Source organism: Pseudoalteromonas xiamenensis (assembly GCF_017638925.1).
Lineage (GTDB): Bacteria > Pseudomonadota > Gammaproteobacteria > Enterobacterales > Alteromonadaceae > Pseudoalteromonas > Pseudoalteromonas xiamenensis.
Map to the genome: position 1 here is coordinate 346,028 of NZ_CP072135.1, position 57,671 is coordinate 403,698.

At 42.5% G+C, this 57,671-nt stretch carries 46 protein-coding genes and 2 pseudogenes (2 of these 48 running past the window's edge); 27 read left to right on the forward strand and 21 right to left on the reverse strand.

Features of this window, described 5'->3' with window-relative positions; all coding sequences use genetic code 11:
• Positions 1-103, forward strand: partial view of an FG-GAP repeat domain-containing protein gene (locus J5O05_RS19305; RefSeq protein ID WP_208845235.1) — the end only. It extends 1,448 nt beyond the left edge of the window; 103 of the gene's 1,551 nt are visible here — the last part of the coding sequence; its start codon lies beyond the left edge, outside the window; it ends in the stop codon at positions 101-103.
• A 214-nt stretch (positions 104-317) separates the two neighbouring features.
• A complete protein-coding gene (locus J5O05_RS19310) occupies positions 318-668 on the forward strand; it encodes a GNAT family N-acetyltransferase (RefSeq protein WP_244370178.1) in 351 nt (116 codons plus the stop codon).
• Positions 669-715: 47 nt separating this feature from the next.
• Here the strand turns inward: J5O05_RS19310 and J5O05_RS19315 are convergent, their stop codons facing one another.
• The 4 genes and pseudogenes from J5O05_RS19315 to J5O05_RS19330 all read right to left on the reverse strand — a co-directional run bounded on the left by J5O05_RS19315 (position 716) and on the right by J5O05_RS19330 (position 7,158).
• Positions 716-2,182, reverse strand: a complete 1,467-nt coding sequence (locus J5O05_RS19315) for an amidase family protein (protein ID WP_208845237.1) — start codon at positions 2,180-2,182, stop codon at positions 716-718.
• A gap of 212 nt (positions 2,183-2,394) precedes the next feature.
• Positions 2,395-3,384 (reverse strand): carbohydrate kinase family protein, encoded by a 990-nt coding sequence (locus tag J5O05_RS19320; RefSeq protein ID WP_208845239.1) that lies wholly within the window; start codon positions 3,382-3,384, stop codon positions 2,395-2,397.
• An 11-nt stretch (positions 3,385-3,395) separates the two neighbouring features.
• Positions 3,396-5,784, reverse strand: a pseudogene (locus J5O05_RS19325) (TonB-dependent receptor domain-containing protein).
• Between the two features lie 153 nt (positions 5,785-5,937).
• Entirely contained in the window at positions 5,938-7,158 is a 1,221-nt protein-coding gene (locus J5O05_RS19330; protein WP_208845241.1) for an MFS transporter, read from the reverse strand.
• 193 nt (positions 7,159-7,351) lie between these two features.
• Here J5O05_RS19330 and gtfA point away from each other — a divergent pair, with 193 nt between their 5' ends.
• Together gtfA and J5O05_RS19340 are read left to right on the forward strand one after the other, a co-directional pair.
• Complete coding sequence (gtfA, locus tag J5O05_RS19335; RefSeq protein ID WP_208845242.1) at positions 7,352-8,827, forward strand: sucrose phosphorylase; 1,476 nt, start codon at positions 7,352-7,354, stop codon at positions 8,825-8,827.
• A gap of 70 nt (positions 8,828-8,897) precedes the next feature.
• Positions 8,898-9,314, forward strand: a complete 417-nt coding sequence (locus J5O05_RS19340) for a helix-turn-helix domain-containing protein (RefSeq protein ID WP_208845244.1) — start codon at positions 8,898-8,900, stop codon at positions 9,312-9,314.
• 44 nt (positions 9,315-9,358) lie between these two features.
• On the opposite strand, the gene J5O05_RS19345 is transcribed toward J5O05_RS19340, so the two are convergent.
• Positions 9,359-9,892 (reverse strand): cupin domain-containing protein, encoded by a 534-nt coding sequence (locus J5O05_RS19345; RefSeq protein WP_208845246.1) that lies wholly within the window; start codon positions 9,890-9,892, stop codon positions 9,359-9,361.
• Between the two features lie 234 nt (positions 9,893-10,126).
• Positions 10,127-11,163: pseudogene (locus J5O05_RS19350) on the reverse strand (LacI family DNA-binding transcriptional regulator).
• 166 nt (positions 11,164-11,329) lie between these two features.
• On the opposite strand from J5O05_RS19350, the gene J5O05_RS19355 reads away from it, so the two are divergent.
• From J5O05_RS19355 to J5O05_RS22135, 3 genes are read left to right on the forward strand one after another with little or no spacing between them, the layout of a single operon-like run.
• Positions 11,330-11,557 (forward strand): FeoA family protein, encoded by a 228-nt coding sequence (locus J5O05_RS19355; RefSeq protein ID WP_208845248.1) that lies wholly within the window; start codon positions 11,330-11,332, stop codon positions 11,555-11,557.
• Positions 11,558-11,566: 9 nt separating this feature from the next.
• Entirely contained in the window at positions 11,567-13,372 is a 1,806-nt protein-coding gene (feoB, locus tag J5O05_RS19360; protein WP_244370179.1) for a ferrous iron transport protein B, read from the forward strand.
• Positions 13,335-13,658 carry a nucleoside recognition domain-containing protein gene (locus J5O05_RS22135; RefSeq protein ID WP_244370180.1) on the forward strand — a complete coding sequence of 108 codons (324 nt, stop codon included), beginning with the start codon at positions 13,335-13,337 and terminating at the stop codon, positions 13,656-13,658. Before feoB ends, J5O05_RS22135 begins: the two co-directional genes overlap by 38 nt.
• A 50-nt stretch (positions 13,659-13,708) precedes the next feature.
• Here the strand turns inward: J5O05_RS22135 and J5O05_RS19365 are convergent, their stop codons facing one another.
• On the reverse strand, positions 13,709-14,410 hold the full coding sequence (locus tag J5O05_RS19365; protein ID WP_208845250.1) for a pirin family protein: 702 nt from the start codon (positions 14,408-14,410) through the stop codon (positions 13,709-13,711).
• 226 nt (positions 14,411-14,636) lie between these two features.
• Here J5O05_RS19365 and J5O05_RS19370 point away from each other — a divergent pair, with 226 nt between their 5' ends.
• Positions 14,637-15,005 carry a diacylglycerol kinase gene (locus tag J5O05_RS19370; protein ID WP_208845252.1) on the forward strand — a complete coding sequence of 123 codons (369 nt, stop codon included), beginning with the start codon at positions 14,637-14,639 and terminating at the stop codon, positions 15,003-15,005.
• 13 nt (positions 15,006-15,018) lie between these two features.
• Positions 15,019-16,950, forward strand: coding sequence for an LTA synthase family protein (locus J5O05_RS19375; RefSeq protein WP_208845254.1), 1,932 nt, complete (start codon positions 15,019-15,021; stop codon positions 16,948-16,950).
• Positions 16,951-17,101: 151 nt separating this feature from the next.
• On the opposite strand, the gene J5O05_RS19380 is transcribed toward J5O05_RS19375, so the two are convergent.
• Complete coding sequence (locus J5O05_RS19380; RefSeq protein ID WP_208845256.1) at positions 17,102-18,760, reverse strand: BamA/TamA family outer membrane protein; 1,659 nt, start codon at positions 18,758-18,760, stop codon at positions 17,102-17,104.
• Position 18,761: 1 nt separating this feature from the next.
• On the reverse strand, positions 18,762-20,378 hold the full coding sequence (locus tag J5O05_RS19385; protein WP_208845258.1) for a phosphoethanolamine transferase: 1,617 nt from the start codon (positions 20,376-20,378) through the stop codon (positions 18,762-18,764).
• Positions 20,379-20,615: 237 nt separating this feature from the next.
• Here J5O05_RS19385 and J5O05_RS19390 point away from each other — a divergent pair, with 237 nt between their 5' ends.
• The gene (locus J5O05_RS19390) at positions 20,616-21,074 is read left to right on the forward strand and encodes a methyltransferase family protein (RefSeq protein ID WP_208845260.1); all 459 of its coding nucleotides are present in this window, start codon (positions 20,616-20,618) and stop codon (positions 21,072-21,074) included.
• 21 nt (positions 21,075-21,095) lie between these two features.
• On the opposite strand, the gene J5O05_RS19395 is transcribed toward J5O05_RS19390, so the two are convergent.
• Both J5O05_RS19395 and J5O05_RS19400 read right to left on the reverse strand, forming a co-directional pair.
• The gene (locus J5O05_RS19395; protein WP_208845262.1) at positions 21,096-22,322 is read right to left on the reverse strand and encodes a threonine/serine exporter family protein; all 1,227 of its coding nucleotides are present in this window, start codon (positions 22,320-22,322) and stop codon (positions 21,096-21,098) included.
• Positions 22,323-22,539: 217 nt separating this feature from the next.
• Positions 22,540-23,568 (reverse strand): LacI family DNA-binding transcriptional regulator, encoded by a 1,029-nt coding sequence (locus J5O05_RS19400; protein ID WP_208845264.1) that lies wholly within the window; start codon positions 23,566-23,568, stop codon positions 22,540-22,542.
• Between the two features lie 282 nt (positions 23,569-23,850).
• Here J5O05_RS19400 and J5O05_RS19405 point away from each other — a divergent pair, with 282 nt between their 5' ends.
• Entirely contained in the window at positions 23,851-26,325 is a 2,475-nt protein-coding gene (locus J5O05_RS19405) for an alpha/beta hydrolase family protein (RefSeq protein WP_208845266.1), read from the forward strand.
• A gap of 39 nt (positions 26,326-26,364) precedes the next feature.
• Here the strand turns inward: J5O05_RS19405 and J5O05_RS19410 are convergent, their stop codons facing one another.
• Entirely contained in the window at positions 26,365-27,573 is a 1,209-nt protein-coding gene (locus J5O05_RS19410) for an alkaline phosphatase family protein (RefSeq protein WP_208845268.1), read from the reverse strand.
• Positions 27,574-28,290: 717 nt separating this feature from the next.
• Here J5O05_RS19410 and J5O05_RS19415 point away from each other — a divergent pair.
• From J5O05_RS19415 to J5O05_RS19440, 6 genes are all read left to right on the forward strand, one after another.
• Positions 28,291-28,836: a hypothetical protein gene (locus J5O05_RS19415; RefSeq protein ID WP_208845270.1), complete on the forward strand. Its 546-nt coding sequence runs from the start codon at positions 28,291-28,293 to the stop codon at positions 28,834-28,836.
• A 7-nt stretch (positions 28,837-28,843) separates the two neighbouring features.
• Entirely contained in the window at positions 28,844-29,605 is a 762-nt protein-coding gene (locus J5O05_RS19420; protein WP_208845272.1) for an ETEC_3214 domain-containing protein, read from the forward strand.
• A 9-nt stretch (positions 29,606-29,614) separates the two neighbouring features.
• A complete protein-coding gene (locus J5O05_RS19425) occupies positions 29,615-30,664 on the forward strand; it encodes a transglycosylase SLT domain-containing protein (protein WP_208845274.1) in 1,050 nt (349 codons plus the stop codon).
• 238 nt (positions 30,665-30,902) lie between these two features.
• The gene (locus tag J5O05_RS19430) at positions 30,903-31,988 is read left to right on the forward strand and encodes a CsgG/HfaB family protein (protein WP_208845276.1); all 1,086 of its coding nucleotides are present in this window, start codon (positions 30,903-30,905) and stop codon (positions 31,986-31,988) included.
• Positions 31,988-32,821, forward strand: a complete 834-nt coding sequence (locus tag J5O05_RS19435) for a hypothetical protein (protein ID WP_208845278.1) — start codon at positions 31,988-31,990, stop codon at positions 32,819-32,821. Before J5O05_RS19430 ends, J5O05_RS19435 begins: the two co-directional genes overlap by 1 nt.
• A 340-nt stretch (positions 32,822-33,161) precedes the next feature.
• On the forward strand, positions 33,162-35,018 hold the full coding sequence (locus J5O05_RS19440; protein WP_208845280.1) for a M6 family metalloprotease domain-containing protein: 1,857 nt from the start codon (positions 33,162-33,164) through the stop codon (positions 35,016-35,018).
• 105 nt (positions 35,019-35,123) lie between these two features.
• On the opposite strand, the gene J5O05_RS19445 is transcribed toward J5O05_RS19440, so the two are convergent.
• From J5O05_RS19445 to J5O05_RS19465, 5 genes are all read right to left on the reverse strand, one after another.
• Positions 35,124-35,975, reverse strand: a complete 852-nt coding sequence (locus tag J5O05_RS19445) for an EamA family transporter (RefSeq protein WP_425281527.1) — start codon at positions 35,973-35,975, stop codon at positions 35,124-35,126.
• Positions 35,976-36,105: 130 nt separating this feature from the next.
• A complete protein-coding gene (locus tag J5O05_RS19450; protein ID WP_208845282.1) occupies positions 36,106-36,900 on the reverse strand; it encodes a class I SAM-dependent methyltransferase in 795 nt (264 codons plus the stop codon).
• Positions 36,901-36,949: 49 nt separating this feature from the next.
• The gene (locus tag J5O05_RS23005) at positions 36,950-38,041 is read right to left on the reverse strand and encodes a methyl-accepting chemotaxis protein (protein WP_244370181.1); all 1,092 of its coding nucleotides are present in this window, start codon (positions 38,039-38,041) and stop codon (positions 36,950-36,952) included.
• A gap of 138 nt (positions 38,042-38,179) precedes the next feature.
• Complete coding sequence (locus J5O05_RS19460; protein ID WP_208845284.1) at positions 38,180-38,737, reverse strand: GGDEF domain-containing protein; 558 nt, start codon at positions 38,735-38,737, stop codon at positions 38,180-38,182.
• Positions 38,738-38,959: 222 nt separating this feature from the next.
• Positions 38,960-39,388 (reverse strand): DUF3429 domain-containing protein, encoded by a 429-nt coding sequence (locus tag J5O05_RS19465; RefSeq protein ID WP_208845286.1) that lies wholly within the window; start codon positions 39,386-39,388, stop codon positions 38,960-38,962.
• 229 nt (positions 39,389-39,617) lie between these two features.
• Between J5O05_RS19465 and ahpC the strand changes: the two genes are divergently transcribed.
• From ahpC to J5O05_RS19485, 4 genes are all read left to right on the forward strand, one after another.
• Positions 39,618-40,184 carry an alkyl hydroperoxide reductase subunit C gene (gene ahpC / locus J5O05_RS19470; protein WP_208845288.1) on the forward strand — a complete coding sequence of 189 codons (567 nt, stop codon included), beginning with the start codon at positions 39,618-39,620 and terminating at the stop codon, positions 40,182-40,184.
• A gap of 79 nt (positions 40,185-40,263) precedes the next feature.
• On the forward strand, positions 40,264-41,835 hold the full coding sequence (gene ahpF, locus J5O05_RS19475; protein ID WP_208845290.1) for an alkyl hydroperoxide reductase subunit F: 1,572 nt from the start codon (positions 40,264-40,266) through the stop codon (positions 41,833-41,835).
• 496 nt (positions 41,836-42,331) lie between these two features.
• Complete coding sequence (locus tag J5O05_RS19480) at positions 42,332-43,285, forward strand: SPFH domain-containing protein (RefSeq protein WP_208845291.1); 954 nt, start codon at positions 42,332-42,334, stop codon at positions 43,283-43,285.
• 3 nt (positions 43,286-43,288) lie between these two features.
• Entirely contained in the window at positions 43,289-43,768 is a 480-nt protein-coding gene (locus J5O05_RS19485) for an NfeD family protein (RefSeq protein WP_208845293.1), read from the forward strand.
• 60 nt (positions 43,769-43,828) lie between these two features.
• On the opposite strand, the gene J5O05_RS19490 is transcribed toward J5O05_RS19485, so the two are convergent.
• A complete protein-coding gene (locus tag J5O05_RS19490; protein WP_208845295.1) occupies positions 43,829-44,545 on the reverse strand; it encodes a DUF4336 domain-containing protein in 717 nt (238 codons plus the stop codon).
• 55 nt (positions 44,546-44,600) lie between these two features.
• A complete protein-coding gene (locus J5O05_RS19495) occupies positions 44,601-45,707 on the reverse strand; it encodes an alanine racemase (RefSeq protein ID WP_208845297.1) in 1,107 nt (368 codons plus the stop codon).
• A 130-nt stretch (positions 45,708-45,837) separates the two neighbouring features.
• Between J5O05_RS19495 and J5O05_RS19500 the strand changes: the two genes are divergently transcribed.
• The gene (locus J5O05_RS19500) at positions 45,838-46,458 is read left to right on the forward strand and encodes a class I SAM-dependent methyltransferase (RefSeq protein ID WP_208845298.1); all 621 of its coding nucleotides are present in this window, start codon (positions 45,838-45,840) and stop codon (positions 46,456-46,458) included.
• Here J5O05_RS19500 and nudB read toward each other — a convergent pair.
• Complete coding sequence (gene nudB / locus J5O05_RS19505; RefSeq protein ID WP_244370183.1) at positions 46,424-46,873, reverse strand: dihydroneopterin triphosphate diphosphatase; 450 nt, start codon at positions 46,871-46,873, stop codon at positions 46,424-46,426. The two genes, J5O05_RS19500 and nudB, sit on opposite strands and share 35 nt — an antisense overlap.
• A 375-nt stretch (positions 46,874-47,248) precedes the next feature.
• Between nudB and J5O05_RS19510 the strand changes: the two genes are divergently transcribed.
• From J5O05_RS19510 to J5O05_RS22145, 5 genes are all read left to right on the forward strand, one after another.
• Positions 47,249-48,295 carry a WD40 repeat domain-containing protein gene (locus tag J5O05_RS19510; RefSeq protein WP_208845300.1) on the forward strand — a complete coding sequence of 349 codons (1,047 nt, stop codon included), beginning with the start codon at positions 47,249-47,251 and terminating at the stop codon, positions 48,293-48,295.
• A gap of 4 nt (positions 48,296-48,299) precedes the next feature.
• A complete protein-coding gene (locus J5O05_RS19515; protein ID WP_208845302.1) occupies positions 48,300-49,283 on the forward strand; it encodes a WD40 repeat domain-containing protein in 984 nt (327 codons plus the stop codon).
• A gap of 232 nt (positions 49,284-49,515) precedes the next feature.
• Positions 49,516-50,418, forward strand: coding sequence for a cation diffusion facilitator family transporter (locus tag J5O05_RS19520; RefSeq protein ID WP_208845304.1), 903 nt, complete (start codon positions 49,516-49,518; stop codon positions 50,416-50,418).
• 231 nt (positions 50,419-50,649) lie between these two features.
• On the forward strand, positions 50,650-52,047 hold the full coding sequence (locus tag J5O05_RS22140) for a cache domain-containing protein (RefSeq protein ID WP_244370184.1): 1,398 nt from the start codon (positions 50,650-50,652) through the stop codon (positions 52,045-52,047).
• Positions 52,048-52,339: 292 nt separating this feature from the next.
• Positions 52,340-53,416, forward strand: coding sequence for a response regulator (locus tag J5O05_RS22145; protein WP_244370191.1), 1,077 nt, complete (start codon positions 52,340-52,342; stop codon positions 53,414-53,416).
• A gap of 38 nt (positions 53,417-53,454) precedes the next feature.
• Here J5O05_RS22145 and J5O05_RS19530 read toward each other — a convergent pair whose 3' ends face one another.
• A protein-coding gene (locus tag J5O05_RS19530; protein ID WP_208845306.1) for an EAL domain-containing protein crosses the window boundary here: on the reverse strand, positions 53,455-57,671 show its 3' portion. 274 nt of this gene lie beyond the right edge of the window; 4,217 of the gene's 4,491 nt are visible here — the last part of the coding sequence; its start codon lies beyond the right edge, outside the window; its stop codon occupies positions 53,455-53,457.

Genomic DNA, 57,671 nt, shown 5'->3' on the forward strand with positions numbered 1-57,671 from the left:
ACAAGATATGAATGGCGATGGTAAACTCGATGTGACCATGGTGTACGACCGATTAGACGAGCCGACGTTGAAAAACATGATTAAGGTTTTAGTTGCGAAGTAGTCATGCTGTTTTTACATAGTCTGAACTTAAAACTTTTCGAAGACAAAGGAACGTATTATTTTGATCCCAACTCTTGAGACGACTCGGTTCTATTTACGGCCGCCGAGTCTGGATTGTTTTGATGCATATCGACAATTTTATACCGACGCAATAGCCTCAAAAATGTATGGCGGACCGATTAGTGAAGAACTTGTTTGGGCAAGACTAAAAGCGGATGTGGACTTCTTGGACGTTATTAGGGTTTGGTGTTTGGGTTATTCAGTGTAAAGACACACAAGCGATAGTCGGTACCTGTGGTTTTTGGCAAGGTTATGGCTGGCCAAGGGAGCTCACGTGGTGGATTTTACCTGAATTTAGGGGGCAGGGGATTGCGACCGAGGCTTCGTTGTGCGCGATTGACCATGCATATAATCAATGGCATTGGGAGCGAGTTGAAACGTATATGAATGACAACAACAACGCAGCTCGAGCATTAGTTGAAAAACTTGGTGGCGAGATAATACACCGAGCGAGGTTTAGCGACGGACTAGAGCGTAATGTTTACCATCTTCCTAACACAAGATAAACGGAAACCCATTTAGACGCTGTATCTGAGCGATAGTACACAACACGTTAAATAGCTGGAGGTACTCGAGCTGGGACGAGTTTTTCAAACTGTGCGGCAACAGCGAGTACTTTTGCATCGTCGCCAGGCAATCCGAAGAAAGTCAGGCCAGACGGAATGCCTTCTATCATCTGAAGGGGGACCGTAACCGCAGGACCCCCGATCATAGCTGCTAACCATGTACTGCTGCCCGTAAACGAATCACCGTTCACTTCATCAATTTTCCATGGTTTCCCTGTGGTGGGTGCCATGAAAACATCAATCTTGTACTTTTCTTGTAATTTCTTAAGTTGTTGAAGCGCAAACTCTTGCACAATAATTTGTGAAAGAGAATATTTATCTTTGTCTGTAAAGGCATTGGCGGATTCTAGCAAATCTTGTTTAGTGTCACCGTGGGCCTTATTAAACAAAATGAGTTGTTCTAGGTTTTTCACAGGAAGGTGAGACTGTTTAGACAAATAGTCATTAATGTCTCGTTGAAATTCAAACATCAACACTTCCATTTCTGCATTCATCAACACATCGCGCTGTTCAAACGGAAGGTGGTTATAGATTTTTGTGCCGCGTATGGCGAATTTGTCCAACGTTTCAACCAACGCACTCATATGCTCTGAGTAGAAGCTTTGCATTGAATTGAGCAGACCGAGAGAGAGCCATTTATAGTCCACATTTGAAGTGAGTGAAACGGAAATGTCGTCGGTAATTGCACTGTATACCAACGTGGCATCCTCAACGGTGCGAGCCATAGGACCAGCCGTATCTTGAGACTTCGCCAGTGGCACGATACCGCGTTTAGAAATTTTATAATTGGTCGGTTTTATACCAACAATGCCAGTCATGGAAGCAGGGCAAAGAATAGACCCATCTGTTTCAGTGCCGATGGCAATAAGGGTTAAATCTGCAGCCACGGCAACCGCACTACCAGAGCTAGAGCCACAAGGTGTGTATTGAAGATTATATGGATTGCGGGTTTGACCACCAATTGCACTAAAGCCACTGCTGCTTTGCATGGACTTAAAATTCGCCCATTCCGATAGGTTGGTTTTACCAAGAATAATCGCCCCTTCTTTTCTTAGTTTGGCGATGATAGACGCATCCGCTTTGGCGATGTTTTGAGAAAGGGCTTTTGCTCCAACGGTTGTAGGAAGACCGGCAACGTCGATGTTGTCTTTGACCAGTATAGGCACACCAAACAGCATACCTGTGGCATTTCCTTTATTAAAAATAAGGTCTTTTTGCTTAGCAATGGCAATGGCGTTAGGGTCTATCGCGACGACGCTGTTAAGCTTAGGATCGAGCGCTTTTATTCGATTAAGGTAATACTGTACTACTTGCTCATAGGTAACAGCTTGAGTCGAACGTAGAGACTGAAGTTTAGAGATAGTGAGTTCATGTAAATCAGATTCTTTTGCGCTGGAAGTAAAAGAAAAGCACAAAATACAAGCAATTAAAAACTTCAACCACACTCTCAACATTCAGTCGTTCCAATTGTATTACTTACCACTACATTGTAGCGAAACAAGCGGGAAGTTGCAGCCTTTAGAGGACATTTAACGATTAAGTTCCTAAAACGCGAATAAATTTTTCACACCAATTAGGGTAGAGTAGAGTGAACTCTGTAAATTGTGCATATTCAGAGTCCCAATAAAAATGGCACTCATCCAGAGTGCCAATACGTACCTATTCCTTAAAGGGTCGAAGCATTTGCTTCGAAGGGAGTGATATGATGTTCCATCACTTTTAAGTCAGGCATAGAGGGGCAAGCGCCTTTATTTAGGCAAGTATGCGCACCACATTGGATGGCAAAACGGGTCGCCTCTTTAACGAATCGTTTATCTTCAATAACGAGGCCAAGCGCTTTTTCCACGCTGGTGGACACAAGACTTAAATAAAACAGAAAACCGGCAACAAATGCGTCGCCCGCACCGGTCGTATCAACAGCTTGGATGTTCGGCACGGGTAATTCGCGATAAAAACTGCGCATGTGCACTTGCAACGGCTTTTCTGCGTTGCTAATTAAAATTATCTTTACGGGAAAAGAGGCGAAAATCCATTCAATGTAATGGTCTTCGGAAATACATTTTTGCTCAGCAAGAAATGCCAGCTCTTCGTGACTGAATTTCAAAATATCCACGAAATGGTAACAATGCTCAACGCGTTCAGGCAAAATGCTCAGTTCTTGCCATAAGTTTTGACGCAAATTGACGTCAAAACTTATGATCTGATTGTTTTGTCTCGCGGTGATAAGAACCGCTAACGTGGTGTACGCGCTGTGAATTTCTGAAAGTGTGTTTGAACAAAAGTGGAATAAGCCTTCTTTTGGCCAACTCACCTTTTTTAATTCAGCGAGTGGAAATCGCAAATCCGCGGTATTGGTTCGGTAAAAGCTGAATCGACGCTCACCAGCTTCATCAAGTGCGACCATGGCTAGCGCCGTTTGACTACCTTCGATTTTAACCAAATGCTCATCATTGACTTGATAAGTTGCAATGGTTTTACGAAGCATGTCGCCAAATGCGTCATCGCCGAGTCCACCGATAAAACGGCTTAGCCCACCAAGTTTGCGATAGCCAACCGCGACATTGGCAGGCGCACCGCCCGCAATGGGGCTAAACGTGCCATTTTCGCTAGGTAACATGTCAATCAAGAGTTCGCCAAAACAAGTGAGTGTCGTCATCACTTTACCCTCTAAAATACGTACTTTAATGTAAGCGAGGTGGTACGTCCGTTAATTGTCCTCGCTCGGATGATGTCGTTGCTTGGAATACTTCCTTCTTCCGCTTCTGTAATCCCAATCGTGTTGAATAAGTTGTTTACGTTTAGCGATAAATTTAACGAAGTTGACAGGTCGTAACTAACAAATCCATTTACTTGCGTGTATCCATCAAACTTCAGCTCATTGTTATCCTGAGCGTATGCGCCTGAGGTACCAATTAAGGTAAGTCCAGCTGCACCACTGTCATAGTTGTAACGAGCCATCAGTGAATAAATAAAATCGGCTTGACGTCGAGGTGTATTGCCAACGACTTCAGGTGTGAGCGCATCCTTCGAAATTTCGGCATCTGTCCACGTCATGTTGCCGCGTATATCGAAAGAACCGACGAAGTATTGCGCCTCGAGTTCTATTCCTTTTGCGTCGTATTGGCGGTCGAAGAATTTTTGTGTTGTCGCTTCAAAGTTTTGCTCTTCCGTTTTCGCGAAAAATGCCGTCGCAAATAGGCGCAAATTGTCCAAGCGTTGTTTGAAACCCAGTTCAGTTTGCGTTACTTCATCAATCGCATCTTCTTTTGCAACACTGCCATCAGCGCGTACTTTGCCAAATAAAAGACGATCAGCGTTTGCTCTGGCACCTTTGCTGTAGCGGACAAAAATGGCTTGGTCGGGATTAATTTGATAGTTTCCGCCGACCGAGTAGCTCGTGTATGACCAATCGTAGTTCACTGGACTTACGTTTGCGGTTTCAATTCCCGCGACGGCTTCTTCTGGTTTAGAAATAACACCATCATTATTGATATCAACACTGCCAATGGTTGCGCCCGCATAATAGCCTTTGGCTTCACCACTGTCGTGGCGCACACTCGCATCGACTGTTATGTTGTCGAACTTTGTGGAAACAGCAAAGTAAGGCGCTTTTGTATCATAGTCCGTGTTGTAATTTCGCTGACAACAGTTACCCCAATATGGTGTACCGTAGGCGTATAAGCCATTATCAGAATAAGCGGTGCCGTCTGCCGCATACACGTCAATGAGTGCTGCTTTATCCCCTTTAACCTCTAGAAGATAGGAGTTCCACAACCATGACATATCTATGGATTGATTTGAAAGGAAGTAACCAAATGTGAAGCTTGTATCACCAATTGTTTTAGTGAGTTTAAGGTCGTTCATCAGTGAGCCAAAATCATTCATTTTGACGTCAAAGGTGTGAACTCGCATTAGTAAATCGCTGTTAAATGTTGTACCAGCACTTGGTCCATTAGCATAAACCAACGTCGCTCCGTTGCCTGCAATACTTTGTGCTATTGATTCAGAGCTTGCTACTTCCGCAGGAAAGGGTGACATAAACGTGCCGCTAACGTTTGATTTCCTCAAGCGGTTTTCGACCGTCCAGTCATTGCCAAGGTCAAAGCGACTTTCAAAGCCAATACTGTCTACGACCGGATGCATACCATCTCGCATGTCCCCTTGGCGAATTTCATTATTTTGACCTAAACCGGCAGTTTGCAGGAAGAAAGCGGAGTGGGGTGTGTCTTTTTGTGAGTCAAATCCTGGTAATGACGAACCGTCTGAATGCATTGGCATGGGTAAATAGCCCGTACTTTTGTCGTCCAAATGCTTGATGTAAACACGGACATAGCCTTTATCGAATTCTTTGGTTAGGTTAGCCTTGATTTGGCCGCCACGGTTCGACGTGTAGCCAGTATCACGGGGACCTTCGCCTTGTCGAATGAAACCGCCCAAATGAAAACGAACAGAATCTGACAGGTAGCCACCATATTCAAAGTCGGTTCTTGTTTCGTCATAATCAAGGCCTGCACGAAATGCAACGCTGCCTGATTCGCTCTCACCTGTTTTAGAAATAAAGTTGATAATGCCACCAGGAGCGTCGCTTGCAACAGTCGATGCAGAGCCTCCCACGGATGCTTTCAATGCTTTGTACTGTGTTATCTAGGCGCATAAAAATATCGGCATTACCGAATGCGATGTCGCCGAATTGCAAAACAGGTAACCCGTCTTCTTGCAATTGCAAGAACTTTGCACCACCTGAGGCAACAGGTAGGCCCCTAACGGCAATATTCGCGTTTCCTTCGCCACCTGTTGATTCTGAACGCACTCCAGGGATTAAACGAAATGCTTCAGCCGTGCTACGCGGCGTAGCGATGTTGACTTGCTCAATAGAAACACTACTGACCGAGACACTGGATTCCATCACCGTTGTGCGCTTGGGCACACCGGTTACAATAATTTTTTCAAATTCATCTTGAGTTTTGTTTGTGGCTTGCTCTTGCGCTTGGCCATTGAAACTCATTGCGAGTGTGAGCGCGCTTAGCGCAAACACAGTAGGTTTTATTGTTGTCATGTAATGTGCCTCGTCTTTGTTATACCTGAGATACTTGCTGCGTTTCTCAATTCAACTTAATCGATTAAGTAAGTTAGCAAAACTTCATCGCTTTGCAATATTATTTTCATGAATTTTACAAACTATTTTATAACCACTTGAGTTGTATAAAAATTAACCTTGCTGTTCATTGGCGATTTCCAGCTTAGATTTGGACGGATCCTTAACCCAGTTGATTAACATCAGCACGAACAGGGCAAAAGCGAAGCCTGTGGCAAGATAAAAACCAAACTTTACATGCCCAAATGCATCACTGACGACACCCATTAAAAGCGGGGTCAATGCGGCAGAAACCGCGGTAAAAAAGAGAATAACGCCAGCAATGGAACCATGTTGATGTTTGGGGAAACAGGAAATGCCTTTTGAATTTAACGTTGGGTAAATCATCGACATGAACAATCCACATAAAGGGAGTGCGATGACCGCAGCGTTGACGCCTAAAAACAAAGTCGCTAGGTAACAAACAAAAATACCCAAGGACAAACACAAAAGAACACTTTGCCAGCTCCACTGATTTAGGAGCCAAACGGCCATGAAACGGCCCACAGCTCTTAGCACAAAAAATAGGGTTAACGCATAGGTTGCAAGCCAGACCAAATCCCCTTTGTAGTCTAAAAGTAAGGTTGGCATCCAAACATAAATGGCAACTTCCGTCGCGACATATAGTCCAATCGCGCTCGAAAATAATAAAGCCATTGGGTCATTCATTGCCTCAAAGGTTTTGGATAAATTAGGCGCACTTTGCGGGTGTGAGCGAAGTACAGGAAACTGCACTGAAGTCGTGTAAACAATCAATAAAAAGCATAAAGCGCCAGCCAAAATGTATAAATAGGTCCAACTAATGCCTTGTGCAAGCATATAACTAACCGCTGCAGGACCAATGATGGCGCCTACAGCGAAATAGCCTTCAACTTGATTCATTGTCTTCGTATGTTCGTGACTTGATGTGGAAATATCACCTAGCAAAGCAAGTGCGCCTGTTTTGAATAAACCAATGGCGAGTCCAATTAAACCAAGTAGGCAAACAAAGACAATGAAACTGTCGCCTAGAGCGAAACAAAAGCACGCTGTTGAAAATAAGCTCAAGCCAAGCAGAATGGTGATTTTTCTACCCAATTTGTCGGCGAGAAAACCGAGAAACAATCCGCTAAATGCAATCAGGATCATCGGTGTATAATGAAAAGCGCTGGCTTCCGTCATAGTAAGTTGATAGTTATCTATCAAGCTGGGAATGATCACGCCAACGGCATCGGATGTCATAGCGAACATCAAAAACATCATGTATGTCAGCCAACGTATTGTTTGAACGGAATGTAATGGTTGTTCCTGCTGCATTGCGACCTCTATTCAGGTTGTGACGTTGGCGTAATAAGCGACATGTCTATGCATTTACTTAGACTTTAGCACTTAATTTCAATAGCCTAACGCGATACAAAATTTATTTTTATAAATAGCTTGAATAATCTGACTGACTGATTAAATATATAACTTAATCGATTAAGTCTAGTTTAACTGTGAGCGAATCAGCATGAAAAATCAAGTCCAGCTTATCACCTACGTAGATAGATTATCCGGCGGAGGTTTTAACACTTTGGAATCCTTAGTGAAAAATGAGCTTCAAGGGTTATTCTCTGGTGCGCACGTACTGCCGTTCTTCTACCCCATTGATGGCAGCGATGCTGGATTCGACCCAATTGATCACAGTGAAGTGGATGCTAGATTAGGCGCTTGGCATGACGTTAAGTCTTTCGCAAAGGAAGTTGAGGTCATGGCGGACCTGATTGTGAATCACATGTCAGCTCAGTCTCCAGAATTTCTAGATGTATTAGCCAAAGGTGAAAAATCCCCATATTGGGATTTATTTTTAAAAGAAAGTGACGTGTTCCCCGAGGGTATTACATCGCAGCAAGCTGAATTGATTTATCGCCCAAGGCCAGGCAGTTGTTTTTCAAATAAAACATTAGCGGACGGCACGGTCGTGAAATTTTGGACTACGTTCACAGACAATCAAATTGACATTAATGTGAATAGTCCTGCGGGCAAGGCGTATCTTGAAAAAGTATTGGCACTTTTTGCCGACAATGGCGTAAAAATTATCCGATTAGACGCCGCGGGATACGCCATAAAAAAGGCTAATACAAGTTGCTTTATGCTTGACGAAACCTTTGAGTTTATTAATGCGTTGTCAAAACGAGCGAATGAATTGGGTATGGAAACAGTTGCTGAAATACACAGTCACTTTCAAACTCAAATTGACATAGCAAGTCGAGTTGACCGCGTGTACGATTTTGCTTTACCTCCTTTGATTTTGCATACGTTGTTTACCAAAAATGTCACTGCTTTATTTCATTGGTTGGACATCGCACCGAGAAATTGCCTAACCGTGTTAGACACTCACGATGGAATAGGGATTATTGATGCAGGTCCAATGGGGGTTAAACCCGGTCTATTGAATGCGGATGAAATTGATAATCTAGTCGAGACAATCCATAAAAACAGCGAAGGACAAAGCCGTAAAGCGACTGGCGCGGCGGCAAGCAATGTCGATTTGTATCAGGTAAATTGCAGTTATTTCGATGCCTTGGCTCAGAATGAGTGGGATTATTTACTCGCCCGTGCAATTCAGTTTTTCGCGCCCGGAGTTCCTCAGGTTTATTATGGAGGGTTATTGGCGCTTGAAAATGATATGAGTTTACTCGGTAAAACGAATGTGGGTCGAGATATCAACCGTCCATATTTAACTCGAGAAAGTGTTCTGCAACACCTCGATAAGCATGTTGTAAGTGGTCTGATGGCGTTAATAAAACTGCGTAATTTGCACCCTGCGTTTAACGGTGAATTTTGCCTTGTTGGGGACGAATGCGTGGGTCAACTAAAATGGATAGGCACGCAATCAACATTGATATTGCAATTCGACTTACATCGAAAAATCGCACAAGTTTTTGAAGAGACAGATCAAACACGCTTGCTATTAGATTTAAACTCGATGCTGACCGGCGAGTAGAGCAGTGGTTGCTCAAATTGAGGCAATCCGATAACGTACTATTCGAAAAGGATATTACTTGGAGCTGAGTTTGAGCGTTATTGATATTTCAAAGTTGTCGAAACAGTCAGGCATACCCGCGTCGACGCTGCGCTATTATGAAGAGAAAGGTCTAATTAGGTCCGTTGGCCGAGCTGGATTAAAGCGCACATACACGCCAATGGTTTTCGAACGATTGAATTTTATCTCCTTAGGCCAACAGGCTGGATTTTCGTTAGATGAAATTCAATCGATGATACTCAAAAATGGAGAGTATGAAGTTGACAAAGCAATGCTTTTACAAAAAGCAGATGATATTGCGTCCCACATTAAGCATTTAACGGCAATTCAACGGTGCTTAGAACATGCGGCAAACTGCAACGCGCCCAGTCATGCCGAATGTCCAAAGTTTCAACAGTTACTCAAATTGGCCAATAAGGGGCGTCGAAGCCTCAAGCGAAATGTATGATGCACCTCATTTATGTAGCCGCAAGTTTAAGGCCCGTCGTTGATTCAGCGCTCAATCGACGTATCATCCGTGGTGAAACGGATCAAACGTCCTTCAGTTAGCTCTTTCTTAAAGTCACAGCTCGTTAAACGCAGTAAAATCAAGTTATCTGACGTACATCGCGTGTCGTGAATGTCACCGGGAAGAAACACGCGACAGTCACCCGTTTTCAACGTGTCAGTCCCGCGAGAGACTAAATAGCTTTCACCGGATGAACTCGTAACCTGTTTGTAGGTTTTCATTTCCATTTCACCAACCAACACGGTGTAGAAGACCCAGCCCGACCCATGATTATGCGGTGGGCGGTACGTGTTTTTAGCCTCTGAATGAGCAAGCAGTATAAATCCCTGCTTTTGGTCGTGATATAGCTCTTGAACAGTGAACTGCTGCGTTTTTAATTGGCGAACCCAAGACATCTCTCCACCGTTTGATGCAGTGGACATCAACAAACCACGGACGTCGTCAATAGTTTGTGTATTTAAACCTGTCCAACATTGACACAGCGCGTTGACAAAATTTGAGAAGGTATAAGTGATCATTGTAAATCTCCTTTGGTGTATCGAAACTAAGAAACGTTTAAAACAATCTACTACTTCAAGTCGACTTTAAGTCAACCATAGATATTTACGACGACGTAGATTGTTGGAGGCAGTTTCAAGGCGTGTTCAACACGAATGGGAACCTTCATCAAAAAGGTGTTTCGATTTCTGAGGTGGGGGAGGCAGCTTTGAGTTAACGAGTAACACAAAGCTAAAGTTGAGATATAAAAGAGACTAACTTGTTTGACCTAAAAGTAACTTGTAACTCAGCATGACTTTCTCAGTTGAACGAGTTAGAAAGAGGCTCTGCCGCTTTTTTACCCTTCTCAATGCTATTTTGTTGGATGGTAGTGAGGGATGGTTGATGCAACAATGCCTCTTGAATACCGTCAAAGCCGACTATTTTGAGTTCTTGCGGTATTTTAATATTCTTGGTGTTTGCTACGCGGATGGCAGCAAGTGCAATCAGGTCACTCATACATAAAAGCACGGTAGGGCGAGGCTCCATCGACAAAGCCTCACTCGCAGCAAGCTGCGCGTATTTTTCGCTACTTTCGGGTATGTTCCAGGTTAAATCGGACGCTAGGTTTACGTGTTGTTCTTGGAGTGCCTGCTTGTATCCCGCTAATCGTTGGTGGGCAATTGAAGTGCTTAGGTCTTCAGGAAGATGTTCATCGTAAACACGACATACGACATTTGTGTCGAGTAATCGCAAACCAAGAATAGCAACACGCTGGTCCTCCGAAGCAATCGCACTTTTGGCGACTTCGTAAGCAGCATGTTCGTTATTGATATTGACCGATGCGCGATTTGGTAAATTAAAGTCGACCGAAACAACGGGTTTGTTTACGTTGGAGAGATGTTCAAATAGATGGCTGTTCCTCGGTCGACCGTAACAGATAAAGCCATCTACGAAATCAACCACACTGGATAGATTGTCCGCAGCACCAGAAAACAACAGTAGATTATTTCCACTTTCTTCAAGCACACTGGCTACACCGCGCATAAAACTGCTCGCAACGGGATCGGACACCATATATTCGACACTATCTGGAAGTACCAAGGCTACAATGTTTGAGGTGCCTCTTCGCAGAGATTGTGCAGCTTTATTAGGACCGTCGTAGCCGAGTCTCTTTGCATGCACTTAAAATTTGCTGACGCTTTTCTTTTGAGAGTTGATCTGGGCGGTTAAAGGCATTGGATACGGTTGCATTTGACACGCCTAGATGCGCGGCGATGCTTTTTAATGTCCACTTCTTGTCGTTCTGCATGATTTCATTGTAATTAATACTTCGTACAACTAAAAAGTAACACTAAATCTGGGTTTTCGCGAAAAGAAAATATTTTTGTAATATCCGTAGCCCTTACCATGAGATTGCGATAACATGCGGCTAATTCTAATTGGTAATAATTACCATCATCAATTGCAGTAAGATTATGACGCTGAATGAACTGAAAAAGAACCAAACCGCGACGATTTCTGCCATTAATCATCCTGATGTCGCGTTGGTGAGCCGAATTTTGGCTTTGGGTATTGTCCCAGGTGAAGAACTGAAAGTGCTGAATGTGGCTCCGATGGGTTGCCCATTGCAAATTCAGGTCGGCGGGACATTTGTAAGTATTCGAAAAGCAGACGCTGCATTTATTCAACTTTCTGTTAAATAAGGAGAAAGTGTGAAAGTCGCCTTAGTTGGTAACCCCAATTGTGGTAAAACCACCTTATTCAATCGTTTGACTGGTGCTAAACAAAAGGTCGGTAACTGGCCTGGCGTGACCGTTGAGCGCAAAACTGGCGAGTTAAAGCTCGCTAACGATATGGCCGAGTTAATCGACCTCCCAGGTCTTTATAGCATTGAACAGCTCGAGCCAGGCCAAGATGAACAAATCGCAATCGACTTTCTTAAAAGCCATGAGGCTGATCTCATCATTAACGTCGTTGATGCGGCGAATTTAGAACGTAATTTAGTTCTTACTACTCAGCTCAAAGAACTTGGCACGCCTATTGTTGTCGTTGCAAACATGTTAGACGTTGCGCAGCAGCGCGGTAAAGAGATTTCGGTAGAAAAGCTAGCAGAACGCCTTGGTGTGCCAGTCATTCCCGTGGTCGGTTCAAAAGGGACTGGAATTGAGTTGCTTCGCAATACCTTGACCTCACTGTATAGCAAGGTGCCAAAGGGCAATGAGAAAGTAAAACCAGACGTCAGTCTGGGTCAATCCAATACAGATAATGTTGTAAAGCGTTATCAGACGATCCGCGAGTTAACCAACGGTGTGAGCGTGGTGTCAGAAACGCGTTCAGATTTAACCACCAAAATCGATAAAATCGTGTTGAATCGCATCGCGGGCGTGCCTATTTTTCTATTTATGATGTACTTGATGTTCACCATTGCGGTGAACTTCGGTGCGGTATTTATCGACTTTTTCGACATTTTGGTCGGTGCTGTGTTGATTGATGGTTTAAAACTAAGCCTTGAATCGATGGGATTGCCCGCGTGGGTTGGCGTGATATTAGGTGATGGTGTTGGTGCAGGTATTCAGCTTGTAGCCACCTTTATCCCGGTTATCGCGGTACTCTATTTCTGTTTGTCTATCTTAGAAGACAGTGGTTATTTGTCTCGAGCTGCATTTGTTATCGACCGACTCATGTCTTCTATCGGCTTACCAGGCAATGCCTTCGTGCCGCTGATTGTTGGTTTTGGATGTAACGTACCTGCGGTAATGAGTGCGCGGACAATGAATCGTGAGTCAGACCGACTTCTTACGATTATCATGGCTCCGTTTATGTCTTGTGGTGCGCGACTCACCGTGTATGCTTTATTTGCTGCCGCGTTCTTCCCGACAAATGGTGCGAACATCGTTTTCGCTTTGTATTTGTTTGGTATTTTAGTTGCAGTAGCGTCCGGTTTCATCTTCAGAAAACTTGTGTTTAGTGCAGAGAGAACACCTAGTTTCACCGAAATGCCAGCGTACCATATGCCTGTTTGGCGCAATTTATTTTTAACAACATGGTATCGCTTAAAGGGTTTCATTGTACGTGCAGGTAAAACAATCGTGCTTGTTGTGACTTTGCTTAGTGTATTGAACTCAGTGGGCACGGATGGCACATTTGGACATGAAAATTCAGATGCCTCTGTACTTGCAAAAGCGGCTCAAGTGGTAACGCCTGTGCTTTCCCCGCTTGGCATCGATGATGAGAATTGGCCAGCAACCGTAGGTGTAGTAACGGGGCTATTCGCAAAAGAAGCGATTGTCGGAACACTCGATGCGCTATATGTGGGGCAAGCTGCTGATGAAGGTGAATGGTCTCTGTCGGCAAAAATTGCAGAAGCGACCGACTCGTTGTTAACTAATGCTTCGGATTTGGTTTATAAACTGGGCGACCCACTTGGCTTAAATGCGGCAAATCAAGAAGGCGCAGCCGAACAGTCAATTGTTGACCGCCATGGCTTCTCAGTTCCATGGGCAACTTGGCGCATTTAGTTATCTTGTTCTCATCCTTTTATATACGCCTTGTGTTGCAGTACTTGGTGCGGTTAAACGTGAGTCAGGTGGAAAATGGATGTGGTTGGTCGTCGCTTGGACGACATCAATTGCCTATATCCTTGCAACGTCGGTGTATCAAATCGGACAGATTTCAATAAACCCAACGTTTGCTGTAAGTTGGTTAGTCGCGATGGTCGCACTGCTGTTTGTGTGGACTCGCGTCTTAAAAACGATTGGTAAAAAGGTGAACGAAGTTCCTACCTATAAAATCAAGCTGTCTTAAATGAGAAACGCCACAACAGTGGCGTTTTTTCTTTTCATCAGTTTGTGTTGTTAAAGTTTGGGTAAATCAAACCACAATGCTTCAACCGAACCATGCATCGACTTAGCTTCTAAGTGTGGGAATGCTTCGCCAAGAAGTGCCATACCATCACCTGCAGATAAAACCGTATCGTCTAGCGCTAAAGTGCCCGAAATGATATGGATGTATCCCGAGTGTCGTTTGATAGCCAATGGAGTTGATTGGTTTATATCGAGCATCAGACGATAAATATCCGCATCTTGATTAATTGTTAAGCTATTTTCCTCACCCAATGGCGATACCAAAAGCGTTAATGCGCCACTTTGTTTAATGGCTTTTTGTTGGTAACTAGGCACAACGCCATTTTCTTTTGGGCGGATCCAAATTTGCAAAAAACGCGTTGGATCTGCATCTGATACATTGTATTCAGAATGCGTAATACCCGTTCCTGCACTCATCCGTTGTACTTCTCCTGCACGAATGACTTGTTCATTTCCTTGACTGTCTTTATGTGCCAAACCACCTTCGAGTACGTAGGAAACAATTTCCATGTCTCTATGCCCATGAGGTTCAAAACCCTCACCAGCCGCGACATAGTCGTCGTTAATGACACGAAGTACTTCGACACCCATGTGGTTCGAATCGTAATAATGTCCGAACGAAAAACTGTGCTTACTCGAAAGCCAGCCTAAATTTACCGTGCCACGGTCTTGCGATCTTCGAATGTATTTCATGATGTGTTGTCCTCAATCAGTGAATAGCTAAATATTATGTTCGAATAGAACTCAAATAAATTAGTAAAAAGCTCGATATACATTCTCTTAAATAGAATGAAGGCGTCGGTACAAATTAGGGTAAGAAAGCATTCTTGTCTAAAACACAGCATTTCTTAAGGTTGACTTAAGATTCGAGATTTATAGTGACGAGTCCTTTCTTTCAGAGCAGAGTGAATTCCAATTTATGAAACCAGGCCATACAGGTTTGCATCGTGTTTTCAAAGCGACCGGTTATTCCTTTAAGGGATTTCTAGCCGCTTGGCGTTTTGAAGCTGCGTTTCGTCAAGAAGTGTTCCTTTTTGTTGTCTTAGCTAGTGTCGCATGTGTGATTAATGTTAATATTGCTGAACGCGCATTAATGCTTCTTTGTCTTTTCGTTGTTTTGTTAACTGAATTACTCAATTCTGCTGTCGAAGCGGTTGTTGATAGAGTTGGTACGGAACATCACGAACTTTCGGGTCGTGCTAAAGACATCGCTTCAGCGGCCGTATTTATAAGCTTGTTAATGACGTTTGTTGTGTGGAGCGTTGTCCTAAGTCAATTCGTAGTGTAGTAGTTTTCTAACAATGAAAAATAATGTAGTACGTGCAATTGCACCGTTTTTATTTTTGATATTTGTCGTAATGGCAATATTAACAATTGCCAGAACAGGTTTGTCTGTGTGGCAACATGATCGACTTGTTCATTCATCAGATTGGTTACATATTGTTTTGCAAGGGATGAGAGTCGATCTCTCTTCACTTGCTCACTTGATTATTCTTCCCGTGCTTGTTCATTTTTGCTTGCCAAAAGAGGGGGCAATAAGAATAAGTTGGACGATTTTTCTAAAAGTATTGTTTGTTGGCATTATCCTATTGTTTTCATATATGGAATTTGTCACACCTACGTTTATTTCAGAATACGACCTTCGACCCAATCGCTTATTTGTGGAATACCTCATGTATCCAAAAGAAGTGTTTGGGATGCTGTGGACAGGGTACAAACTCAGCATTTTTAGCGTGCTACTTGCGACTATAATATTGGTTTTCATGGCTTGGAAATGGGTTGACCGTATTGATTTTTCCTTCCCATCACTTTCTATTTTGGGACGCATAAGTATTGCAACCATTTGTTGTATTATGCTTTTCGTTGGTGCACGTTCAACGTTTGGGCATCGCCCACTTAATCCTGCGATGGTTGCCTATTCTGATGATGTACTGCTCAATGAGCTGACGCTAAACTCAACCTATTCTTTGGCATTTGCGCTTAAAAACATGGCTTCTGAGCAAAGTGCGGAGAAATTCTACGGCAGTATGGATATTGAAACCATGCTCCAAACCGTTAAGTTGGCATCGGGGCGAAGTAACCGTTTTATTGAAGGTGATATTCCAACTCGCAATATGCAACATGCAACGTACCAAGGTAAAAAGCGCAATCTGGTCATTTTATTGCAAGAAAGCCTAGGCGCACGTTTTGTTGGTGGATTAGGCGGTCTTCCTTTGACACCAAATTTGGATAAATTGTTGAACGAAGGTTGGACATTCGAACAACTCTACGCGACGGGTACTCGTTCCGTGCGCGGCATTGAAGCGGTAACGACAGGCTTTGTGCCAACTCCATCGCGTGCGGTTGTGAAATTGAGTAAAGCTCAGAATGGCTTCTTTACGATTGCGCAGTTGTTAAAACAACAGGGTTACCACACCCAATTTGTGTATGGAGGCGAAAGCCATTTCGACAACATGAAATCTTTCTTCTTAGGCAATGGTTTTAGCGATATTGTTGATTTGCCTAAGTTCAGTAAAACCACTTTCGTTGGTTCATGGGGGGCGTGTGATCAAGATCTCTATGCAGAGGCGCATAGTCAGTTTGAGCAACTGTCCAAACAAGGTAAACCGTTCTTTAGCTTGGTTTTCACATCGTCTAATCACACACCTTATGAATATCCTCAAGGCATCATTGAGCCATATGATGAATTGCCAAATACTCGAAATAACGCTATCAAGTATTCGGATAAAGCACTTGGTGAGTTTTTTGAAAAAGCAAAGCAAAGCGCTTATTGGAACGACACTGTGTTTCTGGTTATTGCAGATCATGACGCTCGGGTCGATTCATTAACACCAATTCCTGTTAAAAACTTTCATATCCCTGGCGTCATCCTTGGTGCAGGTATCGAAGCCAAAAAAGATGCTCGCATTACCAGTTCTCTGGATATGCCAGCAACGATGTTGTCGTTAATTGGGGTTACAAATGATTCGCCAATGATTGGTCGAGACATGTCCAGCCAAGAAAGTGCAGGGAAATCACGGGCAATGATGCAATTCGGTAATAACTTTGGTTACTTGACGGACCATAAACTCACCGTGTTGCAACCGAATAAACCCGCAATTGGTTTCGTGTTCGATAAGCATGACCTGTCCTTGCGTCCTGATGAAGTGACGAATGAAGAACATCAAACTGCACTCGCTCATGCATTACTCGGTAATTACCTATACAGTAATAAATTGTATCGACTGCCTTAAAATCAAATCGAAGTCCAACGGCAAAAGTTGGACTTCAGCAACATGCCATTCAACGGTTTAACCAATCGATTCAGTCAATCTGAGAGCGCAAACAACATCTGATCACGACCAACATGCTGGTTGCTTTAGAAACGTTGAAAAGAAAAACGCGCTAGAAGCGCGTTTCAACCGACAGTCCTAGTTCCCAACTATCTACGTTGGGAAAGGAACTAAGTGGTTTGGTAAAATCAATATGCACGACATTTTCGTTGCTGGAACGTGATGAATAAAGACGAATGCCGAGGCCGGCACTTCCCAACACTTTATTTGTTACGTTTTCATGTTCGATGGTGCCCGATGCCTTACCGACATCTAAAAATCCAACAAAACCAACGTCAACCAACTGGTAGAGATTAATGTTTGGATAAACACGGAACTCAACGGTCGATTTTGCTAATTGTGTACCATGCTGGTAGCTTTGAGGAAAGCCACGTATACCTTCTTCACCGCCTACGGCCAGCGGTTTTTCTGCAAACTCGTCGTTCTGCCACTTTACTAACGCCTCGCCATATAAAGCGTACATATCTGAAAATCGATAATTCACTTTTCCAGACACCGAACCTGAAAAACGGTCTTTGCGACTAGTACCTAGTTCTGCGTTGGCGGACGCGTTGAAACGATAAAGCCACTTTTCGCCTATCAGCCATGCTTTATCAGCGCTGAGTTCTAAAATTGTGCCAGCGCCATTCGATTCTGTATCAAAGCCCAGTTTGCTGGTAAATTCCCAACCTAAGTTAATGTCTTCACTATGACTTATTAGATCAATGTCCTGTAAAACGACGTATTGATCTTCAATGAACTGAATGCCCATCCAAGGCGCAAGCAGTTTGTAGTCTATTAGATCTGTACGGCCTAGCAGTGTCGGGTCGGTATATTGAACATCTTGGAAATCTAAACCGGCTATCCAACGCAATGTGTATTCGTCCGTTTGTTTCCATTTTTGGCCATAGGCGAGTTGCCCGACGGTGCCATCGTAACGAAATTTACTTTCAGTTTCGCCATTATGGTAAATTGACGTTGTTTGCTCCTGAGATTGCATGTATACACGGTAAAGCGACGGGCTTGAGCGCTGGTAAAATGGTTGAAAATAATCAGCCATGTAAATCTTACCATCATCGTAGTCATCTGCTTGCATGGTCATCAGTGCATGTGGCTGCCACGGTGCCGGCATTTGCACAACGGTGTGGTAGCCTGTGCGTTCATGGTCAGACTTGTACTTAACTGATGCGCGAATACCATAACCCAAAAAGTTTTCTTCTTTAAAGCCAAAGCTGTAGCGATTGTTTCCGCTGCTGCGACCAAAGTTAATGCTGGGTAAAAGGCTCCAGGTGTCCCAAGTTTCGACAGCTAAATCTTGAGATTTCTTTTCATCACAAAGTGGGTCGTAATTGATTTTTGACTCTCGAATGTATTTTTTACTTCGAAGGATGCGTTCAGCTTCTAAAATGTCAGCTTCGCTGACAGTATCGCCCTCTTTGAAGGGGAGTTGGGAACGAATAATGTCGTCGCGCGTTTCTATGTGTAACCAATTTGCAAATTCGTGGAGAGAGGTTGTTTCAGGGTTATTCGGGTCAAAAATAGGGTTGGCAGTTATAGTGATGTTTTTGATAACGATGTTTTTTTCGGTATTCCCTTGCTCGGTATTGCGTGTCATTTTTGACTCGTCGACACGCTTTGCAGTGCAAAGCGTGTCAAGTTTGAGCAAATCCGCGCTGTAAGCTTGGCCAATTGGGAGGACAAGCATAGCCATTGCGACTTTGTTATATTTCATATTACCCCCTGCAACCAGTAACCAAATCCGTTGTCTGCTTTTCCGTTTTTATGTCAATTGAAAGTAATCCTAGCAAGCTGCCAAAGAGTGCATCATGACTAGTTGGCTTTGCTGTAATTTCATTTAAGCACGTTCTGTCTAACTTCACATCTTTTTGATAATTATCAGATAACCAAAAAAGCATTGGTATATGAGTTTGAGAACTCGGTGCAAATGCATAAGGTAAACCATGTAGGTAAACACCATTTTCACCTAGCGACTCGCCATGGTCAGAGACATACAGCAAGCCCGTATTTACGTCTTTCTGCTTGTCTAAAAGCTCGATTACACTGCTTAACATCGCGTCGGTTTCGACTAAGCTATTGTCATAAGCGTTAATGATTTCTTGCTGAGAACAGGTTGCAAACGTTTCATCTTCACATTCAGGTAAAAACGTTTTGTGCTTTTGTTGGCTGCGACGGAAATAGGCCGGTCCGTGGCTGCCTTGTTGATGTAAAACGATAAGCGTATTTTTCTTCTGCTCTAATAGTTTCGGCAATCCTTCTAACAATAGCTCGTCAGGACAGCCGTCTTCACACGTAACGACTTCGTAAAGTTTCTCGGTCTTAACGCGGCTACACACACCTTTACAGCCGCTGTTATTGTCACGCCAAATTACATCAAATCCGGCGCGTTTTACGATGTCTATTACGTTTTCTGAATTTTTTGCCGTAAATTCGTCGTAATCCGCTTTGTTCATCCATGAAAACATACATGGGACAGAATGTGCGGTTGCTGTGCCACACGAACTGACGTCTTTGAAGTTGTATACGGGTAATTTAGATAAGTTTGGCGTGGTATTACGTTCGTAGCCGTTGAGGCCAAAGTGGTCAGCACGAACGGTTTCACCTAGAACGAGTACAAAAACGGTCGGTTTTTCAGAAAAAGGTACAAACGCAACGCTTGACGCAATTTGCGTGAACGTAGTCGCCTTCGGCTTTAGCTTCATTTTAACGTGAGATTTAATCGCGGAAATGGCGTTGAGCGGAGTTGCGTAGTAACGTTGTTCTTTATTCATTCTGAAGTAGCCAGAAAGCGTTTGGTAGTGCATAAAAGCAAGTGTGCCGAGTAGCCCTAACACCAAAAGAAAGTTACCTGTGTAAGTCAAAACTCTTCTCTTTATTGTCGACTTTGGTGTAGGAACGAATAGCACCAAGGCACTAGGAAGGGCTGCGTAAACAAGAAAATGAAAGAAAAGTCGGAAATTAATGAGGTCTGCCGCTTCTTTTACATCGGTTTCAAGAACGTTTTGCAGCATCCCATAATCCATCATAATGCCAAATCGCGTGCTGAAGTACTCAACTGACGCGCTAATACAAATCAGTAAAATTAAACCAGGTTTAAATAAACGTCCCACACTGAATATTGAGATGATTAGCCAATTTAATGCAAACAAAAGTAAGCCGGCAGATACAAGCACATTCTCATTTAAATTTTCATAAAACACAGTATTGCATGTAAGTGTTATCCACATTGCTACAATGAACCGAATCACATAGCGATTTGAAAATAGGGCTTGGGCGTATTCAACTGCGGATTTCGTTGAAGTATTGGTTAAATTCTCTACGCCTGTATTCATCGTTTGTGTTATTCCTATTCTGGTGTTAAACAGACTGTAAAAGCCGAAACTTAAGAAAGTCTTAAGAAACGTAATTTTTGTTTAATTCAATGCAATTTTTATTGAAACAGGGATTGTACGGTTAGACGTTTTAAAGTCTGTATCAAACTTAGGGATAAACGTTTTAACTTATTAAAAAATGTAACTTTCTGTATTATTTACTGTAGTAGTGGATTGGAAAAAAACACGAGTTAACGCATGAAAAATTTAGAAACAAAAATTCCACCTGTCTTTATCGTACTCGTTTTGGGAGCGCTAATGTGGGCCGCAAAACAGATGACACCCGTGTTACACAACACAACGTGGCACATTGCGGTGGCCTGTTTGGTGTTTTTAGTGGGGGTGGGCGTTGCTGTGAGTGGTGCGGTAATCTTTAAGCTTGAAAAGACGACGGTAAACCCGACTAAACCTGACACAGCATCCCATCTGGTAACCCAAGGGATCTTTCAATTCACGCGAAATCCTATGTATTTAGGGATGTTGTTTACACTAATTGCTTGGGGTATTTATCTGTTTGCACCGATAAATATTTTGTTCGTAATTGTCTTTGTGTTTTACATGAATCACTTTCAAATTCGTCCTGAAGAGCGTGCGATGCGAAAATTGTTTGGAGAAGAATTCGAGCAGTATTCGCGTAAAGTGAGACGTTGGATTTAGAAAGTGGCCAAACGGCCACTTTTACAAACTTTTTTTCGGTGGAAGAGCAACGTTTGCGAAGATTAACCCTGCAACGAGCGACATAAAAATGAGGAAAGTTTGTTGACCAATGTGGTCCGAGTGCACAAAACTTTGACCTTCAATAAGCGAGTTGAGGCCAATATAGGTTTTTGAGCCTGGCACTAACACGATAAGTCCTTGCATAGCCACAATAGAAGCAGGCGCATTGACTAAGCGGTTAAAAAAGTTACTGAACACGCCAAGGGCGAATGCGCCTATGAATGTACCAAGCGCATAATCAAAATAGAACGCTGCACCGATACTTGCGGCATAGGCGATAAACCCTGCTGCGATTGACCAAGATGCATGGCGAAGCTTGGTTCTAAATACCACGATAAGGCTGGTACACAACGCAAAAACAGCAAGCCAAGCTGTCCATTTGGGTAATGGATCAGGCTGGACAAAGTCCGTTTGACCGAAAATAGCAAACCCCAGTGAAATACCCACAAAAGCGCCAAAGTACAATTTAAAGAGCAACATAATCGCATCCATAAATCGCGCAGTGCCAGACACCAGGTGACGAGCAGAAAGTTCAGCAAATGCGAGCGCTAGAGCAAGTCCGGGAATAAACACAATAATGGACGACAATACCACAAGGCGAATGTTGATTTGCGGGTCGACGTAAACACTAATCGCGCACGCAAGCAAACCAGAAACAATAGCAACCAATGGTTCAAGCATGTGCAGAACACGTTTTGAACGGCCTGACCACAGCACAAAAATAAACACAACAAGCGAAATCAGTCCTGACCAAATAACGTCATTCCAACTAGTCCCCATCAGCATTGCAAATGCGCCACCGGACATTAAAAATGCCAACGCATTAAACCATCGACTGTAAGGTGGTTTCTGTTTACTGATTTCTTCCAAGCATTTTTCAGCTTGTTCTGTCGTCAGTTCTCCAGACAATAGGCGATTGACGACATCATCGGTGTCTGCCAATGATCCTAAATCATGGTCGCCCGGCTCAACTCGAGCAACATGAGTGTATTCTTCTTCATGCCCTTCAGTCCAAATTACAAAGGTAACGGACGTTGGTGACATGACGAATGACGATTTCAGACCCAAATGCGTAGCCACTTCCATGAGGTGTGCTTCCAATCGATATGCTGGCGTGCCGTACTTGTGGAGCATTTTGCCCAAGCGGACGATGAATTTACGCTTTTGAATAAATGTTGCTGAATTCAAATCTATGTTGCCTTGCTTATAAATAAAAATAAATTGGTTATATTTTAGCTAACCATCAAATTGATGCGAATTCTATACGTATTAACTGCGATGATACACCTTTTTTACGCGTCAATTGACGATTTAACTCATTGACACGACGAATGAAAATGAGTCGTTAACAAGAATGGTTTGTTCCTGTTTGTCTTCACGGCCCGAGGATTCTCATGTTCGTTTTTTATCCTGCCACTTTCTGATCTGATGATGCGCGTGCTATCAGTTTTACATCCACTAAGGTGCGTAAAGGCGGTGTCGATTTATCGAGTAATTCCGAGAGCACTAAACACGTTCGTTTGCCAATTTCATTGGCATTAATATGGACGGAGGAAAGTGCGGGAGACATCATTCGCGAGTCTTCTAAGTCATCGAAACCAACGACTTTGATGTCTTTTCCGGGTTCTAAGCCCGCATTTCGAATTTCTTCTATGACCCCGTAGGCAATGACATCACTAAAACAAACTATCGCCTCGATGTCTGCGGATTGAGCATATAATTCTTTGAAGGCTTCACGGCCGCCTTGTCGATTGGTTTGAGAAGGTACAATGACCGAAGGCGTATGTTCATTGTGTAAACGCATGGCGGTGTTAAAGCCAGCTAAGCGTTCATGGTAGTCGGAAATATCTTCTGTACCGCCTACAAAGGCGAGGTTTTTCATGCCTTGCGAAAGTAGATGTTCAGTGGCAAGCATCGTACCTTTTTGGTTATCAGGCAAAATAGTAGGCGCATCACTGTACTGTACTTCACGCATGATGTTAATAACTGGAAATCCACTTTGAATTAATTGATTAACCCAATTTTTATCCGTACCTGGGGCTGGACACATAACGAACGCGGCAACGTTGTATTCTTTCAAGGTATTGACGACTTGCTTCTGGCGTTCAAATGACTCATTGGTGTTTACCAGCATCGGTAACATACCGAGCGCACCGATGTGTTTTTCCAGTCCGATGGCGAGCTGTGCAGAGTAGGGGTTGGTTAAGTCATTGATGACAATGGCGACTAGGTTAGAGCGTTTACTTCTAAGTGCTGCGGCATCTCTATTGTATACGTAACCTAGTTTCTCGATTGCTTGAAGTACTTTCTCTCGACTTTTATCGCTGACTTTATCACTTTGTGTAAGGACCAAAGACACCGTAGATTTAGAAACTTGTGCTTCTTTGGCAACATCAAAAATCGTTACTTTTTCAGGTTTGTTATTGTTATTCATGATTTTTGTTTCAAACCAACTCAATCAGTTGGCGAGCATTCATTTATTATTAACGAAGTGTATCCTATCTTGTCAGCGTACAAAAGAATCAACCAATTCAATTTAGAATATTGACTCAATTCGGACTGCCTATGTTAAAACGAACCTAAGTAAAATAGGGGTGAGCGTCGCGGTTTGCTTTTCTACGGTGTAAAGATGTCATATTAAATGTATGAAAAGGTCGCATTTTTTTGCTCTTCTAGTATTATTTGCTGAGTTTTTCAAAACATCGAGATTAAAGTCATGTTGAAAAAGTGGTTAATGTGTTTATTGGTGTCATTTTGCGTAATTGCACCAATGGCAAGTCAGGCTACGGATACTGAATATCAAATGCCTTCTCCTGCCATTGCTTCGGTGGTCGATGCAAAGCTTCTCCCTACCAATGTATTGTCACCAGACGGCGCTTGGATGGCGTTATTGGACCGCAGTCGCGTATTGAGTTTGAAGGACCTCGCCAAACCCGAAGTTGGACTCGCGGGCATACGTTTCAATCCTGACACTCGCATTAAAACGACAACTCGATTATACGATACATTAGAGTTTAAGCACGTTCAGACAGGGAGCATTATTCCGCTCAATCAATTACCTGAAGGTAAAATTGCCTTTCCGAGTTGGTCGAGCAACTCTCAGTATCTGGCCTTTGTGGTTGCAGGTGACAAAGTCAGCACACTTTGGCTGTACGACGTAAAAACGCGTAAGTTACAGCAATTGAGCGAACTTGCGCTTAATGCATTTATTACCGAACCCTATGAGTGGCTTCAAGACAGCAGCGCAATAGTTGCTGCGGTTGCGTCAAATCACAGTAAAACGCCTCCTGAAGCAGAAAAAGCAAAGCTGAAGCCAGTTATCCAAGAGTCTAAGGGCGAAAAAGCGCCCGTCCGTACTTATCAAAACTTGTTACAAACCCCTCATGATGAGGCGTTGTTCAAGTTTTACGGGCAAACACAATTAGTAAAACTGACTTTAGATGGCCGAGTGCAAGGTATTGGTCCTGCGCTTATTATTTCCGATTATGCGGTATCTCCAGACGCCACGAATCTGTTAATCGCGATGATTGATGAGCCATTTTCCTACCAGGTTCCCTATAAACGTTTTCCTACCGTTTGGCAGATTTGGGGCATGCGCGGACACCCACTCTATGAATTGGCTAGAGTCCCATTAGCAGAAACTATCCCGCAAGGTTTTGACAGTGTTCAGGCTGGACGTCGCGAATTTCAATGGCGAGCTGATAAAGGGGCGACGGTTATTTGGGCGGAGGCTCAGGATGGCGGTTCCATGAAAGCACAAGTGCCTTTTCATGATTATTTGTACTCAATTAGTGCGCCATTTCGTCGTGAGCCAGAGTTATTTGCGAAAATGGAATGGCGATTCAGCCACATAGATTGGGCAGACGATAATGTTGCGCTATTAAGTGAATGGCGTTTCCAAGATAGACATGTAAGAACGCATGTTATTTCACCGCGTAACGCAGATGAAAATCGCGTGCTGTTTTCTGAGCGCAGCTATAACGACAGTTATAAAGATCCTGGCTCTTTCGTTATGACTTACAACGATTTAGGTTCAAAAGTGGTTAAATTGGTTGGTGGCCGCTACATGTATCTGGTCGCAGATGGCGCTTCGGCGCAAGGTAAACAACCTTATCTGGCTCGTTATGACATTAAAACAAACGACGTTAATAAAGTGTGGCAATCAGAAGCTCCGTATTATGAGCGCGTCGTTTCGGTGTTGGACGATGAAGGAATGCAATTTATCACATTGCGTGAATCAGCAACGGAGCAACCGAATTACTTTCTGAGAAACTTAGCCGATAGTTCTATTACGCAGTTAACACGATACGACCACCCATATCCTGATTTTATTGGGGTGACAAAAGAAGTTATCAAATATACGCGGGAAGATGGAACACAGTTAAGCGGCACGTTGTATCTTCCTGCTGGGTATACAAAAGAAAAGGGACCACTACCAGTTTTGATGTGGGCCTATCCGCTAGAGTTTAAAGATAAGGCCGTTGCATCGCAGATGCGAGAATCGCCGTATGAGTTTAATTACATTGGATTCTGGGGGCCAATGCCATATCTATCGAAAGGCATCGCGGTGTTTGATGACCCGAAAATGCCCATCGTTGGAGAAGGTGATAGCCAGCCAAATGACAGTTTTATTCCGCAATTGGTTTCAAGCGCAAAAGCGGCGGTAGATACCTTGGTTGAGCGTGGTATTGCTGATAAGAATCGTATTGCGATTGCGGGGCATTCTTATGGTGCGTTTATGGTGGCTAATTTACTGGCGCACAGTGATTTATTTAAAACAGGCATAGCTCGAAGTGGGGCATATAATCGCTCGTTAACACCTTTTGGATTCCAAGGTGAAGAACGCGACTTTTGGCAAGCCCAAACGATTTACTCGCAAATGTCCCCATTCTTCAATGCGGATAAAATCGATGAACCGCTGTTGCTTATTCACGGCAAGGAAGATCCAAACTCAGGTACGTTCCCAATGCAATCTGAGCGGATGTATGCAGCCCTCAATGGGTTAGGTAAAACCGCTCGATTAGTTATGCTTCCCGAAGAAGGGCACGGATATAAAGCTCGCGAAAGTATTATGCACGTGTTGTGGGAACAAGAACGTTGGCTTGATAAATATCTAATGCCGGAGGGCGTTAACAATGATCAACCAACCAAAGCCGTCATGGAAATCCCGGTGATACAAAATCAAGAATAGGAAAGGCCCGAAAGGGCCTTTTCTTTTATAGATATGCAATTAATTAAGTGACGCTTTGATGCTTGCGCCATCAGAATCAATAGGGCCAAGTAACTTTAAACCCAGTATTTTGGCAACCGTTGGGTAAACATCAAGGTTGTTGACCTCCGTTAATTCAAATCCTCGCTTAAATGCAGGACCTTTGGCGATAAAGATTGCGCCCATGTCTTTGGTGAAAGCATAACCATGCATGCCGTGTTCGGTTGAGGGTCTCTTGTACTTGAATGTTCTAGGTGCAGTGGTTTCAATGAGAATGTCCGCTAAGCGGCTATCGTCTTTGATACCTCGTTCGAGTAATGTCTCTTTTGACAAGACGTCATAACGACCAGCGCTTTCTGACATCAGCTGTTTTTTAATGTCATCAATTGAGACTGTTGAGGTCGGTTTCTTGTAAAAGTGGACTTTGGTTGCGCCATTCAGTATCGCGAAATCATTTTCCGATACACCAAGTTCCTTTACTAAAATTGCTTTTTCTGGGTCTACTTGAGACATTCCGTGGTCAGATACTAAAATGAGATTCACGTCTAACTTCAGTTCTGCAAGGCGTCTATCGAACTGGCCAATTAGCTCATCTACGCGCTGCACAGCCTCTTTCGTTTCTTGCGCATTCGGCCCAAATTTGTGTCCTTTGGAGTCTACTAATGAAAAATAGCCCGCGATTAATTCAGGTCTTTCCGATTCTGGTAATTCGAGCCACTGGACCATTTGGTTAATGCGATTTTGATAATCACTGTATTTAGAATAGTGATAATAATAAGATGCTGTACGTCCATTAAATCGTGCATCTGACTCAGGCCAAAAATACGTTGCCGCTTTCACGCCCTGCATTTCGGCCAGATTCCAAAGTGGAATGCCGGATAGCCATGTACTGTCTTCAAGTCCATCCCCCATTTCATAACATTGCTCACGTGCTTTATCGCAGAAATGATTATCTACAACACCGTGATTGGAAGGTAGTAATCCGGTGACGATGGACAAATGATTTGGAAATGTTTTGGTAGGATAAACAGGTCGCATGAATTGTGCTCGAGTACCTTGCATTGCAATGCGTTTTAGGTTTTCTGCGCCGTGTTTTTCAATGTAATCCCATCGAAAGCCATCTAAAGAGATGAGTACGACCGGTGCGTGTTTGGCTGATACACTAGGAATCCAGATTATTGTCATCAGGAAAAACAATCGGCGAAGTAGATGTGCGTTACGTTTAAACATGTTTTATTAATTGTCCCTAAAAGTGGTCGAGTAAGTATTCTAATTGCGCAATATGTAATGAAAACGAATTTTGCTCAAAATGAGGCGAACCGACAACATTTTGAGGCAAAAATGGCATTTCCGAATCGAACTCACGGTGTCACTTAATTGAATGGAATTAGTTGAGCGGTTGGATTGTGAATTTGGAATCAAGTAATTAAAAAAGACTTCAATTACATAAATTTAGGCGCAACGTAAAGTAACTTAATATTTACAAACACCCAAGGTCCAGATCAAATTTGTATTAAATTGTAATCAATTGCGCTTGATCTGAGTAAAAATATTGTTCTAAACTGCACATCGTACAAGATAAGGATATAAATTTTGGTTAACTTTTGCCGTAACCAAAATAATTAATAGAAAGGAAATCGGAAACTTTTCCGCAAACAGAGATGAATCACTTTGGCATTCTAAACTGCCGACGTGTGGTTTATTTTTGTTTCGTGAAGGCTAATGCTGTGTCTAGCCTACCGTCTTTTCTTACACTCATTTTGCAGGCACATTTGACTCATATTCGTTGTCATGAACATCAGTACGAATATAGCGGTGCAAAAAGCTGTTTATTTCCTTATCACTTATGATTTTTTGAGTTTACATTCTGCTTTTAAAGTTGACTCAATACACGAATTATTAATTTTGTAATAGCAAAAATAAACTCTCGGTGTTTAAAGGATTAAAATGAAACGTTTAATGACTCTATCTATTTTCACTTCCGCATTATTGCTCTCAGCTTGTAGTTCAACGGAGAAAACAAACGCTTCGGAAATGGGGATGACTATACCAAGTTGGGTGACTAATCCAACCATCGAAAAAGGATTTGCAGCCTCTTCATGCGTACTGGCCTCAAACAGTTTTAGTTTAGATAAGAGCCAAGCTGCAATGCTTGCACGAGATGAAATTGCGAAACAAATCGATACGCGACTTTCAAGTTTGCAAGAAGCGTTTTCAAAGAAAGCGCAATTGGGAAATGAAAATCTCGTGAAGGAAACCTTTAGTCAAACGATTGCGAATTTTACCGATCAAAGCTTGCAAGGAACCATCGTCGAAAAAGTCGATTATGCGCAAATGGGCGACAATAAAAACGTATGTGTTCTCGTCACCCTTCCAGAGGAAAAAGCGAAGCATCTGTTCGAGATGCTTATCGCAGAAGGCCCGACAAAACTAGACCCAGAAAATGAAGCGTTGCTGTATTTAAATTTCATAAAATCTGAAAATAAACTTTGAGGTTTTTATGAACTCGGTTGTGGGCACGTCTGAGCGCGGTGAAAGTAAGAGTATGTTCGCTAGACTCAAAGACAAAATTATCGTTTTGTCTTTGTCGTTAATGGCGATTGGAAATTGGTCAGATACTAAATCGATGATACAAGAAGCTTACGTTGCTGTTGTGTCTAATTTCACCAATGTGTATGAATACGAGTCCCTCGCAAAGGTTAATGTGGGCAGCAATATAGACTATATCTACTCCATTTTCGGTGCGCCACAACTCATCAAACCTTCAAAATATGATGATGCAGTAACTATCAATTATTATCTCGATAAAAAATACATTTTAGCGCTACTTATCGAAGATAAAAGAGTGGTGGGATATTCCATTACTGGGCTTAAAGCTGATTTTCATCCCTACAGTCTACTGGAAAAACAACCGATTCAATCGCCAATGCGTCTTGTCGATAGATTGGAAAATCTAAACGAGTTTTCAATAGACCATTTTAACGTTAAGTATTTCGTGCTTTTTGAAGATTTGGGAAAACGTTATTTGTTTAATCAAATGGCCTATGGCTTTGTGGATTATCAAAGGACGAAACTGGACGAATCGCTGCTTGTCGACGCTTACACACAAGCAAATTCACCAGAGCCGGAAGACTCAATTGCATCGACGCTGAGTAAACTGGTTTCAAATGAAACCGCCAACTACGTTGCAATCACTGAAAAAGCGATGCCACTTTTAGTGGATTCCATCCTTACTCAGTACGAATATCAGTTTTATTACTAGGACTTTGGCATGGTTACAAGGACTATTAGTACACCGATTTTAGCTGCTTTAATAATGAGTGTTTCAGTCAACGCTGAGTCTGTTACAAAGACATCGTTTGATGAATTCAAATTAAAGCAAAAAGCGCAATATGCTCAGTTTAAAACAGACTATCTTGCAAAGTATGACGCATTTAAAGCGCAACTTATTGAAAAATGGGGCGTTCCAGAGGTTTCAAGCAAGGACACGTTTGTTCATTATTCGGCAGATGGCAATGCAAAACTGGTTGTTGATTTCGAGAAAGACGCCATTGAAATTAGTATTATCAATGACGAAATTAAAGCGCTAACCGAGCAAGAGATCAAAGCGTTATTAACTCAATCGCTTAATCGTTCACCGAGCCAACTCGCCGAATTGGAGTTCTCCCTAGAAGCCCCCAAAATACAAACTGAGAGTTTGGTGGAGGACTCAACATTAAGCAAAATTGGCATTGAAAGCATTGTGCAGTTACAGACAATGGCATCGACGGCACAAGAAATTGCACCTTCTCAGTATCAGTCTAATGTGATTGAACGTACCAACAAACGGATCGACAATCAACTTGAAGAACTTGCCAATTTAGCATCTCAAAAGCCTCTTTCCGATGAACAAAAACAGTTGAAGGAATCCATTGTCGAAGATAAAAAACAACTTTCGATGCAGCGTGAAAAATTACTGACCACGAACACGAAAACTTATCAAATCAACCGCAATCGTTCGCGATTAGAGCGAAGCGCACCATTTTGGGCTGATATTCAAAAAAATGCCTCAGAGCATGGAATTGAAGTGAATTTGGTACTGGCGGTCACGGAAACCGAGAGCCATTTTAATCCGCTCGCCAAATCCAGTATTCCTGCGTTTGGGTTGATGCAGATAGTTCCAGCTACAGCGGGTGCTGATGTGAATAAGTTTACACTTAAAAAGAATGGATTCCCGGATGCTCAAACGCTCTATGAAAGCGAACAGAATCTTTTTTTACGGCGCAGCCTACTTAAACCTACTCACTCAACGCTTTTTAAGTGGCATAGAAAATCCAACTAGTCGCTTATATTGCACCATAGCCGCTTACAATACAGGCATAGGCAACGTATCAAAAGCATTTAATGGTGGTGTAAATAATCGAGTAAAAGCTATAGAACAAATCAATCGGTTAGCGCCTCAAGAGGTATTCGAGACTTTGCAAAAACGTACGCCAACGGAAACACAACGTTATTTGCAAAAAGTACTCGCCAGTAAAGACTACTTTGCATCGAATGACAGACTATAAAAAGGAAATTAAATGAAAAAAGTAATTTTACTCTCTGCTGCAGCGGTCACACTATCTGGCTGTAATGTGACTCAAAGTGTGATGTCTACACTGCAAGACTTAGGTGAGGTCGTTTCAAGTGCGTTTACAAGCCCACCTTTGCCAATTGAGTACATGTCACCCGCGCGACAGCAACAAATGAATGATGTCCGCAAACTAGCTGTAACGGATGTCTCTGGAAACTTAGGTTCGAGCGTAGAAAGAGAAATGTCCGACCGTGTTGAGTCGCTATACACGAATACGGTAGTTGAAGGGCAGAACTATTTCGTCATGATTGACCGCTCTACGATAGACCGTGTAATCAAAGAGCAACGTTTCTCAACCAGCGATTTAGCCGATGCAAAGACGAGTGCTAAGTTAGGAAAATTGCTTGGTGCTGACGCGATTGTAACGGCAAGTTATACGCTTTCAGATGAAACGCAACATTACTCTGAAACACGTACTAAATGTTCCGACAAGAAATGTAAAAGCCAACATGAGTACAGTGTTAGCTGTTCAACTAAACAAGTACATGCGCGTTTAACGCCAAAAGTGGTCTCCGTTGAGTCAGGACGTATTGTGTTCAATAAAAGCTACAGTGGCAATGCAGAGTCAAGCCGTTGCAAAGACGATAATGAGCCGCATAAAACAAAAGAAGAATTGAGACAGTCTGCTGTTCAGGTCGCGTTTGCTGAATTGCGCAAAGACATTGCACCACATCAAGTTGTGGTTTCACCAGACTTGATGGAAAGTGATAGTTCTAAAATGCCAAAAGAAGCGAAAGCTAAGTTGAATAAAGGCATCGAATTTGCGGAAGCTAAGTGGTACGACGAAGCATGTCAGATGTTTTCTGATGCACAATCTATGTACAGTGATTCATTGGCGCTTCTATATAACAACGGCTTATGCGCAGAGCGAAGTGGGGAACTTGACGTTGCAAAAGCATTCTATAAAAAAGCGATGATGCTTGATATCGATCCAAAGGATCTAGAAGAAACGCGTACCGCAATTCGTCGAGTTGATGAGCGTAACCAATTTGACGTGGCGTTAGCAGAGCTTAAAGAATCAGGACGTCTGTAATGAAGTTTGGCTTCATCTTAGTAGGGATCTTAGGATCCCTACTTTATTCCACGAATGTGAAAGCTGCATGCGGTTGTATAAATTATTTTGAGCAACAAGCAAAGCCAGGCTGGGTTGACACTGAGCAAACAGGCAACGGCCAATTTAAAACATTTGGAATTGCGCGGTGCACTGGTTTGAAGCAGATAGATCTAAAAAAAGCGAAGCAGTCAGCAACAGAATCGCTTGTCGTGTTGCTTGAGACAACGGTTCAATCAAAAACCGAACTCGATCAACTCAAAGAAAATAATGTAGCGCTTAGTCGAACAAAAAATAAGGCACGTTTTGAGAGTAAAGCAATTATTAAGGGTGCAACTGTCTACGATAATTGGATTGATAGCGAACGATGCCTAGTTTACTCGGCTATTGTAGTTTCTGATGCGGATATTAAAAATGCGCTGCAAGCAGAACGTGAACTACAAAATCAACGATTGAAGGCACAAACTTTTTTTGTAAAAAACAACGAGCCTCAACTCGATTACCTTGCTCATCTAACATTAAGCCAATTGAGTGATATGGGATTAATGACAACGGACAAGTTAACTAAAGCCACGGTGGTTATTGATATCACAGAAGCAAGCAAACCATCATTTCGCCGTCGCAGGGCAGATGTGATTGTGTCTATCCGAATGGTCAATGTAAAAAAAGATGAAATCTTCAAGCAAAATATTTTTAAAGGAAAAGGAATTTCATTTCGAAATGAATCAATGGACGTCTTAAGTGAACTTGCGTTTGATGATGTGAGTGAACAGTTTGGTACGGTACTTAAAAAGAATTTGGACGTAAAGTTGTAAACACGCGTGCGAGCTTATAACTTAATGTGGTTAACAAGTTTGTTTTAAGTGCAGACACAAGTTTAGCTTGCAATACCATTGCCTATTTTCTTACGTACTTAGCCTTTTCTGTTTTTATTACATTTGTTCACAAAATGTGCGACAGAAGCGTTCACCCTTTATTTTCCTCATATTGGAATTTTTCAGATAAAACGCAAGCAATACCAGAATATACCAACCGATATTAAGTCAAATGATAGATATAGGTTGTCCATTTAGGAATAGGTAAAATGAAAATGCAAGGTTGATTAAATGTTAATCTGTTGGTATCTATGTTGTACCCAATAAATGGAGATACAACATGAAAGGTAAACATTTAGGCAAAGTTTTGTCAGTCTTAGTCGTAGCGTCAAGTAGCGCATTTGCAGCAATACCCTACAAAGATCAGTCCTATTTTTTCACTCAGCCAAATGGTGAAAAAGTGGAAATCGTGCTCAACGGCAACACCTACGTCGCAACTCAAACAACGACCTCTGGATTCCCGGTAATCTATGATGAGAAGCTGAAAGGAATGACTTACGCGAAACTTTCAGAGAACGGTGAAACGTACATATCTAGTGGAGTATTGGTTGCTAGCAAAACATTACAGAATAAGCGTTTAGAAGCAACATTTGGTGAGAGAAAATCTCTGTCGCGGGAAGCGGTTATCGAGCAGTTGAGTAAAGCGAGAACGGAGTTTTTGGGCACTTCAAGCGAGCGTAGTGCACCACTTGCAATAGACGGTAATGTAAAGGGGTTGACGATCATTATCGATTTCCCAGATTTACGTGGGACCATTAGCAAATCCCAAGTAGAGTCTTTCTTAAATGATCTGAATTACGCCGAATTCGGGAATGCGCAGTCTGTTCGTGGCTATTTTCGTGAAGTCTCAGGTGGAAAACTCGATTACACCAACACGGTTACTGCATACTACACCGCGAAGAAAAATAAAGCCTACTATGCAGACAGCAGTTTGAGCTCGACGGTGCGTTCTCAGGAACTAATATCGGAAGCATTAGCTTGGCTTGAAAACACACAAGGGTTTGATTTTTCGACGTTAACGGTCGATAGCAGCAAGCGTATCCGAGGTTTAAACGTGTTTTATGCTGGTGCATCAGACAGTAGTTGGTCTAAAGGTTTGTGGCCACACATGGCGCAGTTGAGTCCAAGATTCTGTGCTGATGGAGTATGCACCGATCGATATCAAATTACCGATATGGGAAATAGTCTTGCCATCGGTACGTTTGTTCATGAATCCGGGCACTTGATTACCAACTGGCCGGATCTATACGACTATGACGGATCTTCAGAAGGTTCTGTTGCAAGTTTCGGTGTTATGGGATTTGGTGCAATCGGCGCGACCAATCGCTTCAAACCAACCCCGCCTGTTGCCCCATTGCGAGATAAAGCTGGTTGGGACACAGTGACGGAGCTTAACCCGAGTATTAACCGTAATGCGCCTTTAGGCCAAGTTAGCCATACATCTGGAACAAACACGTCTTACAAATGGACCAATGAAAACAACGCGAACGAAGCATTTTATATAGAAGCTATCCACAAAAGTGGCCAAAACTCTGAACAACTTGATCAAGGTCTCGCTATTTGGCATGTCGACCCAACAGGTTCGAATTCCGATGAGTGGCACCCATACATTCAAATGGAGCATGCCGATGGCAATCGTGATCCTGAAAACAATCGCAATCGTGGTGATAGCACGGATTTATTTGATGTGGCCGGTGAGTTTTCTGATACGTTACCGAATGCGTTATCGAGCAAAGGGACGAACGCAAAATGGTGGAGTGGGAAAAATTCGGGCATGTTGATTGATAAAATCTCAGATCCAAAACCAACAATGACGTTCAATGTTGACTTAGTTGGCGCTTTGCCTATTGAGGAATATCGAGGTTACCTTGACAACAAAGGTCAGGCAATTGAACCAAATGGTAATTGGTTTCAGTATGCTGGTGGTAGCATTTCGTTGAACTTAGAAGGGCCAACAGGTGCGGATTTCGACCTAAAAATTGAAAAATGGGTAAACAGTGCTTGGCAGCAAGTTGCAGTGTCAGAGTCTCCAACTTCCAGTGAGTCCATAAATTACACTGCAGCAAGTGGTTACTATCGAGTTATTGTTTATTCTTACTCAGGTGCGGGCAATTACCTTCTATATATGACCCGTTGATTTCACGACAAAGAGCAACGCGTCATTTTTTATAAGGGAATAAACGTGTTGCTCTTCGTGCATTTTTTACTTAGAAGCTAACGGATTTGAACGTAACTGCTTTGATTAACTTGGTTGCTTCGCAGTAATAGAGCTACCCAGTGAAGCGATGATAACCATTAAAATAGCAAGCCACTGCCAAAATGAGAGTATCTCGCCAAGAATAAGTAAGCCGGCAATGGCGGCAATAGCAGGTTCAAGGCTCATCATGATACTAAAGCCTTGAGCAGGCATATTGCGAAGCGCAACCATTTCTAAACTGTAAGGCAGAGCGCTTGATAGAACACCAATCATGATACCAAGCGGGATAAGATCCCAATTTAATAACGCACTGCCTTGCGATACTACGCCGACGGGAACGAGGCAAATAGCGGCAATGCTCATACCAAGCGCCACGGTAATCCCTCCAGAGCCTTGATTTCCTGATTTCTTGCCAAACAAAATGTACCCAGCCCAACACGCTCCCGCACCAAGCGCCAAAAGCACGCCGATTGGGTCGAGGCCATTTACATTTGACATATCTGGCAACAGTAGCAATATTCCGACAATTGCGAAAACGACCCAAAGGTAGTCTCGTTTCCGCTTAGAAGAAAATAACGCGACGGCCAAAGGACCTGTGAATTCGAGCGCGACCCCGATGCCTAGGGGAATGCGCTCAAGCGCAAAGTAGAACATGATGTTCATACCACCTAAGCATAAGCCATAGACGATAACGGAACCCCATTGCGCTGGCAATTGACGCCAAGGTCGAAAAACTAAACATAAAATCAATGCCGAGAAACCGAGTCGGTACGCTGTCGTACCTTCAGGACCAACTAAAGGAAATAGTTGCTTGGCAATAGATGCGCCGGATTGAATCGTAATCATGGCGCACAGCAAGCAAATAAAAGCAAAAACAAAATCGCGATTAAAGACCATGATAATCCCATAAAGCACAAAAGAGCGGCTAGTCTAATGTGCTTGAAAGCGCAGAACAATCAATAATTGTATACTTTATTTTATGCATACAAATTAGTATTTAACTGTTAACTTTAGTTTAAAAAAGCACTCAATCTTGCAAATTTTCAACCGCTAAATAAGCTTCCCATGCTGTTTCATTTCGGGCCATTGCTTTGTGAAGTCTCGAACGCTTATGCGCAGATTTGTCTTGTTCATTTAAGAACTCACCCACCCTGCACATTGTGCAGTATTGCTCACCCAGATATTCAGGCACTTGAAGCGAGTGGTTTTCATTTAATTCAGTTTTTGTAGACCAGACATAAGTGATACCTGAGGTATCTTTGACGTGTTTATCTCGGTCTACGTTGCGAATTTTATAGTCTGGGAAAAGTTCGATATTAAAAGGACTGCACCCTAAGTAATGGTAGTTGAGATTGCTAACTAGTGAACCTTCTAAATTCCACTCTCGATAAGGTTTAACATCTTTTGAAGTGATGTAGCTTAGCATTGGACCGTTTGGATCCAGTGCGCATTGTTGAGAATGATGAATAAACTTTCGTAATAAAATCCGATTAAGCGTATTCACAGAATATGGCGTACTTTCGAACGCTTCTTTGGACGTGAAAGAGGGGATTAACGGGAATTGAAAAATCACGACGTCAAACGTTCGAGCGAGCTTCGCCCAACATGTTGTGTCTGTTACATCGAATTCGAAGTAGACAGGAACTTTAGCATCGTATAAATCATCTATGGCATGTTGTTCGTATTTGTTTCTCAGCGTTTCTTCACTGTCATAAACGGATGCCACCAGTGATAATTCTGGATACTTCATTTTTAACGCGCGGGAGAAGGTTAGATCGCCGTCACCGACAGTGAGGACGCGCCAAGTAGGATTAATATGCATGTTTCAAACTAACAAGTATTCTTGGCGCTATTGTATCAGATGTATCCGTTTAACGACCAGCGTGGGCCAGTTCGTCTAATAAGTGCATGACATCGGCACTTGCTTGTTCCATCTTGTTAAGTTCTTTTACTGCACTTTGTTTATTGCCAACACGGAACAGTTTCATCGCTTCTACACCTGCTCTGTGAACTTCTTTGTGAGGCGCGTCAAGTCGCTTGAACGCAGACAAATCAGAATAGATTTTAGAGCCTTCGGTTTTCATCCACTGACCTAATCGACACATTGTATGGTCGCTAAACTCTTCTGGTTTTGTTCGGCTTTTACCGAGCAATTGGCTATACACTTCACCCTTCCACACTACATGGTCGAGTTTGACGGTTTGAATAAACGTTAGTCCAGACGCTTTCTGGATAGTACCTTTCATGCTTTTACAACGATCGACAATCACATGATATTCATCATTGAGATGGGCAATGCTTGATGAAAGTTGCTGGTTTGACCCTTGGATTACGGACACGGCCTCAACCGTATGTTGCGTTGTACTGATGATTTTTTTTACAAGGTCGGATACTTCGTTCGCAGATTCGTTGGTATTGTTTGCAAGCGCACGAACTTCATCGGCAACGACGCTAAATCCTCGGCCGGCTTCTCCAGCACGTGCGGCTTCAATTGCTGCGTTTAAAGCCAACAAATTGGTTTGATCTGAAATTTTAGAAATGGTGGTTACGAACGTATTGATGTTGTCAGCCATTTGCGAAAGACCGGATATATTGGTGGTCATACCGCCCATGTTTGTCGACAACGTATCCATCCCACCCAAAATGTCTTTCAGTGAGTTTTCAGATTTGAGGAAAGATTGATTGACGTAGTTAATCGCTTGGCTTTCAGTATTAATTTCTTCAAAACTGCGTAAAACAGATTCACGAATACCGTGGATTTGAGACAGGCCGTTTAAGGCAGATTGGAGTAGCTGATTGTCCGTATTGTCGTTCAATAGCGTTTGTTGATGAATGAGTTCTTGTTTTAGTTCTTCGTTTTCCGACTCTAGTTTAGAAAGTTTGTTTTCTGCTTGTGCTAAGCTTTGTCTTAATTTTGTGACTTCTTGCTCGAGCGCTTTGTTACTAAATAATTGACTAAACACAGGCTTTCCTCTGTTGGAATAATAACTATAGAGTATCAGTGGTATGCCACTTAAGCCAGCTAATGCCGTCTTGAGGAACGAAATATTTTATGCGATTTGTCTTTGTACATTTGCAGGTCTGCAAGATTTAGCAAGGTATCAGCAGATACGTTTTCGCGCAGTTCGACATACCCAATACTTGCCCCCACAGAAAAAGGCTTGAGACTCGTTTAGTAGTTGCTCGCGCCATTGTTCGGTAATTGGTATGGAGGCTCCGAACGCGACAAACTCATCTCCCCCTAATCGGAAACAGTTATCAGCACCAAACTCCTTGCTAATTGCATGAGCAAACAGCTTCAGAATGTTGTCACCTACTAAATGCCCATGTTTGTCATTGGCTGTTTTAAAGTTATCAAGGTCAAAGTAATAAAGATGACTGTGTGTTTCTTGCTGGGTTTCAAACAACTCAAAGCAAGCTCGACGATTGCCGAGTGCAGTAAGTGGATCATGATAGGCTTCAAATTGCAGCTTCTTCTGTAGAAGTTCTTTCTCAGCCATTTCTTGATTGATTTGTTTAATTAGATTGTGCTTGTGGCGAAGCATGTGCAGCATCGCCACACCAATCATAATAAAACCGGCATTCTTAATGGAGGTGTCGATAATGTTGAATATCGCGAAGGAATCTTCAAAAAACTCATCGGCGATGTCTAATGTCATTCCAAAGCAAAAAAGCGCCCAACCAGAAAGAAAAAGAGGAGAAGTCCTATTGGGGTAGTACTGTGCTAACAAGGTTAAGGCCAAGCAAAACCACAGCATTTCCTCGATAGATTCGTAAAAAGAATGGGCTGACGTCCATACTGTGATAGAAAAGGAAAATCCGATAATCCAAATGAATGCGATTAAAACAGGATGGCGCATTGGCAAGAAATCAAAATTAATTTACTTAAGCGTAGTCAAAGATAAAAACATTGCTATCTGAAAAAGGTGACTGACAAACACAACAGACGTTAAAACAACACGCATTTTTCGATAGTCGGGATAATAGTCAGGCCAAAGAGGTGAAGACTTTTCAACGAGTAGTACGACCCAGAACGCGGCACTTAAATAAATTAACACCATTAAAGGACTCGCTAAGGCGAGCAGTGGGAATGGAATGGTGACAGCAACGGTTAACCAAGCGGATACTTTACTTTGTGCACCTGGCCGCCAAATTGAGCCAGCCATGAATGCCAGAATCCCCATACTGTAATATGAAAACATGTTGATAGCCGTGGCATCGGCACCTGTAAATAATTGCCATGTGACAAAAAATAAAAAAGGAAGAAGTCCTAGATAACCCATTTGAATTTGATTGAAATAACGTTCCATAGATAGCTCCGATTAACCCTCGTTAATTTTCATTGATTTATCGTCAATAGGCAAACGACTTGATTATCTAATTCATCTTCTAAAAAATCGATTGGAATAATCTAAACAATCAATTTTATCTCTTTATAGATTCAACGTATCTTTATCACATCGAAAGCGAACAGCGAAAACGAAAGTAAAAACTGCTCGCACACTTAATCAGTTAAATTAATTACAAGTGAGGAAAACCATGACTTCATTAATCAACACGACTATCAAACCTTTCAATGCAACGGCTTACCACAACGGCGAATTCGTGCCTGTGAGCGAACAAAATCTACTAGGCAAATGGTCAATCGTATTCTTCTACCCAGCGGACTTCACGTTTGTATGTCCTACGGAACTAGGTGACCTTGCAGATCACTACGAGCAGCTTCAGGGCATGGGTGTTGAAGTATTCTCTGTTTCAACAGACACACACTTCACACACAAAGCATGGCACGATGCGTCAGACACAATTAAGAAGATCCAATTCCCAATGATTGGTGACCCAACAGGCCGTATCACTCGTAACTTTGGCGTGATGATTGAAGAAGAAGGTTTAGCACTACGTGGTACGTTCGTGATTAATCCTGAAGGCGAAATCAAAGTTGTTGAAACGCATGACCTAGGCATCGGTCGCGACGCGAAAGAATTAGTACGTAAAGTACAAGCTGCTCAATATGTTGCAAACCATGACGGTGAAGTTTGTCCAGCTTCTTGGCAACCAGGTGATGAAACATTGGCACCATCACTAGACCTAGTTGGCAAAATCTAAGCGTTAAAACAAAACGTTAAGTAATCAAAGGTGGTGCTCAACGAGCACCACACCATTCACAGCAGTTGAGACTAAATCTATGTTAGATAACAACATTAAAAATCAATTAAAAAGCCACTTTAACTCGCTATCTGACCCAATTGAATTGGTCATTGCTGTCGATGAAGGCAAAAAATCACAAGAGTTAAAGCAATTAGCCAATGACTTAGCGTCACTCAGTTCGCTGATTACAGTGAAAGAAGCAGCGCAAAACAAACGTATTCCGTCTATGACGGTAACAAGCCCAGCTCGCAAGACTGAAATTACGTTTGCGGGTATCCCTATGGGCCATGAATTTACTAGTTTGGTGCTCGCGTTACTACACAGCGGCGGACATCAACCAAAAGTAAGTGACGAAGACAAAGCGTCAATCGCAAGCTTAGAGTCTGAATTGAATTTTGAGATGTATATCTCGTTAAGCTGCCAAACTTGTCCGCAAGTCGTACAAGCGATTAATTTGATGGCGGCGCTTAATCCAAATGTGAAAGCAACCATGATTGATGGCGCGTTATTCCAAGACGAAGTCAGTGCGAAAAGCATCATGGCGGTGCCAACGGTTTATCTGAATGGCGAAGCGTTTTCGCAAGGTGGCATTGGTTTAACGGAAATTTTAAACAAAGTTGATAAAAACGCGGGTGCAAAACAAGCCAAAGCACTCAATGACAAGTCCGTATTTGATGTGTTGGTTATCGGCGGCGGTCCAGCAGGCTCTGCAGCGTCGATCTATGCAGCGCGTAAAGGGTTAAATACTGGTGTCGTTGCAGAGCGCTTCGGCGGTCAGGTTGCAGACACCGTAGGGATTGAAAACTTTATTTCGGTTAAAGTCACAGAAGGCCCAAAATTAGTCGCGCAGCTTGAAGAACACGTAAAAGACTACGACGTCGATATTATGAAAAGTCAACGTGCAACCTCGCTTAAACGTGGTGAACACGTGGAGATCGGGCTTGAAAATGGCGCGGTCTTAAAAGCCAAATCAGTCGTGCTTGCAACGGGCGCACGTTGGAGAACCATGAATGTACCCGGCGAGCAAGAATATAAAGGCAAAGGCGTCGCGTTTTGCCCACACTGTGACGGCCCGCTCTTTAAAGGTAAACCTGTGGCGGTGATCGGTGGGGGTAACTCTGGAATAGAAGCGGCCATTGATCTTGCAAATATCGTATCGCACGTTACGGTATTGGAATTTGCCGACACGCTCAGAGCAGACGAAGTGCTTATTCGTAAAGCGAAGAGTTTGCCAAACATTACGATTATTAAAAGTGCACAAACGACAGAAGTACTGGGTGACGGTAACAAAGTGACCGGCCTTGTGTACAAAGACAGAACGACCGAAGCGTTAAAAACGGTGGAACTTGCAGGTATCTTCGTCCAGATCGGATTAGTTCCTAACACCGATTGGTTAAAAGACAGCGGTATTGAGCTGACGCGCTTTGGTGAAATTGTGATTGATGCAAAAGGCGCGACGTCTATTCCTGGTGTGTATGCAGCAGGCGATGCGACAACGACACCGTTTAAGCAAATCATCATCGCGATGGGCAGCGGCGCAACCGCAACACTCGGTGCATTCGACTACTTAATTCGCTTGGGCCAAGAAGACGGCAACCAAGCCGCATAAGAATTCATTGCTAATACACCCAAAAGCAATGCAAAGCCACACTCCTGTGTGGCTTTTTTATGTTCGGTTCAAGGTAAAAGTAAAAGGCTTCATTACAGCGAATGAATTACATGGAGAGAGTCAGTTTTTTAGCAAAGCTTTCCACTAGAAATAGGAAATGAACAAACGTCTAAAAAAGGCGTCGCAACCTTTGTTGCTCTCCAAAGGCTACGAAAACCCTAACTAGAAAATAGAAAAAAGGGGCAAAAGCCCCATTGAGACTCACTGGGTTAAAACGTGTCTGTATTGCAAAAAGAGTTGAATTGATAACTCGAGGTTTCCTTTCGAGTCTTAAAATTAGCTGATCCATTTCATAAGTCAAACATAAAAAACAAAATATTTACAAAAAAGTAACGTCTAGGTGCAATTACATAGTTATACGAATCTATAGGCTAATTGAATTAGTCATGGTAGGCTGATTTTAGGAACTGAATTAGTGTTTAAGCGAGGAATACACATGGACCCAGTCAGTCAACTTTTACAGTTTGTATTTACCATTAATTTCTTTGTATTGCTGTTTGTCATTATTGTTTTGAAAAGCAGTATCAAATTTGTACCACAGAACCGAGCGTGGATAGTTGAACGGTTTGGTAAATTCCAGTCTACAAAAGAGGCTGGTCTGAATTTTATAGTGCCATTTATCGATCGAATCGCTGCAGACAGAAGCCTTAAAGAGCAAGCAATAGATGTCCCTTCACAGTCTGCGATTACAAAAGACAATATTTCACTTATCGTCGATGGCGTGTTGTATTTCCGCGTCCTTGATCCTTATAAGGCCACTTATGGTGTAGATGACCATATTTTTGCGGTAACGCAACTTGCGCAAACAACCATGCGCAGTGAGCTGGGTAAAATGGAGTTAGACAAAACGTTTGAAGAACGTGATTTACTAAATACGAATATCGTTGCAGCGATTAACCAAGCTTCTGATCCTTGGGGTATTCAAGTTTTGCGTTATGAGATTAAAGACATTGTGCCGCCTAATTCCGTTATGGAAGCCATGGAAGCCCAAATGAAAGCAGAACGGGTAAAACGAGCTCAAATTTTGGAGTCCGAGGGGGACAGACAAGCAGCAATTAATGTTGCAGAAGGTAAAAAACAAGCACAAGTTCTTGCGGCAGAAGCAGACAAAGCAGAACAGATCCTTAAAGCAGAGGGTGAAGCTAGAGCAATTTTAGCGGTTGCAGAAGCACAAGCACAGGCGTCGCGACAAGTGGGTGACGCGGCAAATACTGTAGAAGGTCAAAAGGCAATCCAGCTTGACCTTGCAACAAAAGCGATTGCGGCAAAAGAAGCGATTGCGAAACAATCTTCGGTCATTCTGTTGCCGGATGGTGCGACAGATGCGAGTAGTCTAGTTGCTCAAAGTATGTCTATTATCAATACATTAAATAAAACGCAAAAAGGCTAAGTAATGAGCTGGTTTACTGAGAATCTATGGGAAAGCATTGCTATTATTGGTATTGTTGCTTTGTGCATCGAAATTCTAGTATTTGGGTTTGCTACTTTTATATTGTTGTTCTTGGGACTGTCCTGTCTCATCAGTGCATTGTCCATGTACTTGGGATTAGTCAATGAAAGTTGGGAAGTTGCGCTCACGTTTAATGCAGTGGTAACCGTGGTTCTGGCATTGTTGTTATGGAAACCGCTTGAGCGGATGCAGAACAAACAAGACTTAACAGCAGTGAAGAGTGATTTTGCCAACATCGAGTTTCAACTTGTTGAAGATGTTGAACCCAATTCAGACAATGTAACGTTTTCATATTCAGGCATTTCTTGGAAATTAAAAAGTACACAGCCGCTTTTGAAAGGGCAGTTTGTGCGCGTAACTAAAAAGGATGTAGGTATATTTTGGGTTATGCCAGTCGAAAAAACGCAAGAGCTGGATCAGTAAACGTTGTGTTGATGTAGACAACTAGTAACCCTTTTAACACGCTAAAAGGGTTACTGAAAATCAATTCAATTGTTCCGCTTTCGCTATAGACGGCTCAAGCCAATCAAAAGATTCCATTAAGAAGTCAACGGCATTTTCAGTAATAATGACACCATGCGCCATCACTATTGTCATTGGCTGCCATGCGATAATGTGCTCAATGTGCTTTTTGGCTTCCTTCTTATGAAAAGTGAACGTAAGTCGCCAGTCTAGCGGCATCTTACCGTGAGGAGCCAATACTCCAACAAGTGATGCCATAAAACGTTTGAACGAACCGAATGCTTTTGGTGAAAAGTTTTCAATCAAATCAGTTACAATGAGTGTTTGGCTGGGCTTGTGGAAGAATACACACTCTTCCATTGCGGGAGAGCCTGTGAACAGATGAGAATCAATTTCTTTTGCCCAAGGTGTTTCCGTTAGTTTCTCTAGTGGACCCGTAAAGGACAAATCACTGCGTTTCTTTAATACTTCTTCAGTACCAAAAGATAATGCTTCAGGATAAGCGTCTTGCCACTGCTTCATAAATAGGTGATGCAGATGATTTGGTGCAATTAAATAGCGGACAGCGCCTAAGCTGTCGACTTGCTGTTTTAATTGGGGATTCAATTCAATCGGACTATGGATCCATAAATCGCCATTGCTGAGTTTTACAATGGTCATTCGGGTAGTGAAAGGCATTGTAAAGAATTGCACGGTACTGCCATCGACGATCCAGATATGTTCGCCAATACTTTTCATGTTACCTCCTTGGTTAAATGTAAATTACTCGTTAATAGTAGTTGGTTCTTAGAGATTACCAACCATTAAATCGTGACCAATTTGTCATTTCGCCACGCTGATCGACAACGTGGTAGCTTTCATGCATTGCAGCGGTTGCACAGGCATGATTTGGCAAAATGCGTAAAATAGAGCCAATGGGATAGGATGAAAGCAACTCAGTTGACGGTAAATGGATGATTCCATGTTCTTGATTTACGCTGTTTACCATTGCACTGGCGATGATGTCTTCATTTGCCTTTTCGACTAGACCGTAACCGTTGTTCCCATCCCCAGGGTCTTTTGATAGTGCCATCCAGCCAGCATCAATAATCAACCAATTCTTTTCTGCATTGTGCCCAATGACTCGAGTAACAACGGACAGCGCAATGTCTTTTAATTCACATACCCCAAGGTTTGCCATCACCAAGTCGAAGAAAACGTATACACCCGCTCGAACTTCTGTCACACCTTCCCAGTCCTCACCATAGTGTGCTGTTGGCGTTGAACCTACGCTGACTGTGTTACAAGGTAACCCCATTGCTCGGATCCGTGATGCAGCTTGAGTGATGGCATTGCGTTCTTGAACGGCAAATTGTTTGATCTCGTTTTCTGATTGGCATAAATAAGCACCGCCGCTATGCGTGAGGACGCCTGCAAAGCAACCTCGACTGGCAAGTTTCAGGGCTATTTTCCCAAGTTGTTCATCCGATGGCTTGATACCTGCTCGCATACCATCACAATCAATCTCAATCAAAACATGCAACGTGCAATGGTTCGTTTCGCAAAACGCTAAAATAGCCTCAGCTTGTACGGCATTGTCGATGAGAATGTTGATGTGAGCACCTTGATGTTGGAGTTCAAGTACAGTTGGCAGTTTATCAGCGGTAATACCCACCGCGTAGGTGATGTTTCTATAACCTGCGGCAACGAATTCTTTCGCTTCTTTGAGCGTTGACACGGTGCAGGGGCTATCGAATGAAGGCAGCAGAAACTTAACGGCTTCTACAGACTTTAAGGTCTTTAAATGCGGGCGAGCAGCAACACCGAGTTCGCTTAATCGAGATTTAAGGCGAGAAATATTATTCATAAATCTCATCTTGTCCACGAGAAGACAAGGTGTCGAAAGTGATTCTAGCTGCATTATACTTATCCTGTGCCAAACGACTATATGAGTAGACCTCAACGCGAATAAATCTGTTCCCCGTTGAGAGTCATAATTTTGTTATTTTCATCGCGTATAACTAAACGGCTTTTGATTTTTGAGATACACGATGTCGCAAGATTATTACAATATTCATGCTTATGACTTAGCAAATCAATATCAAGCTGTTGATTTTGAATATCTACATGCTCATTGGTTGCATTTGTTGAAACCGTATTTGAGAAAAGCACAAGCGCGTTTTCTAGACGTTGGTGCGGGAGCAGGTCGCGATGCGGTGTATTTTGCACTAAACGGCAATGATCCATACGTGGTCGCGGTCGAGCCTGCGGCGACTTTAAAAAGGATGGGGGAGGCTTACTCAGGATCGTTACCCATTCATTGGCTAGAAGACAGCTTACCTAGATTGTTTTTTACTGAGCAGCTAGGGACCCATTTCGATGTTATTTTATTAAGCTCAGTTTTAAACCATCTTCCTATTTGGGCGCTCAGACCTTCACTCTATCGCGTTACACAACTGTTGCTGCAAGGCGGCATTGTGATGATTAGTTTGCGCGAGTCTGAGGATGCTCAGGACAATAAGCAACGTGGCGTGAACAATATTTCAATTGAACAATTGTTGCATGCTGCAACGTGTGAGGGTTTATCCTGTATTTACCAAAAAGAAGCGCAGGCGGATTTTTTTGGTCGGGACGCGATTAAATGGCATGTGTTTGTATTTCAAGTTCAATAATTTCTTTCTTGTTACTGGGTGACCACGCTTTTTGCGCCGCGAGTCTTTGCGGTAACCAAATATAGTCAGTGTGTTCGGACGGATTTAAGACGAGTGTAATGTGTTCAGGCACCTCTACACTAAACACATACTCCGTATTTATGTAGTTTCCAGGCGCATAGCGATAGCGCCATTGAGGACGAATTTCATAGCTATTGGTATGACTATGTTGAACGACAGAAAGATTTAACTTGAGCGCATCAATGCCTGTTTCTTCTTTCAGTTCCCGAATTGCAGTATCAATCGGTTTCTCCCCCTGTTCTATTCCTCCTGTGACAGATTGCCAAAACTCTGGGTCATCTGCTCGTTGGATTAGTAGAAAATCACCATCGCGTTTGTAAATTACAACAAGTACGGAGAAAGGTTGACGAAGCACGTTTGCAACTCCACGTTTACTTTGCCGATATTGTAACGGATAAATGTGACATTCAAAGGTAAAAAGGCAATTTCAAGATGAGTATAATTCTTGTTCAAATAATTTTGCTTTTTGCATGAGTGAACTATAATCAAGAAGCATAGCTTTAACTTTTGTGTGTAGTGAGCAGTTTGGCCTGCTAATCTTGCCTGAATGTCTCCGCTTTCTACAATACCCCCACAAAATAGGTCATGCTGGGTGTAACTGACTTTGAGTGGATTTGCCAAATGGCGCTTAACTTGAACCTAATTTACCTTGCTCGAGCAGTTACATCCTTTCTTAACCCGATTTATTATGGCAGTCTAAGCAACTCAATTGCATTAACTGGGATTACGCATGGGTTTTACGCGAGTATTCTCGACTTCTCTCCTTCTCACTATAAGCACAAATACGTTCATTGTTTTTGCTCTTTGCTCATTTTTATTAGTCGGATGTGGGCAAGACAAAATAGCGTTAAACAATCAAGCTGCAACCTCTGTGGGTGAGCCTGTTTTAGATGCTAAATTTTCGGGTGATGCTGCGTCAATACTCTTTTTAAACCATGCACAGCAGGTCAAAATTTGGTCTTTGAACACTAATCAAATCGACGTTATTCTGCCTGAGGACAAATTACCCAAACCAGCTAGGCAGGTTGAATACTCAAAAGACGGCAGTATAGCCCTTGTGATCGGTGAAAATGACGTTGCGATTTTTAGAGTACAACCACTTGAATACATCGGAAAGCTCAGAATGCAGGGGATTTCGCCTCTTGCTCGAATAACGGCGTCAGCCTTGTCTGAAAACAAACTTAAATTTGTTGCGGGGATGGAGGATGGTGCGATTAATATGGCTCAGCTCGACACCGGTATTAATAACCAATTTCAGCCACATCGTCAGCTAGTATCACATATTCAATTAACGAATAATGGAGACGTTGTATATAGTGGTTCACTGGATGGACAAATTGCGCGATGGCAATTTGGTGAACCGAAAGCGATTTATTCAAACATGTACCAACATCGTATTACCTCGCTGGCACTTAACAAAAGTGCGGATCGCGTGTTTGTGTCAGATGGTTTACACGAACAGCAGATTCTGGATGCTGAATCAGGCGATGTTATTGTAAAACTGGATTATATTTCTCGCTTTAAGCCTTTTCGAGAAGCGTATTTTGATGAATCGGGCAAGTTATTAATGACGACGTCGAGTAAGTCACAAATTACGTTTTGGGATTTGAAGTCAGGTAAAGAAATTGGTGTATGGTCTTGCCAAACAATGAAGGATGGCGCAACAGTATTAGCTATAACACAACCAGATAAAACACATATGATGACCGTGAATACAGATGGTCTCATAGAAACGTGGAATTTGACGCCTTTGCTGGATAGTGTAGATAAGGAATAGTGATATGCGAAATTTAATGATTCTCTTTAGTCTCATATTCCTGATGAGTTGCGATGGAAAACAAGTCGAAAAGGTGGATGATGCGTTTGGGCTTGTTAACGAACAAGTGATTTATGCAGCTTTTTCTGCGGATAGCCAATCGGTTCTGTTGTACACCCAAAGTAAAAATCTAGAGCTTTGGGATCTATCAAGTCGTACTAAGCGAATGCAGCTTGAGTTTAGCCAAATAGGTGAGGTTGCGCGCGCGTTTCTTTTGACTCACCAAAAAACAAAAATAGTCGTAGGTGGTGAGCAACGTCTCAGCTTTTGGTCTGTTGAAACGGGTCAGCTTGAACAATATTTTACCCTTAGCGGCGCAGACCCTCTGGCGAGAATAGCAAGTATTGCAATGTCGCCAAATGACGAATATCTCAGCGTGGGGATGACTGATGGTTCAATTGTTCTGATATCGTTTAAAGATAAATCACAACGTCTTTTTAAACCTCATTCGAGTGAGGTTGCTTATCTTATTTGGGATGCAGACAGCAGGCGGGTCATGAGTGCTGGGTTTGATGGCGTGGTGTCTACATGGCTGTTCAGTGATGCGACTGTGCTAAGTGAATTTCATGTTGAAAAGCGCGTTACCACCCTCGCAGCAACCAAAACGCTTGATACGGCATTCGTCTCTGACGCACTACATGATCAACGTTATTTTGATGTTAGAAGTGGGCACATCAAAACAACACTTTCGTACCCTGAACGTTTTCGATGGTTTAGAGAAGGGCTGCTCCTTGAAGAAAGGCCTTATATTGTAACGACCTCATCTAAATCAAAACTCTCAATTTGGTCTAAGGAGACGGGCAAAGAATTGGGTTCTTGGTTTATAAATGCGTCAGGTGGGGAGGCGCTAGTATTAGACATTATTGAAGAAAAGCCGGGTACTATCATTACCGTTAGCTCGGATGGGATTATCGAACGATGGCAAGTTGATGCTTTGGTTCAAGAATAGAATAAAAAGGATGCCTATTGCGTTGGCTTGATAAGTTAGAGCCTATTTTCTGGGCAATTTAAGTTCAATATGGTGAGAATGTTGAGTGTTCTAACGTCTTGTTTAACAATGTCTGGCGCGTTTAGGCCAAATTAAAAGCGTTCAGTGCTAATTTTAGTGCGCACAGAGCGAATTCGCGTTACAATTGATACTGTATATCATTACTATCTGCCAAAAGAACCTATACCTAACTATGACCAGTATTACGACTCACGAAGCGTCTCGTCGCCGATTGCTGCTAGCATTAGCGATAACTTGTACCTTTATGGTTATTCAGCTTTTTGGGGCGTACTACTCAAACTCACTCGCCGTTTTGGCGGATGCAGGTCATTTGTTTGTCCACAATAGTTCACTGTTTATCGCTGTAATAGCATCCACTTTTGCAGTCAAACTGGCTCGAAATTTCGATGAAGGGCATAAAAAAGCAGAATACACCGGTGGACTTATTAATGGTGTCTTGTATCTCTCGATAAGTGTGTTGATTTTATACGAAGGTACACAAAGATTGTCAGCGCATGGCGCTGGACACGATTTTGAAATTAACTCTTACATGATGTCCATGATCTCGGCGATAGGGTTTCTATTTCACGGCCTTTCTGCTTGGATTTTATATAAAGGCCGTAAAGACAGCATCAATGTTTACGCGGTGTTCCTGCATTCATTTTTAGACTTGTTGTCTACCGTCACCACGTTTATCGCGGGGGTGTTGCTACATTTCACGGGTTGGCAAGTTATAGACGTTATTTCGAGTATGTTCATATCGCTGTTCGTATTGTATACCGGCGCGCGCGTTGTAAGAGTATGTTTAAAGGGCATCTTGAAAAGAGAAGAGTTACCAAACTTAGAGCAAGTCGAGCACACTTTACTGGAAGCCGAGCATGTAGATAGCGTTCACAATGTCACCATAAAGCGAGTATCAGGCGTGGTAACTATTGGTGCGCATATTGTCCTAAAACACCACTGTACACTCGAGCAACATGACGAGCTGTGTAAAATAGCCGTAGAAACGTTGTTAAAACAACGGTTTGGAGCGGTTAAAAGCATTATTCAAGTTGAAAGTCATAATTGTCCGGCTCATCCTCAGCCAATTATCTAATTCCTTTATTTAAGTTTTATCTTCGATTGCTCAATGAGGAAAACGTAGTTTTCTCAGCACGTTTAACTTTGAATGTCTAATATTTGTAGAATTATCTGCGTCTTGTGTTGTCGAGTAGGTTACCTACATAAACGAAAGCACAAGTTAAGTAGTTAAAATTTCAGTATTTACTTGGCAAATTGCACGGTATCTTTTAACTTTATAGACAGAAGATAAAATGGAACGCGCGCTTTGACAATCACTCAGCATCGACTTTTCCCGTTATTGTGTACGGTGACCCTTGGCGTCGTTGGTGGCTTCGCGAATCTATTACCGTTCTGGTTTCTTGATAGCTCCGAGTTTCTATTTGGTCAGCTGTTCGTTCTATGTGTGCTGCTACTATTTGGTTGGCAATATGCTTTGCTTGCCGTCGCAATTGGTGCCGGTTTCATTTATTATCGTTGGGATCACTGTTGGTCTTCTGTGGTGTTCGCACTTGAAGTCGTCTGGCTGCAAGTTCTTTGTATAAATAGTAATAAGCCCTTATTTTTACGTGGGCTTGCGTTTTGGGTTTTAATTGGCTTAGCACTCCTATTCCTTTTTGGCTATTTTTTCCTAGCTTTACCGCTTCTCGTTATCGTCACGGCGCTTGCGAAGTACTTTATTAATGCCGCGCTATACCTAGCCGTGGTCGACTTGCTTGGCTTTTTCTTTATTCGGCAGCTATGGCGTGCTTCACCGCTATATCAAATGCTAAATTACACCGTTAGTCTATTAATCGTGTTAGTTGTCTTGGTGACTTCCATTGTGTTAACCAACAACTATTACGCTCGCCTCGAGTTGGAAGTGAAAAATCAACTCACCGAAGATTCGTTGACGGTAACAAGACAAATAGAAGACTATCTTCAAAGCTATAAACGAGCTGTTGCGCTTACCGCCAAAAGTATCGAGCTTGGTATCGATAAACAGAACGCGCTTGCTCAGTTAATGTTACTCCACCCAAATTTCCGAACTGGCATTGTCACCGACAATAAAGCACAAATTACGCATTTTTACCCTGAAGGCTTTAAGCTGAGCATGATGGACGAAGATAAAAGTGTAGCAGATAGAGATTATTACCAATCGGCACAACATTATCCTGATGGATTTGTTTCGGATATTTTCAGAGGTAGGGGGCTTGGGAACGAACCGATCGTCGCAATTTCGGCACCGGTGATGAACAACCGCAAGTTTGCAGGAATTGTAGAAGGCTCGTTGATATTTGAGTCATTTGAGCAGTTTATTCCCCGATTAGTTAACACCTCAGGTGAATTGCTTGTGCTAGACAGTGCCAATAAAGTGGTTTACAGCTCATTAAAATCGGAGTTTAAGACTCTCGATTTAGTTGCCGACGATAAGCGCACAGCATTTGATCCCAATACTCATCTTTTTCAAACAAGCCAAAATGATATTTTCTATTACCACGAAAATAACTCACCCATATTAGGATGGACCGTCGTTACGCTACTTGAACGTAAGCATGTTAATCTCGCAGACGGCCTCAGCATGGGGATTATCGGGCTTTCTCGCGGTTACTATTATTGTATTAAGCAGTATATTTGTCAGTCAATTAACGCGCGTGCTGGTGAGTCCGATAGAGCGCTTAAGTAATCATATTCATGACTTTGATCCGAGCAAGATGATATCGGACGAGCAACGAACTCAAAACGGGTTTCTTGAGATGGTTGGACTGCAACAACAGTTTTCTCAACTTGCCTTGAAGTTAAATACGAGTTTTGCGCGTTTACAGAATTCGTATGACGAAAATGAAGCGCTCAATAAAAAGCTGAAAGACTTTAACGTAAAACTTGAACAGCAGGTCAACGAGAAAACACAAGAATTGATAGAAGCTGTGCGTGTGGCAAACAAAGCGAGTCAGGCTAAAAGTCAGTTCTTAGCCAACATGAGTCATGAGATCAGAACGCCGTTAAATGGAATTTTAGGACTCTCTGAGCACCTTATAAATAGTGACGAGTTATCGACAGAAGTCTCCGATCAAGTACTCATGATCCAGCAATCGGCAAACAATTTGCTCTTAATATTGAACGATATTCTGGACTATTCAAAAATAGAAGCTGGAGCATTGAAACTCGATTTTCATCCGACAGAAACATACCGGTTATTCGATAACATCGCGCGGGTGTTTGGTAAAACGGGTATAAAACCAGGCGTCAGGTTTAACTATCAAATTTCTGGAAGCCTTCCTGCCTTTTTGAATTTAGACGCGCTTAGAGTGGGGCAGGTGATTAACAACTTGCTCAGTAATGCTGGAAAATTCACCAATGCAGGTACTGTTTCTTTGGGTATTCAATACGTTGACGGTCGACTTGAAATTGTTGTGGAAGACTCGGGTATTGGTATGAGTGAGCAGCAGCTTGCTAATTTATTTAGAGAATTTGTTCAGGCGGATACGTCGACGACACGCAAATTTGGCGGGACTGGACTCGGCCTAACGATATGTAAACGTTTGGTGGAGCTAATGAATGGCGAACTTCTTGTACAAAGTGAACCTGACGTTGGGAGTCGTTTTGAAGTGTTTATCCCGTGCGTTGTAGTCGATGGCGAAAGTGTCTCATTAGCACCTATTACTGTCCCTGAGTTGTTAGGCATTAAAGTGCTTCTTGTTGAAGACAACATCGTTAATCAGATTGTTGTCAAAAAGATGTTGGAAAAGACACAGTGTGAAATTGAATGTGCAAGTGATGGAAAAGAAGCCTTAGCCCGTTTACAAGAACAAAGCTATCCAATCGTGCTTATGGACTGTCAAATGCCGAATATGGACGGGTTTGAGTGCACGAGGCATATTCGCCGTGAACCCGGTAAATATGGTGGGCCGCACATTATTGCCATTACAGCGAATGCATTTGCGGAGGACAGGCTCAAGTGTATCCAAGTTGGTATGGATGACTTTGTTGCCAAACCAGTTAAAACGGATGATTTATTCAGAGCGTTAAGCAAAGTGGAGTGTATAACCACTTAATGTATTTTACGAATCCGAATTAAGTGAGCGGGTTATGTTTAACCCGCTTTTGCTTTCTTGCCTACTTCATCAATATATAAATCAGACATCAAAATTTCAGCAGATACGGGCTTTGAAAAATAGAAGCCTTGCATATAGTTGATGCCTAATTGGCTTAGGTAACGAATGTGATCCATCGATTCAACACCTTCAGCAATACACGTCATGCCAAGGTTATTCGCAAGCATAGTAATCGTTTTGACGATGGATTTGTTACTTGGCGTATGTTCCATGCTACGCACGAATCCTTGGTCAATCTTAATAATATCGATTGGGAATTGGCTTAAGTAGGTGAGAGACGAGTACCCAGTTCCGAAGTCGTCCAGTAAAAGAATAAAACCTTGTTCATTGAGTTCCATCAAGGCCGATTTCGCTTTTACCTTGTCAGCCAACAATGTGCTTTCAGTGATTTCCAAACGCAATCGGCTGCAAGGGATGCCAAATTCGTACAAAATAGCGACTAGATGTTCAGTAATATTTGCTCTAAGCACTTGGTGTGCGGATAAGTTCAGCGAAATATAAAAATCTCGGTTTTCAAGCAGTAACGGTTTTAACTCTAAAATTGCGCGTTTGAGAGCCTGATCTGTCATGACTTCAATAAGGCCAACCTCCTCGGCGACCGGAATAAATTCGGCTGGTGAAATCAACTGGCCTTCCTGTTCCCAGCGCATTAGGAGTTCTACCCCAACAACTTGGTTATTACGAGAGTTTACAATGGGTTGATAGTGATTAAAGAAACCATTTTCTTTTACTGCATTTTTAAGGGACGTTTCAAGTTTCAGCTTTCTTAATATCTCATCATTCATTGCGCTGGTGAAAAACTTAAAGCTATTTCGGCCACTTTGTTTTGCATGGATCATTGCCACATCGGCATGACGAATAAGTTTCTCAGCGTTATTGGCATCAAACGGGTAAATCGCAACCCCAATACTGGCAGAAATGCTCACCGTAAAGCCACTAATGGTTATTTTTTCAGGCAAAGCGATAAGTAATGCGCTGACCAACTCGCTAATTATTTCAGGAGACTTTACTGATTCAAAGAGTACTAAAAACTCATCCCCACTCTGTCTTCCTAACGTACAACCACTTGGCAATATTGACTCGATTCGACGTGATATTGCACTTAACAGCTTGTCGCCAACATCATGTCCATAGGAGTCATTTATGGGTTTAAACTTGTCTAAATCGATAAACAATAAACCAACTAATTCGTCATTTTGAGCGACGTTAATGGCTTTTTGAATACGTTTCATCATCAAGTTGCGATTTGGTAAACCGGTGAGTGAATCGTAGTTAGCTAAAAAACGAAACTCTTTTTCCGTTTTCTTTTGTTCAGATAAATCCGAGAGAACAATCACGTAATATTCAATCTCTTCGCTGGATTTAGTAATAGCATTAATACTAAGTTGAATGGGATGCTTTGCATTGTGCGAAGTACGTAGCGTGACTTCTTCGCGGTGGTTTCCTTTAGGTTGCAGCGACTTGATGTTTTTTAGCAAACTGGAGAAATTTCGGCTTCCTAGCGCCTCCCTAAATTGCGGAATAGACAAATCTTTAATTTGACCTTGTGCAATACCAAAAGCATGGCAAAACGTTGAGTTCGCTGCGATAGGAAGCAAATTCGCATCGAGAATTAAAAGCCAATCGTTTATCTGACCAAATGCATCGCCTAAAATGGATGCCATCATGTTCGTCGCTTTCTGCTCAGTGATATTACTGTAGATACCAGACACTTTAATTGGAATGCCATCTTGGAACTCTGATATCCGCCCTACGTCGTGATACCAACACCACTGACCGTCATTGGCTTTCATCCGATAGGTCGCTTCGAAAACCGCATCCTGCTCTTTCTTGTTGAGCAGCGCAAACCACTGTTGTTCGACCGCGGGATAGTCATCCGGATGAATGAGGTCTTTGTGTATTTCAGCATTGCAGACATCATCCAAGTCCTTATAGCCTAGTTCTTGGATAAGCCGTTGTTGAATAATAGTACGTGTTGCCAGATTTACTTCCCAAATACCGCTGTTTGTTGCTTGCAATGCGAGGCCAGTTTGCTTTTGGCTACGCGTCATTTCTGTCAACGCGCTTTTTATAATTTGCTGTTTTTTATTACTTTGACGTAACCACAGAGCAAAAAGCGCCAAAGCAATGACAACATAAGCGGTAATGGCAAGTGGGGATGCGTACGGTGCATGAGCAACCGATATTTTCAATGATTTACTTGCTAATTCACGATTACTGCCGCGTTCTTTCAAAAAGAGAGTTAGCTGATAATTACCCGGCTTTAACTGACTAAAGAATAGCTTACCTAGTTTTACATCGTGATAGTCGGCGTTTGTTGGCCCAGTCATTTTTGCTGAATAATAGTCGTTGTGTTGATCTAAAAAATCAAAATCTGAAAAACGAATAAGCAAACCCACATCATCGTGCTTAAGTTGAATTGAGTCTGAAATTGCGAATGGCTTGTTTTTAGACATTAAGGCCAATTCGGTGATTTCAATTTGGGTTTGCGCACTTTTGGCAGCCAAGGCGGATGGATCAAAAACAATCATGCCTTGAGTCGAGCCAAAGGCGAGATTGCCATTCTTTAATTTTGCGCTTGCACCCGAATTAAATTCATCGACAGGAAGTCCATTGTGATGACTAAATAATTTGATACTGCGGTCGGATAAATCAAAGCGATATAGACCTTTTTGCGTACTTGCCCAAAGCGCATTGGTACTATCGAGCTGTAGTTCATAAATGGTGTTTGTTAAGAATCCTGTTTTTTCATTAAACTCGCTGAGTTGTTCAAGTGTTTCTAGACTAATCGCTACGAGACCTTCTGTCGACGTAGCAAGCCATAATGTGCCATTACTGTCTGCAGCCCAACTATCCACCACCGCAAATTTTGACGAATCTTCTTTGCCAAAATCGTAAACGAGAAACGTCTTGTGGCTTTGGGTGTTATAACGCATCAATTTACTGTTTGTTGAAATGAGCAAATCATTTGGATGCGTAGGAAGCGGTGCGAGGAACTTATAGAAGGAATTTGTAGAGAGTTGTTCCGATAGTCCCTCAATCGGATTGCACTGAAGTTCTGTTTTAGAGCATTGGTAATAATTTTTGTTTGAAGCAAAGTAGATATATTGTTCCGCTTCATACATGCCACGGATATAGTCGTCGCTTTTCAACTGAGTCTGTATTTCTGTGAGGTTTCGAATATCACCGGTTGCAGGCGTGAAGACTTGAATGCCAAACGGAGTTTCTAATAGCAAAACTTTAAGGTTTTGGTACTGGCCTGATGCAATCGTTACAACAGCGTTAAGACCAAATATTTCTTTGGGATCGTTGTTTTGGAAAAAAGTCTCTACCGCTTGATCGTGTTCAACAGCTATAAGGCCGTTGTCAGACCCCATCCAAAGTTGATTATCAATTTCTTTAATCGACCAAATAGTGTTACTTGCAAGCGGGTGCGAGGGCGACTTTACATTAATAAATCGCTTAGCTTGAAGTGGCCAATAAAAAACACCTTGCTCTCTCGACGCCATCCACATGACATTATTTTTATCCACCATAATGTCGTAGACACTGGTGTTCGTCACATTGTAGCGACTGCCGTCAAAACTTAGGACCTTGCTTGCGGTTTTACTTTTACGCTGAATTTCATAAAGGCCCAATTCGGTCGCGATAAATTCGCCAAATTCCGTTTTTTGGTAGTCCCAAATATTGAGGTCAGCTACCAGTGTATAAGTGTGTTCGGGTTTGAATTCGACGCCATCAAAAGGCAACACGTAAAGGCCTCTGACGGTGCCAACCAAAAGTCCCAATGTAGGATCATAAGTTAGGAATTTCACATTTTGATTTAATTTATCGGCTTTTTCTGCGGTGATGAATTGAATTGGGTTAAGTAAATGCTGGCGTGTGTCCAATTTGTATAAGCCCACATCACTGCCAATAAGCAAGTCATTCCCGACGAAAGCAAGCGAGCGAACTAAGCTGACGGTGTCAGGTAATGCAACGAGAAAATTGGATTCAAGTGTTCTCAAATCAATCGTAAATACTTGACGTTCAATTCCAACGTATAACAAGTTGCCACGTTCGATAACAACCGAAATAGGAGAGAATAATGTACTTTCAGGCGTGATTTTACCAGAATAGATTTTTTTGCTGACCAGTGTTTTGGGGTCAATCAGGTAACTACCGGAATAGCCAGTAGAAACAAAAATTTGACCAT

Bases quoted from the DNA above. Each gene is read 5' to 3' on its own strand.
- J5O05_RS19400 (WP_208845264.1), bottom strand. From the start codon at position 23,568: ATGAATAACAATAACAAACCTGAAAAAGTAACGATTTTTGATGTTGCC.
- J5O05_RS19520 (WP_208845304.1), top strand. From the start codon at position 49,516: ATGACCAGTATTACGACTCACGAAGCGTCTCGTCGCCGATTGCTGCTA.
- J5O05_RS19490 (WP_208845295.1), bottom strand. From the start codon at position 44,545: ATGAAAAGTATTGGCGAACATATCTGGATCGTCGATGGCAGTACCGTG.
- J5O05_RS19425 (WP_208845274.1), top strand. From the start codon at position 29,615: ATGGTTACAAGGACTATTAGTACACCGATTTTAGCTGCTTTAATAATG.
- J5O05_RS19315 (WP_208845237.1), bottom strand. From the start codon at position 2,182: ATGTTGAGAGTGTGGTTGAAGTTTTTAATTGCTTGTATTTTGTGCTTT.
- J5O05_RS19345 (WP_208845246.1), bottom strand. From the start codon at position 9,892: ATGATCACTTATACCTTCTCAAATTTTGTCAACGCGCTGTGTCAATGT.
- J5O05_RS19330 (WP_208845241.1), bottom strand. From the start codon at position 7,158: ATGCAGCAGGAACAACCATTACATTCCGTTCAAACAATACGTTGGCTG.
- J5O05_RS19495 (WP_208845297.1), bottom strand. From the start codon at position 45,707: ATGCAGCTAGAATCACTTTCGACACCTTGTCTTCTCGTGGACAAGATG.
- J5O05_RS19515 (WP_208845302.1), top strand. From the start codon at position 48,300: ATGCGAAATTTAATGATTCTCTTTAGTCTCATATTCCTGATGAGTTGC.
- J5O05_RS19440 (WP_208845280.1), top strand. From the start codon at position 33,162: ATGAAAGGTAAACATTTAGGCAAAGTTTTGTCAGTCTTAGTCGTAGCG.
- J5O05_RS19380 (WP_208845256.1), bottom strand. From the start codon at position 18,760: ATGAAATATAACAAAGTCGCAATGGCTATGCTTGTCCTCCCAATTGGC.
- J5O05_RS19385 (WP_208845258.1), bottom strand. From the start codon at position 20,378: ATGAATACAGGCGTAGAGAATTTAACCAATACTTCAACGAAATCCGCA.
- J5O05_RS19375 (WP_208845254.1), top strand. From the start codon at position 15,019: ATGAAAAATAATGTAGTACGTGCAATTGCACCGTTTTTATTTTTGATA.
- ahpF (WP_208845290.1), top strand. From the start codon at position 40,264: ATGTTAGATAACAACATTAAAAATCAATTAAAAAGCCACTTTAACTCG.
- J5O05_RS19510 (WP_208845300.1), top strand. From the start codon at position 47,249: ATGGGTTTTACGCGAGTATTCTCGACTTCTCTCCTTCTCACTATAAGC.
- J5O05_RS19450 (WP_208845282.1), bottom strand. From the start codon at position 36,900: ATGCATATTAATCCTACTTGGCGCGTCCTCACTGTCGGTGACGGCGAT.
- J5O05_RS22135 (WP_244370180.1), top strand. From the start codon at position 13,335: ATGGCTTCTCAGTTCCATGGGCAACTTGGCGCATTTAGTTATCTTGTT.
- J5O05_RS19365 (WP_208845250.1), bottom strand. From the start codon at position 14,410: ATGAAATACATTCGAAGATCGCAAGACCGTGGCACGGTAAATTTAGGC.
- J5O05_RS19420 (WP_208845272.1), top strand. From the start codon at position 28,844: ATGAACTCGGTTGTGGGCACGTCTGAGCGCGGTGAAAGTAAGAGTATG.
- J5O05_RS19320 (WP_208845239.1), bottom strand. From the start codon at position 3,384: ATGACGACACTCACTTGTTTTGGCGAACTCTTGATTGACATGTTACCT.
- J5O05_RS19410 (WP_208845268.1), bottom strand. From the start codon at position 27,573: ATGTTTAAACGTAACGCACATCTACTTCGCCGATTGTTTTTCCTGATG.
- J5O05_RS19465 (WP_208845286.1), bottom strand. From the start codon at position 39,388: ATGGAACGTTATTTCAATCAAATTCAAATGGGTTATCTAGGACTTCTT.
- gtfA (WP_208845242.1), top strand. From the start codon at position 7,352: ATGAAAAATCAAGTCCAGCTTATCACCTACGTAGATAGATTATCCGGC.
- J5O05_RS19415 (WP_208845270.1), top strand. From the start codon at position 28,291: ATGAAACGTTTAATGACTCTATCTATTTTCACTTCCGCATTATTGCTC.
- J5O05_RS19390 (WP_208845260.1), top strand. From the start codon at position 20,616: ATGAAAAATTTAGAAACAAAAATTCCACCTGTCTTTATCGTACTCGTT.
- J5O05_RS22145 (WP_244370191.1), top strand. From the start codon at position 52,340: ATGAGTCATGAGATCAGAACGCCGTTAAATGGAATTTTAGGACTCTCT.
- J5O05_RS19500 (WP_208845298.1), top strand. From the start codon at position 45,838: ATGTCGCAAGATTATTACAATATTCATGCTTATGACTTAGCAAATCAA.
- ahpC (WP_208845288.1), top strand. From the start codon at position 39,618: ATGACTTCATTAATCAACACGACTATCAAACCTTTCAATGCAACGGCT.
- J5O05_RS19485 (WP_208845293.1), top strand. From the start codon at position 43,289: ATGAGCTGGTTTACTGAGAATCTATGGGAAAGCATTGCTATTATTGGT.
- J5O05_RS19370 (WP_208845252.1), top strand. From the start codon at position 14,637: ATGAAACCAGGCCATACAGGTTTGCATCGTGTTTTCAAAGCGACCGGT.
- J5O05_RS19405 (WP_208845266.1), top strand. From the start codon at position 23,851: ATGTTGAAAAAGTGGTTAATGTGTTTATTGGTGTCATTTTGCGTAATT.
- J5O05_RS19310 (WP_244370178.1), top strand. From the start codon at position 318: ATGTGGACTTCTTGGACGTTATTAGGGTTTGGTGTTTGGGTTATTCAG.
- J5O05_RS19445 (WP_425281527.1), bottom strand. From the start codon at position 35,975: ATGGTCTTTAATCGCGATTTTGTTTTTGCTTTTATTTGCTTGCTGTGC.
- J5O05_RS19435 (WP_208845278.1), top strand. From the start codon at position 31,988: ATGAAGTTTGGCTTCATCTTAGTAGGGATCTTAGGATCCCTACTTTAT.
- J5O05_RS19355 (WP_208845248.1), top strand. From the start codon at position 11,330: ATGACGCTGAATGAACTGAAAAAGAACCAAACCGCGACGATTTCTGCC.
- J5O05_RS19480 (WP_208845291.1), top strand. From the start codon at position 42,332: ATGGACCCAGTCAGTCAACTTTTACAGTTTGTATTTACCATTAATTTC.
- J5O05_RS19430 (WP_208845276.1), top strand. From the start codon at position 30,903: ATGAAAAAAGTAATTTTACTCTCTGCTGCAGCGGTCACACTATCTGGC.
- J5O05_RS19460 (WP_208845284.1), bottom strand. From the start codon at position 38,737: ATGACATTAGACATCGCCGATGAGTTTTTTGAAGATTCCTTCGCGATA.